The sequence below is a fragment of the Streptomyces sp. LARHCF249 genome (assembly GCF_052871255.1).
In genome coordinates, this window is sequence record NZ_JBIXJQ010000005.1 from 554,994 (window position 1) to 612,664 (window position 57,671).

42 protein-coding genes (2 of these 42 cut by a window edge) are annotated in these 57,671 nt (G+C 73.9%); 17 read left to right on the forward strand and 25 right to left on the reverse strand.

The window, feature by feature from the left end:
* The 10 genes in view from ACIPUC_RS17395 to ACIPUC_RS17440 are tightly spaced (at most 19 nt apart) and all read right to left on the reverse strand, a layout consistent with a single transcriptional unit that may run on beyond the window.
* Window positions 1-27 carry the beginning of an SDR family oxidoreductase gene (locus ACIPUC_RS17395; RefSeq protein ID WP_446590285.1) on the reverse strand. 897 nt of this gene lie to the left of the window's left edge, so only the first 27 of its 924 coding nucleotides appear in the window; its start codon is at window positions 25-27; the stop codon falls past the left edge of the window.
* 10 nt (window positions 28-37) lie between these two features.
* A complete protein-coding gene (locus ACIPUC_RS17400) occupies window positions 38-1,285 on the reverse strand; it encodes an MFS transporter (RefSeq protein WP_446590286.1) in 1,248 nt (415 codons plus the stop codon).
* Between the two features lie 19 nt (window positions 1,286-1,304).
* A complete protein-coding gene (locus ACIPUC_RS17405) occupies window positions 1,305-2,558 on the reverse strand; it encodes an alkaline phosphatase family protein (RefSeq protein WP_446590287.1) in 1,254 nt (417 codons plus the stop codon).
* A 19-nt stretch (window positions 2,559-2,577) separates the two neighbouring features.
* On the reverse strand, window positions 2,578-3,588 hold the full coding sequence (locus ACIPUC_RS17410; protein ID WP_446590288.1) for a galactokinase: 1,011 nt from the start codon (window positions 3,586-3,588) through the stop codon (window positions 2,578-2,580).
* Window positions 3,585-5,453 carry a methyltransferase domain-containing protein gene (locus ACIPUC_RS17415; RefSeq protein ID WP_446590290.1) on the reverse strand — a complete coding sequence of 623 codons (1,869 nt, stop codon included), beginning with the start codon at window positions 5,451-5,453 and terminating at the stop codon, window positions 3,585-3,587. Before ACIPUC_RS17415 ends, ACIPUC_RS17410 begins: the two co-directional genes overlap by 4 nt.
* Window positions 5,450-6,613: a glycosyltransferase gene (locus ACIPUC_RS17420; protein WP_446590291.1), complete on the reverse strand. Its 1,164-nt coding sequence runs from the start codon at window positions 6,611-6,613 to the stop codon at window positions 5,450-5,452. Before ACIPUC_RS17420 ends, ACIPUC_RS17415 begins: the two co-directional genes overlap by 4 nt.
* Entirely contained in the window at window positions 6,610-7,461 is an 852-nt protein-coding gene (locus ACIPUC_RS17425) for an alpha/beta fold hydrolase (protein ID WP_446590293.1), read from the reverse strand. Before ACIPUC_RS17425 ends, ACIPUC_RS17420 begins: the two co-directional genes overlap by 4 nt.
* Before the next feature lie 7 nt (window positions 7,462-7,468).
* A complete protein-coding gene (locus ACIPUC_RS17430) occupies window positions 7,469-7,786 on the reverse strand; it encodes an acyl carrier protein (protein ID WP_446590294.1) in 318 nt (105 codons plus the stop codon).
* A complete protein-coding gene (locus ACIPUC_RS17435; protein WP_446590295.1) occupies window positions 7,776-12,377 on the reverse strand; it encodes a beta-ketoacyl synthase N-terminal-like domain-containing protein in 4,602 nt (1,533 codons plus the stop codon). The genes ACIPUC_RS17430 and ACIPUC_RS17435 overlap by 11 nt, the downstream gene beginning before the upstream one ends.
* Entirely contained in the window at window positions 12,370-19,344 is a 6,975-nt protein-coding gene (locus ACIPUC_RS17440) for an SDR family NAD(P)-dependent oxidoreductase (protein ID WP_446590296.1), read from the reverse strand. Before ACIPUC_RS17440 ends, ACIPUC_RS17435 begins: the two co-directional genes overlap by 8 nt.
* 494 nt (window positions 19,345-19,838) lie before the next feature.
* Here ACIPUC_RS17440 and ACIPUC_RS17445 point away from each other — a divergent pair, with 494 nt between their 5' ends.
* The 3 genes from ACIPUC_RS17445 to ACIPUC_RS17455 all read left to right on the forward strand — a co-directional run bounded on the left by ACIPUC_RS17445 (window position 19,839) and on the right by ACIPUC_RS17455 (window position 23,482).
* The gene (locus ACIPUC_RS17445) at window positions 19,839-20,732 is read left to right on the forward strand and encodes a LysR family transcriptional regulator (protein WP_446590298.1); all 894 of its coding nucleotides are present in this window, start codon (window positions 19,839-19,841) and stop codon (window positions 20,730-20,732) included.
* Window positions 20,733-20,822: 90 nt separating this feature from the next.
* Window positions 20,823-22,118: a putative Ig domain-containing protein gene (locus ACIPUC_RS17450; protein ID WP_446590299.1), complete on the forward strand. Its 1,296-nt coding sequence runs from the start codon at window positions 20,823-20,825 to the stop codon at window positions 22,116-22,118.
* An 83-nt stretch (window positions 22,119-22,201) separates the two neighbouring features.
* On the forward strand, window positions 22,202-23,482 hold the full coding sequence (locus tag ACIPUC_RS17455; RefSeq protein ID WP_446590300.1) for a cytochrome P450 family protein: 1,281 nt from the start codon (window positions 22,202-22,204) through the stop codon (window positions 23,480-23,482).
* On the opposite strand, the gene ACIPUC_RS17460 is transcribed toward ACIPUC_RS17455, so the two are convergent.
* The 7 genes from ACIPUC_RS17460 to ACIPUC_RS17490 form a co-directional block, all read right to left on the reverse strand.
* On the reverse strand, window positions 23,479-24,546 hold the full coding sequence (locus tag ACIPUC_RS17460; protein ID WP_446590302.1) for an alpha/beta hydrolase: 1,068 nt from the start codon (window positions 24,544-24,546) through the stop codon (window positions 23,479-23,481). The two genes, ACIPUC_RS17455 and ACIPUC_RS17460, sit on opposite strands and share 4 nt — an antisense overlap.
* A gap of 111 nt (window positions 24,547-24,657) precedes the next feature.
* On the reverse strand, window positions 24,658-26,235 hold the full coding sequence (locus ACIPUC_RS17465; RefSeq protein ID WP_446590304.1) for a molybdopterin-dependent oxidoreductase: 1,578 nt from the start codon (window positions 26,233-26,235) through the stop codon (window positions 24,658-24,660).
* 73 nt (window positions 26,236-26,308) lie between these two features.
* A complete protein-coding gene (locus ACIPUC_RS17470; RefSeq protein ID WP_446590305.1) occupies window positions 26,309-27,490 on the reverse strand; it encodes an oxygenase MpaB family protein in 1,182 nt (393 codons plus the stop codon).
* 85 nt (window positions 27,491-27,575) lie between these two features.
* Window positions 27,576-28,610: a polyprenyl synthetase family protein gene (locus ACIPUC_RS17475; RefSeq protein WP_446590307.1), complete on the reverse strand. Its 1,035-nt coding sequence runs from the start codon at window positions 28,608-28,610 to the stop codon at window positions 27,576-27,578.
* Window positions 28,603-28,956 carry a hypothetical protein gene (locus tag ACIPUC_RS17480; RefSeq protein ID WP_446590308.1) on the reverse strand — a complete coding sequence of 118 codons (354 nt, stop codon included), beginning with the start codon at window positions 28,954-28,956 and terminating at the stop codon, window positions 28,603-28,605. Before ACIPUC_RS17480 ends, ACIPUC_RS17475 begins: the two co-directional genes overlap by 8 nt.
* Window positions 28,957-29,178: 222 nt before the next feature.
* On the reverse strand, window positions 29,179-31,539 hold the full coding sequence (locus tag ACIPUC_RS17485; RefSeq protein WP_446590309.1) for an alpha-N-acetylglucosaminidase: 2,361 nt from the start codon (window positions 31,537-31,539) through the stop codon (window positions 29,179-29,181).
* 11 nt (window positions 31,540-31,550) lie between these two features.
* Window positions 31,551-33,239 carry a ricin-type beta-trefoil lectin domain protein gene (locus ACIPUC_RS17490; protein WP_446590310.1) on the reverse strand — a complete coding sequence of 563 codons (1,689 nt, stop codon included), beginning with the start codon at window positions 33,237-33,239 and terminating at the stop codon, window positions 31,551-31,553.
* 182 nt (window positions 33,240-33,421) lie between these two features.
* Here ACIPUC_RS17490 and ACIPUC_RS17495 point away from each other — a divergent pair, with 182 nt between their 5' ends.
* From ACIPUC_RS17495 to ACIPUC_RS17545, 11 genes are all read left to right on the forward strand, one after another.
* Window positions 33,422-34,081, forward strand: a complete 660-nt coding sequence (locus tag ACIPUC_RS17495; RefSeq protein WP_446590311.1) for a TetR/AcrR family transcriptional regulator — start codon at window positions 33,422-33,424, stop codon at window positions 34,079-34,081.
* A gap of 15 nt (window positions 34,082-34,096) precedes the next feature.
* Window positions 34,097-35,032, forward strand: coding sequence for a serine/threonine dehydratase (locus ACIPUC_RS17500; RefSeq protein ID WP_446590313.1), 936 nt, complete (start codon window positions 34,097-34,099; stop codon window positions 35,030-35,032).
* A gap of 152 nt (window positions 35,033-35,184) precedes the next feature.
* The gene (locus ACIPUC_RS17505; RefSeq protein WP_446590314.1) at window positions 35,185-35,550 is read left to right on the forward strand and encodes a hypothetical protein; all 366 of its coding nucleotides are present in this window, start codon (window positions 35,185-35,187) and stop codon (window positions 35,548-35,550) included.
* 248 nt (window positions 35,551-35,798) lie between these two features.
* Entirely contained in the window at window positions 35,799-37,148 is a 1,350-nt protein-coding gene (locus tag ACIPUC_RS17510) for an ABC transporter substrate-binding protein (RefSeq protein WP_446590315.1), read from the forward strand.
* Between the two features lie 8 nt (window positions 37,149-37,156).
* A complete protein-coding gene (locus ACIPUC_RS17515; RefSeq protein WP_446590317.1) occupies window positions 37,157-38,032 on the forward strand; it encodes a carbohydrate ABC transporter permease in 876 nt (291 codons plus the stop codon).
* A 47-nt stretch (window positions 38,033-38,079) separates the two neighbouring features.
* Window positions 38,080-38,850, forward strand: coding sequence for a carbohydrate ABC transporter permease (locus tag ACIPUC_RS17520; RefSeq protein WP_446590455.1), 771 nt, complete (start codon window positions 38,080-38,082; stop codon window positions 38,848-38,850).
* Window positions 38,851-38,935: 85 nt separating this feature from the next.
* A complete protein-coding gene (locus ACIPUC_RS17525) occupies window positions 38,936-41,959 on the forward strand; it encodes an alpha-mannosidase (protein WP_446590319.1) in 3,024 nt (1,007 codons plus the stop codon).
* 377 nt (window positions 41,960-42,336) lie between these two features.
* Window positions 42,337-43,386: a gluconolaconase gene (locus ACIPUC_RS17530; protein WP_446590321.1), complete on the forward strand. Its 1,050-nt coding sequence runs from the start codon at window positions 42,337-42,339 to the stop codon at window positions 43,384-43,386.
* Between the two features lie 19 nt (window positions 43,387-43,405).
* Window positions 43,406-44,569 (forward strand): hypothetical protein, encoded by a 1,164-nt coding sequence (locus tag ACIPUC_RS17535; RefSeq protein ID WP_446590323.1) that lies wholly within the window; start codon window positions 43,406-43,408, stop codon window positions 44,567-44,569.
* A gap of 178 nt (window positions 44,570-44,747) precedes the next feature.
* Window positions 44,748-46,769, forward strand: a complete 2,022-nt coding sequence (locus ACIPUC_RS17540; RefSeq protein ID WP_446590325.1) for an oxidoreductase — start codon at window positions 44,748-44,750, stop codon at window positions 46,767-46,769.
* 61 nt (window positions 46,770-46,830) lie between these two features.
* Window positions 46,831-47,244 carry a PaaI family thioesterase gene (locus ACIPUC_RS17545; RefSeq protein ID WP_446590326.1) on the forward strand — a complete coding sequence of 138 codons (414 nt, stop codon included), beginning with the start codon at window positions 46,831-46,833 and terminating at the stop codon, window positions 47,242-47,244.
* Here ACIPUC_RS17545 and ACIPUC_RS17550 read toward each other — a convergent pair.
* Complete coding sequence (locus ACIPUC_RS17550) at window positions 47,226-48,707, reverse strand: sensor histidine kinase (RefSeq protein WP_446590328.1); 1,482 nt, start codon at window positions 48,705-48,707, stop codon at window positions 47,226-47,228. The genes ACIPUC_RS17545 and ACIPUC_RS17550 overlap by 19 nt on opposite strands.
* The gene (locus tag ACIPUC_RS17555) at window positions 48,700-49,377 is read right to left on the reverse strand and encodes a response regulator transcription factor (protein ID WP_446590330.1); all 678 of its coding nucleotides are present in this window, start codon (window positions 49,375-49,377) and stop codon (window positions 48,700-48,702) included. Before ACIPUC_RS17555 ends, ACIPUC_RS17550 begins: the two co-directional genes overlap by 8 nt.
* A 136-nt stretch (window positions 49,378-49,513) precedes the next feature.
* On the opposite strand from ACIPUC_RS17555, the gene ACIPUC_RS17560 reads away from it, so the two are divergent.
* Together ACIPUC_RS17560 and ACIPUC_RS17565 are read left to right on the forward strand one after the other, a co-directional pair.
* On the forward strand, window positions 49,514-50,191 hold the full coding sequence (locus ACIPUC_RS17560; RefSeq protein ID WP_446590331.1) for a hypothetical protein: 678 nt from the start codon (window positions 49,514-49,516) through the stop codon (window positions 50,189-50,191).
* 169 nt (window positions 50,192-50,360) lie between these two features.
* Window positions 50,361-51,302, forward strand: coding sequence for an NAD-dependent epimerase/dehydratase family protein (locus ACIPUC_RS17565; protein WP_446590332.1), 942 nt, complete (start codon window positions 50,361-50,363; stop codon window positions 51,300-51,302).
* A 142-nt stretch (window positions 51,303-51,444) separates the two neighbouring features.
* Here the strand turns inward: ACIPUC_RS17565 and ACIPUC_RS17570 are convergent, their stop codons facing one another.
* Genes ACIPUC_RS17570 through ACIPUC_RS17590 form a run of 5 tightly spaced genes read right to left on the reverse strand, consistent with a single transcriptional unit; the run spans window position 51,445 to window position 56,186 of the window.
* The gene (locus ACIPUC_RS17570) at window positions 51,445-52,161 is read right to left on the reverse strand and encodes a potassium-transporting ATPase subunit C (protein ID WP_446590333.1); all 717 of its coding nucleotides are present in this window, start codon (window positions 52,159-52,161) and stop codon (window positions 51,445-51,447) included.
* Window positions 52,162-52,183: 22 nt separating this feature from the next.
* Window positions 52,184-54,289, reverse strand: a complete 2,106-nt coding sequence (kdpB, locus tag ACIPUC_RS17575; RefSeq protein WP_446590334.1) for a potassium-transporting ATPase subunit KdpB — start codon at window positions 54,287-54,289, stop codon at window positions 52,184-52,186.
* The gene (gene kdpA, locus ACIPUC_RS17580; RefSeq protein ID WP_446590335.1) at window positions 54,286-55,950 is read right to left on the reverse strand and encodes a potassium-transporting ATPase subunit KdpA; all 1,665 of its coding nucleotides are present in this window, start codon (window positions 55,948-55,950) and stop codon (window positions 54,286-54,288) included. The genes kdpB and kdpA overlap by 4 nt, the downstream gene beginning before the upstream one ends.
* Before the next feature lie 6 nt (window positions 55,951-55,956).
* Window positions 55,957-56,046 (reverse strand): K(+)-transporting ATPase subunit F, encoded by a 90-nt coding sequence (gene kdpF, locus ACIPUC_RS17585; RefSeq protein ID WP_385402516.1) that lies wholly within the window; start codon window positions 56,044-56,046, stop codon window positions 55,957-55,959.
* On the reverse strand, window positions 56,043-56,186 hold the full coding sequence (locus tag ACIPUC_RS17590; RefSeq protein ID WP_446590337.1) for a hypothetical protein: 144 nt from the start codon (window positions 56,184-56,186) through the stop codon (window positions 56,043-56,045). The genes kdpF and ACIPUC_RS17590 overlap by 4 nt, the downstream gene beginning before the upstream one ends.
* A 159-nt stretch (window positions 56,187-56,345) precedes the next feature.
* On the opposite strand from ACIPUC_RS17590, the gene ACIPUC_RS17595 reads away from it, so the two are divergent.
* Window positions 56,346-57,632, forward strand: a complete 1,287-nt coding sequence (locus ACIPUC_RS17595) for an MFS transporter (RefSeq protein ID WP_446590338.1) — start codon at window positions 56,346-56,348, stop codon at window positions 57,630-57,632.
* A gap of 3 nt (window positions 57,633-57,635) precedes the next feature.
* Here the strand turns inward: ACIPUC_RS17595 and ACIPUC_RS17600 are convergent, their stop codons facing one another.
* On the reverse strand, window positions 57,636-57,671 hold the final stretch of the coding sequence (locus ACIPUC_RS17600; RefSeq protein ID WP_446590456.1) for an alpha/beta fold hydrolase. It continues 1,545 nt past the right edge of the window; only the last 36 of its 1,581 coding nucleotides appear in the window; its start codon lies off the right edge, out of view; the stop codon is at window positions 57,636-57,638.

The window sequence follows — 57,671 nt, forward strand, 5'->3', positions numbered from 1 at the left end:
TTCGAGTGTGCGCTGCGCTTCCGCCATGCGCCCGACCCTACGACGGCCCGCCCCGCTCCCGCCCGCCGAACACGGCGACCGCCGCCAGCGACACCAGCAGCCCCCCGGCCGCCATGCCGAGGGCCGGGCCCGGACCCCACAGCGTCCAGGCCGCGCCGAACAGCAGGGACCCCGCGAACCGGGCCAGCGCCTGGGCCGTCTGGAGCACCGCGAGGCCCGTGGTGCGCAGCCCGGCCGGCAGCAGCGGCCCGGCCGCCGCCATCAGCACCCCGTCCGTGGCCGCGTAGAACAGGCCGAGCAGCACGAGGACCCCGAGCACCAGCGCCGGCCCCGCCGGTACCGGAGCGAGCAGCAGCAGACAGGCGCCGAGCAGCAGCACGTGCCCGCCGAGGAACACCCGGCGCCGGCCCAGCCGGTCGGCGGCCCGGCCCGCGGGCAGCGCGGCCAGCAGGAAGACCGCCGCCGTGCCGACGGGCAGCAGCGGGAAGTACGCGGCCGGCAGCTCGAGCCGGCGCTGCAGCAGCAGGTAGAGGAAGGCGTCGCCGACGGTGAACAGGCCGAGCACGGCGGCGGTCGCGCACAGCCTCCGCAGCCCGGGGATCCGTACGAGCGTGCGGACGGGAGGCAGCGGGGCACGGGCGGCCGGTGCGGGCGCGGGCGCCTCCCGTACGAACAGGACCAGCACCACCACTCCCAGCAGGGCGATGCAGCAGCTCACCGTGAACACGGCCGCGTACCCGTCCACCACCACCCACAGCACCCCGAACGCGGCCAGCGGCCCCAGCAGGGCGCCCGCCGTGTCCAGCGCCCGGTGCACCCCGAAGGCGCGGCCCTGGTCCTCCGGCGGGCAGGAGAGCGAGATCAGCGCGTCGCGTGGAGCGGTGCGCAGGCCCTTGCCGGTCCGGTCGGCGGCGAGCACCGCCGCCACCGCCCAGGGGCTGGTGGCCGCGAGCAGGGCCGCCTTGCACGCGGCGGAGAGCGCGTAGCCGGAGCCCGCCACGAGTTTGCGCCGGTGGGTGCGGTCCGCGAGCCGTCCGCCCGCGAGGCGCAGCAGCGCCGTGGCGCCCTGGTGGAGCCCGTCCAGGGCGCCGAAGGCGAGCGGGGACATGCCGAGCCCGGCCATCAGGTACAGCGGCAGCACGGCGGTGACCATCTCGGCCGAGACATCCGTGACCAGACTGACCACGCCGAGCGCGAACACCGTGCCGGGTACGGCCCGCAGGGGGCCGCTCGGAGCCGGGGTGTCCCCGGCCATGTCCGCGGCCCGGCTGGTCGACAGGTACACGGATGCCTCCCTGAGGCGACTAGAACCAGGTGACGGTGAGCGGGAACCCGGCGGTGACCGTCGCGCCCGCGGAGTCGGTGGCCGTGGCGGTGATCTGGAGGGTGCCGCTGGCCCACGGCTTGCCGCTGATCCGGCCGGTGCCGGGGTCGACGGTCAGGCCCCAGGGCAGGCCGGTGGCCGCGTACCGGATCGGTGGCTTGCCGCCGGTGGCGCTGAGCTGGATGGTGCAGGACTGGTTGAACTTGCAGGTCTGCGGGCCGGGATCGGCCAGCCTCAGGTCACCCGCGGTCGGTGTCGGGGTCGGGGTCGGCGTGGGTGTCGGGGTGGAGGTGGGCGTCGGGGTGGGGGTGGGCGTCGAGCCGCCGAACACCTCCGAGATCGGCTGGACGTTGGCCGCGTTGCCCGCGTGCGTCGTACCGAAGAGGTCCTCGAAGGTCCGCAGCAGGTTGTAGTGGTTGAAGGCGGTGGCGTACTTGCCCGTCTTGACGTGCGCGCCGTAGAACACGGTGGCGATCTGGTTCGACCCGAGGAAGTTGTCCTCGTCCCAGGTCAGCACCAGCAGGCTGTTGTTGGCCTTCGCCCACTGCGCGTACGCGTCGATGTTGTTCTTCGTCCAGGTGTCGCCCGTGCCGACCGAGCAGGAGTGCATGTCGTTGCACTGGTTCGGCACGATGAACGACAGGTCCGGCAGCGCCGCGAAGTTGTTCTGCGGGAACTGCGCCCAGGTCTTCCCGGTGTTCAGCGGCACGTTCTTGAAGGCGAACCACGGGTTGTGCTTCTGCGCGTACTGGCCGTTCGTGCAGGCCGTGGACCCCTCGCTCGGCAGGTCCTCGTTGTACGTCGCGAAGGTCTTGCCGGCCGCGATCAGCTCCTGGCCGAGGTTGGGCGCCGTCATCGACTGCGGGGTGTAGCAGCCGTCGCCGGTGATGCCCTGCGTGGCGCCGGAGAAGAGGTTGAAGTAGTTGGGCTGGCTGGGGTGGGTCAGCGCCTTCATGCCGGTCAGGCTGGCGCCGCCGTTCGCCAACTGGTTGATGTACGGGGCGTTCGCGCTGCCGATGATCTCTCCGTACTGCTTGTTCTCGTACACGACGACCACCACGTGGTCGTACGAGGGCAGCGCGGCCGCGACCGACCCGGTCGCGGAAGGGGTTTCGGCGGCCTGGGAGTTGGCGACGGTGAAGGCGCCCAGCAGGCCGAGCGCGCCGAGTCCGGCCACGAGCGCGGACCACCGGGCCCGGCGTCTCGCGTCGGCCCTGGGTGAGGGGGTGGGCATGGGGGATCCTCCTTGATGGTCATTCCTCGCGCCGGGCCGCGCCGGCCACGGCGATGTTCAGGAAGCGCGGTACGGGCCGCTCCCGGTCGCGGAAGTCCTCCGCGACCGCGGCCCGCACCGCCGTCAGTCGTGCCTCGGGCAGCAGCACCAGCGCACTGCGCCCCGGCTCCTGCCCGGGCGGCCAGGCGCTCAGGGCCCCGGCCCGGCGGGCGCAGGCCACGGCCCGCGCCAGCTCGGCCGGCCGGTCCGCGGCCTCGCCGCGCACGGCCACCAGCACCAGCCGCGCCCCGGACGCCGCCGGGTCGAAGGGGACGTACCGCTGTCGCCGCCGGGGCCCGGCGCCCAGCAGCAGGGCCTTGCCGGGCCGGGCGAACAGGACCGCCCGGCGCAGGGAGTCGTCCCCGTCCGGCAGCGCCGCGGCCAGCAGCCGGGCCAGCTGCCCGCGGTCCGGCAGCACGCCGGCCGCCGTGTGTACGTCGGCCACCGCCAGGGCGACGGCGCAGTCGGCCGGCTCGGCCGTGGCCAGCCCGGCGGCCGCCGTGAGCGAGCCCTGCACGTGCAGGTCCGTCCCGCCGCGGCCGAAACCGGCCCGGGCCAGCGCCCGCAGCACGGCGTACGGCCGGACCGCCCAGGCGGGGGCCGCGGGCGGCGGCCCGGACAGGGTCAGCGGAAGATCGCAGCTGTCGGCGGGGTGGCCCAGCGAGCTGAGCCGCACCAGGCCGTCGGTGCGCGGGGCCGCGGCGGCGGCCGTCGGCCAGCCGGCCGCGGCGACCAGCCCGGGGGACCCGAGGTGGAAGGCGTACGGGGCGCTCCACACGGCGGCCGGCGGCAGGCCGTGCGCGGCCTCCAGGGCGTAGGCGACGAGCCGGAACAGCGGATCGGCGGTGGCCCGCCGGGCCAGGTCGCCTCCCGCCGGGTGGGCGGGCCGGGCGTTGCCCGGGTGGGCGGCGGCCGCGCCGACGGCGGCCGGGCGCGCGCCTGCGGCGACCGGGCCCGGCGGGGACGGCGGTACCGGGGCGGGGCCCGTCACCGGACGTCCTTGCGGGCCAGGATCCGGTAGGCGTTCCCGCCGTCCGTGACCCGGGCGGCCGCCGACCGCACGGCGTCGAGCACGGCCGCGCCGGCGAAGCACGGCAGCGCCGCCACCCGTACGAGGCCGGCGAGGGCCCGCGCCCGGGGCGTGGCCGGGGGACCCCACGGCCGGTCCGGGTCCGGGGCCAGCCGGGCGGCGGTCAGCGCCACCGCGCCGAAGAAGTCGTTTCCCTGATGGGCCGCGCCGTGCTCCTCGACGAGGACGGTGAACCCCCGGTCGGCCAGCGCCTCGCGCAGGTTCACGGCCGGGACCAGGTGCTGGTGCTGCGGCTGGAACCAGGGCAGCCACGCCCCGCCGAGGAGGTCCGCCATGCGGGACTCCGGGTCGGGCACCTCGACGGCCAGGAAGCCGCCGGGGGCGAGGACGGCGGCCGCCGCGTCCAGTTCGGCCAGCGGATCCCTGGTGTGCTCCAGGTAGTGGTACATGCTGACCACCTCGTACCGGCCCGCCAGCTTCGAGGCGTACTCCGGGAACTGGCCCTGGTAGCCGGTCTCCACCCAGCCGCGGCGCTCGGCCCCGAGGACCCCGTCACCCATGTCCAGCCCGTCGAACCGGGTCTGCGGCCAGACCTCGCGCGCCGCGTTGCAGAAGTGCCCGTGCCCGGTGCCCACGTCGAGCCAGGACTCCGGACCGGCAGCGTCGACCTGCGCACGGAGCATCTCGGCGCGCCCCCGGTAGGCGGCGCCGAGCCGCCCGAAGACCGTGCCCGCCCCCTCGCCGCCCCGCCCGTCGTAGAAGTCGCGGTAGTAGAACTCCAGCCCCTCGGGACTCAGCCGGGGGTTCTGGAAGACGTGCCCGCAGTCCTCGCAGCGCTCCAGAGCGAACCGGCCGGGCTTGCCCTGGAGCAGGTCGGGCACCCGGACCCGGACGGCGAGCCGCCCGCTCCCGCACCAGGGGCAGTCCGGGCGGCGCACCTCCAGGAAGCGGCCGGTGCCCGCGGCGAGGTCCGCCCGGTAGGCGGCGGCCCGGCCGGAGTCCGCCTCCTCGCCCCGGCCGCGGCGGGCCGCCGCGGCCGTACGCAGGGCCGCGCCGAGCGACCGTACCGGCCGGGCGGCGGTGGCCCGGGCCAGATCGGCGGGGCGCAGCGGGGAGCGCGGCCCGCCGAGGGCCAGGTACGGCTGGAGCCAGTACAGCCCGGCCGCGGCGGCGCCCCACCGGCCCTGGCGTACGACGACGCCCGCCAGCAGCGCCAGCCCGGCGAGCTGGGCCGCGGCCAGCGCACCCGGCGGCAGCCCCTGGGCCCGCAGCTCGGCGGCGCGCGCGGGCCCGGTCGCCTCGGGCTGCGGTCCGCAGCTCAGCGCGGGGGCGATGGCCAGGCCCGTGGCCCCGGCGGCGTACTCCTTCAAACGGCGGGTGAGCGCGAGGAGTTCCGCCGGGCCGGAGGGCGGCCCGTCCGGATCCACCCCGGCCCGTGCGAGGACCTCCTCGGCGGCCAGCACGGCGAACCCGGCGCCGCGCCCCTCGCCGAGCCGGTCCCGCCGGTAGCGGGCGGGGTCGACCAGGCGCAGCAGCCCGAGCGCCCGCTCGGCGGCCAGGTCCCCCGGCACCAGGTCCAGGACCCGCAGCCCCTCCCGCTCGGCGTGCGCGCAGGCGGCGAGGAGCGTGGCCGCGTCGGCCTCGACCCCCCGGGCGGTCAGCAGCCGCCACCCGGCGGCGCGCGGAACCCCGGTCGCCTCGGCCGGGGCGACCGGCAGCACCGGCACCGCCCGCAGCCGGCGGCCGGCCCGGACCGTGCCCGCACCGAGCGCGGCCAGCAGGACCACCGAGGTCCACGGGACCCGGGGGATCGGGGGTGGCGTCATAGGAGCTTCTCCAACCGGTCGGCCGCGGCGGCGGCTCCGCCCGCCGCGGCGAATGAGGCCTGGATCCGCCGGGCGGACCGGCGGGGGCCGGGCTCGTCCAGCACGGCCGTGAGCGCGTCGCGCAGTTCCTCGGCCCGGGTCCTGCCGAACCGCAGCCGGACCCCGGCTCCGGCGTCCACGACCTGGCGGGCCACGATCGGCTGGTCGTCGCGGATCGGCGCGACCACCAGCGGCAGCCCGAACGCGAGGGCTTCGCACACGGTGTTGTGGCCGCCGTGGCATACCACCGCGTCCAGGTGGGGCAGCAGATCCAGTTGCGGGACGCGCTCCTGCAGCAGCAGGTGCCCCGGCGTGGAACCGATCAGCACGGCGGGCGCCGCGAGCACCATCTGCACGTCCTCCGCGAGGTGTTCGGCGGCGCCGAGCACCGCCGCGTAGAACCGGCCGCCGGCCTCCTGGTTGAGGGTGCCGAGGGACACCAGCACCCGCCGGCGTGCCGGGTCGAGCCGCTGCCAGGGGAATCCGGGGGCGGCCGGGCGGGCGCCGAAGGCCGGGCCGACGAAGGCGTAGTGCGGCGGGAACGCTTCGGCCGGGCCGACGAGTTCCGGGGTGGAGAAGACGAGGACCAGCCGGTCCGAGAACCGCGGATCCCAGCGTGAGGCCACCGGTCCGAACTCGGCGAGCAGTCCGCGGACCTGTTCCGCGACCCACTCCCCGACCTTCGGGAAGTCCGCGAAGGGCCGGGTGAGTTCCGCCGAGGTGCTGGCGGACGTCGCCCAGGGGATCCCGAGCTGTTCGGCGACCAGCGGTCCGGCCAGGGCCTGCTGGTCGGCGACCAGTACGTCCGGCTCGAAGGCGCGGACGGCGTCGGCCACCCCCGGCGCCATCGCCCGCGCCAGCGGCACGAGCGCCTCCTCCCACAGGAACCGCAGCGCCGCGACCCCGCGCAGATCGCGCCAGCGTGCGTGCAGCGCCGAGTAGCCGCCGCCCGCCTCCTCGCCGGCCGGCAGGATCCGGGCCTGCGCGGGCAGCAGCCGGGCCAGTACCCCCGAGGGCCCGGTCCAGGCGATCTCGTGGCCCCGGGCGGCAAGTTCGGCCCCGACCGCCACCGTCGGATTGACGTGCCCCGCCAGCGGCGGAACCGTGAACAGCACCCTCATGGCACCAGCGCTCCCACCCGCGTCGCGTGCGTGTCCCGCGGCTCCCGTGCCGCCGGACCCGCCGACGCGTCGAGATGGGCGAGTACGGCTTCCCGCAGCACCCCGCTGGTCTCCTTCAGTACGTCGTGCCCCAGGCCCGGCAGGATCCGCAGCACCCCGTGCGGTGCGTGCAGGGCCAGTTCCCGTGCACCCGGGACCAGTTCCGAGTGCTCGCCGCACACGGTCAGCAGGGGGCACCGCAGCCTGGCGTAGTCGGCCGGGGCGAAGGCGCGGCCGGCCGCCATGTCGTCGATGAGCGTGGTGCGGTTGAGCAGGTCGTCGGCGATCGCCGTGAGGTTGGCGGCCTTGCGCAGCCGCAGGGTCCGCAGTTCGGCGGGGACCGGACTGTCCTCCAGGCTGAGCGCGGCGGCCGACAGGGTGTCCACCATGTTCTCCACCCAGGCCCCGCTGAGCGGGGGCTCGAGGAGCGTCAGCCCGGCGACGAGATCGGGCCGGGCCAGCGCCGCGTGCAGGGCGAGGGTGCCCCCGTAGCTGTTGCCGACCAGGTGCACCGGCCGGTTGCCCAGACCCAGCGCGCCGAGCAGTGCGAAGAGGTCCCGTACGGCGGTGCGGCTGTCGTAGCCGGTGGCCGGCCGCTCGGTGCGGCCGTGGCCGCGCAGGTCGTACAGGACGGTCTCGTGCCCGGCGCGGGCCACCGGCACCGCCAGCGGGCAGTAGAAGGAGGACAGGTTGTCGACGGCCAGGCCGTGCAGGAAGACCACCACGGGCCGGGCGGGGCGGGCGGCTTCCGCGGTGGCGGGGAGCCGCTGGACGTGGAAGCGCAGCGAGTTGGCGAGGACGAAGGCCATGGCGGGCTCAGCCCGCGGAGGCGGCCGGGGCGGCCCCCGAGCGGGCGAGGGAGGCATGGGTGATCCGGCCGATGTGCGCGACGAGGTCACCCACGGACATGGCGAGGATGGCGTCCATGTCCTTCTCCGCCAGGAACTCCATCAGGTCCACCCCGGCGCCGTAGCGGTGGTGGAGCAGCTCGGCGAGGGCGACGAACTCGACGCTCTCCAGCGCCAGGTCCTCGTTGAACGTCGTCTTCATCGTGACCTCCTCCGCGAGGAGGTACTCGTCGCCGACGATCTCCACGAGCATTCCGGTGATCTCGGCGAGGATGTCAGGTGCCATGACGGGTCTCCGTGAGGTGGAAGGGGACGGGGGACGGCGCCGCCGTTTCGTGGGCGGTCCAGGCGACGACGTGGTCGAGCGGATCGGTGGGGACGAGGGCGGTGCGGACCGGGTACGGGTGCCCGCCGGGGGAGCGGACCAGCAGCGCGCCCGAGTCCGGGTCCTCGGCCACCCGCCAGTCCCGGGGGCGGCCGCCGAGCCCGCTGCCCTCGGCCTTGGCGGCGGCCTCCTTGGCGCACCACACGGCGGTCAGGGCGGCCGGCAGGCCGGTGCCCTCGCGGGCGGCCAGCCCTTCGGCGAGCCGCAGCTCCTCCGGTCCGAGGGCGATCCGCACCAGCGCGTCCGGGTCGGCGGTGACCTGTTCCACGTCGATGCCGACCGCGCGGCCGGGGCGTGCGAGGGCGACGGCGATCCGGTCCTTGTGGGCGATCGACAGCCGCAAGCCCCGGGTGAGCGGGCCCTCGGCGCGCGGCCGGCCGGCCGGATCGTTGGCGATGGGCACCTCCGCGGGGAACACCGGCCCGGCCCCGCCGTCCCACAGCACCTGGCGCAGCGCGTCCTTGGCGGCGATCCGGCCCAGCAGCCACGGGGCCCGGGCGCGCGGCGACAGCCGCTCGTACGCCACCCGCTCGGCGGCGCCGAGATAGCGGCGCATCACCAGCTCCTGCGAGGCGGGATCGGTCCAGCGGCGGCGGGCCAGGCACCAGCCCTCGGGCCGGGGTTCGCCGATGCCGCACACCTCCGGGGTGAACTTCATCGGCCAGACCCGCTCGTCGGCGCCGAACCGGCGGTACGTCCACCCCTCGATCCGGGCCCACACCTCGCCGGTGGCCCGGCGCAGCTCGAGGTCGCCGCGCACCGCGGTGTCGTGCACCGCGCGGATCCGGGCCGTGGCGGCGACCAGGTCCAGCGGGGCCGGCGGGGGTCCGGCGAAGCGGATGCGGTCCACGGTGGCGGGGAACACCAACCGGTCGGCGGGGAGCCGCAGTTGCATCCAGTGGCCGAAGAGCTGGCCGGCGGCGTCGAGCAGCGCACCGGGGTCGGGCAGCGCCCGCAGGACCCCTTCGATGCCGTCCGAGCCGACGCTCCGCACCTCGTGCACGGCGGCGAAGCGGGGGCCGTGGAACATCCACCGGTCCCGGTAGAGGGCCTCGGCGCTGACGGGGGCGGGCCGCGGATCGCGCAGGGGTGCGGTGTCGGGCGCGGGCGGCCGCGCGTACCGCTCGCCGAGCAGTACGACCACCGAGGCGTACGGGCCGAGGGTGACCCGCGCCCGGCCGGGCCCGTCGCCGAGGACGGTGACCTCGACGTCGACGGCCGGTTCGACGGCCAGCCAGCGCAGCGCCCGTACGTCCTCGTAGCCGACGACGCGGAGACCCGGCGGGGCGTGCCGCAGCGCGGCCTCGGCGGCCAGCTCCAGCATGGTGGTCATGGGGACGACGGGGAACCGGTCGGAGTCCTCGGGCCAGCCGTCGGGCTGGAGGTACACGCAGTGGTCCCGTACGTACGGCAGCGCGGCCAGGGACAGGTGCAGGCGTTCCTTGCCCGCGGGCCTTCCCCGATCGGAGTGACCCGGGGCCGGCGCGGCCGCCGCAGCCGTGGTCCGCGCAGCCGACCAGGCCTCGGTCACGCTCCGGGCGGCCGCGCCGGTGTCGGCGAGCACCGCGTCCAGGGCGGACAGCAGGACCGGCCGGGGGCCGCCGGGCGGCTCCGTCGGTGCCGGCAGTGCCGGCGGCGTCAGCAGTCCCCCCAGGGCAGCCCGGGCCGCCTCGCCGAGGCGAACCAGCGGAGACCCGAGGTCCAGCGGCACGCCATGGCCGGTGGCGGTGGCGGTGGCGGTGGCGGTGCCGGTGCCGGTGCCGGGTGCGGGGCTGGTGGGTGCGGGAGGCGTGCCGGGGCGGCCGGCGGCCGGGCGGGCCGGTCCGTGGGCCGGGGCGCCCGCCGGGCCGGTGGCGGGCTCGGCGCCGGTCAGCAGGTCCCAGCGCGGGGCGTGCCCCTCGGCCCAGAGGGCGGCGCAGGTACGGCTCAGCGCCGCCAGCCCCGGGAGCCGGGGGGAGGAGGTGGACACCGACAGGTGGGGGCGGTCGCGCAGGGTGTCCTCGACGAAGCCCGGCAGGCTGCCCGGGCCCAGGGTGACGAAGCGGCGCACACCCTCCTCCTCGTACAGCCGCAGCGTCAGCTCGCGGAAGCGGACCGGCTCCAGGAGGTGGCGGACCACCAACTCCCGTACGTCACCCGGCGCTGCGGGGAACGGTGTGCACGTGGTGGCCGACCACACCGGCAGGGTCCCCGCCCGCAGCGGCAGCCGCTCGAAGGCGGCGCGGACCTGGCCGAGGTACGGCTCCCACATCGGCGTGTGGAAGCCCGAACGGAACGGCAGCTCCTGACCCAGGACTCCCTCGCCGCGCAACCGCGCGATCGCGACGGCCACCTGGCCGGGATCCCCGCAGATCACCGACTGGTGCGGGCAGTTGTCGTGGCTGACCACCACCCCGTCCAGACCGTGCAGGGCGGCCTCGGCCCGCGGCGCGCCGCAGCCGAGCGCCGCGTACACGAGGTCCGGCACCCGCAGGTCTCCCGGGCGCAGCGATTCCAGGAACGTGTCGGCCGCCTCCTGCGGATACATTCCGGCGGCCACCATCGCCGCCCATTCGCCCAGGCTGTGGCCCGCCAGCACATCGGCCTCGATGGCGAGCCCGGGCAGGACCCGGGCGAAGAACCGGCCCGTGGCGATCGCGTCCACGGCCCGTTCCACCAGCGACGTGCCCCGGGTGAGCCGGGGCGGCGCAGACCCGAGCCGCTCGGCCACGTCGTCCACCACGGGCGCGAACTCCGGTTCCAGACCCGGGAACAGGAAGGCCGTCCGGCCGCCCAGCGGTTCCGGCGTGAACCACACGTCGCCGCGCCCCCGCCAGGCCCGCCCGCGCGCCACCGCCTTCGCCGCCAGCGCGAGCCGCTGGGGCGTCGGCCCGAACACCGCGAGCCGGCAGGGCCCGTCGCCCCCGGACACCGGTGAGCCCGCCGCCAGCCGGGCCGACAGCTCCGCCGCACTGTCCCCGGCCAGCAGCAGTACGCCGCCCCCCGCGGGCGCCCCCACCGGCGCGGCCTGGGCCCCCACCGGCAGGAACCGGCGGCCCACCGGGCGGGCGGCCGCCCCCGGAGCCTCCTCCAGCACCACGTGCGCGTTGATCCCCCCGAAGCCGAACGCGTTGACGCCGGCCCGGCGGGGCATCGGCCCGCGCTCCCACGGCTCCGCCGCCGTCACCGGCCGCATCCGCGTCGCCGCCAGGTCCGGGTGCGGCTCCTCCAGGTGCAGCGTCGGCGGCAGCACCCCCTCGTGCACGGCGAGGGCCGCCTTGATGAGCCCGGCCATGCCGGAGGCCTGCATGGTGTGTCCGAGCATCGACTTCACGGAACCGAAGCCGATCCCCCTTCCGCCGTCGACGGGCGGCCCGAACACCTGGGCGAGAGTCTCGAGTTCGGCGGCGTCCCCCACCGGAGTCCCCGTGCCGTGCGCCTCCAGCAGGCCCAGTGCCCCCGGGGCCCGCGGATCCAGCCCGGCCTCGCGCCAGGCCCGCTCCAGGGCCCGTACCTGACCCGCGACCAGGGGGCTCATCAGGCTCGCCGCCCGGCCGTCCCCCGCCACCCCCGTACCGCGGATCACCGCGTACACGCGGTCGCCGTCCCGCTCCGCGTCCGCGAGCCGCTTCAGCAGCACCACCCCGGTGCCCTCGGAGAGCAGGGTCCCGTCGGCCCGCCGGTCGAACGGCCGGATCCGCTCGCTCGGGCTGAGCGCCCGCAGCTGCGTGAACACGCTCCACAGCGTCGCGATGTGGCAGTGGTGCACCGCCCCCGCGACCACCGCGTCGCAGCGCCCGCCCGCCAGCAGCCCCACCGCCTGGTCCACCGCCAGCAGCGAGGAGGCGCAGGCCGCGTCCAGGGTGTAGGCGGGGCCGCGGAAGTCCAGCCGGTTCGCCGTGCGGGCGGCGGTGAAGCTCGGCACCAGGCCGATCGAGGCGTCCGGGCGCTCCGGGCCCAGCGCCTCCTGGAAGGCGGAGCGCACCGCCGCGATCCGCCGCTCGCCGAGCTCCGGCGCGACCTCCCGCAGGGTCTGCGCCAACTGGTGTGCGGTGCGGACCCGTTGGTCCAGCCGCGCGGTGGCCACCCCCATGAACCCGCCGCGCCCCAGCACCACCCCGATCCGGGAGCGGTCGGCCGGCAGCCGGTCCTCGCCGCCCGCGTCCGCGATGGCCTCGGCCGTCGCGTGCAGGGCCAGCATCTGATCGGGCTCGGCCCCCTCCACGGCGGCCGGCATGATCCCGAACCGGGTCGGGTCGAAGGCGGCGAGGCCGTCGACGAACCCGCCGCGCCGGCAGTAGAACCGGTCGCCCGCCGCCGGTCCGGCGGCGCCGGCCGGGTCGTAGTACACCTCGGGGTCCCAGCGCCCCGGCGGGACCTCGCCGATGGAGTCCGTACCGGCGAGGAGATTGCGCCGGTAGGCGGCCAGATCGGCGGCCCCGGGGAACACGGCGCCCATCCCGACGATCGCCGCGTCGGTGGGACGCGGACCGCGACGCAGCGGCTCACTCATCGCCGTCGGCCCCCTCCGCCATCAGGACCACCTGTACGTCGGTCCCGTGCGCCAGTTCGTCCAGGAACGCGGCGGTACCGGCCTCCGGCGCGATGAGCGGGATGCCGCGCCGGGCGTAGGCGCGCTCCAGCTCGGGTGTGACCATCCCGCCCGCGTCCGCCGCCCAGGGGCCCCAGTCCACGGACAGCACCCGGCCCGGGAAGGACTCCGCCCAGCTGCGTGCCAGGCCGTCGAGGGCGTCGTTGGCCGCCGCGTAATCGCACTGGCCGCGGTTCCCGTAGACCCCGGCGACGCTGCCGAACAGGGCCAGGAACCGGGGCGCGGGCCCCGTCCCGTGCTCGGCGGCTGCGGCGGCCAGGTGCCGGGCGCCGGCCACCTTGGTGGTGAACACCTCGGTGAAGTCCGCCGGTTGTTTGTCGCGCAGCAGGCCGTCGCGCAGGATCCCGGCGCCGTGCACGATGCCGTCCAGCCGGCCGTGCCGCTCGCGCACATCGGCCACCACCGCCCGTACGGCCCGCTCGTCCGTGACGTCCGCGCAGTGGTAGCGGACCGAGGCCGCGGCCGTGGCCAGGGCCGCGAGGGTGTCCCGTACCTCGCGCGCGGCGAGGATCCGCGAGGCCGCCGCCTCGATCTCCGCGGGCGTGCGCAGCCCCGTGGCGATCAGCGCGGCGCGCAGCGCCACCCGGTCGGCGGCCTGCCCGAATTCATCGGGCTCCGCGGGTGGTTCGGGCGTGCGTCCGAGGAGTTCGACGTGGCATCCGGTGGCGCGGGCCAGCGCGAGCGCGGTCCGGGCGGTGATCCCGCGGGCCCCGCCGGTGAGCAGGACCACCGAGCCGGGGCCGAGCGGCGGGCCGTCCCCGGCCGGGGCGAGCGCAGCGGGAACCGGGCGGCGGGTCACGCGCGTTCCCTCGGCCGTGTAGCCGACCGAGGCCGGCCCGTCGGCCGCCGCCGCGCAGCTCAGCTCGGCGAGCAGCTGCGCGGCAACCTGTTCGGAGGCCTCCTTGGGGTGCACGTCCACGGCACGGATCAGCGTGCCGGGGAACTCGAGGGCGGCGCTGCGCGCGAAGCCGTGCAGACCGGCGCCGGGGATGCCGGTCGCGGTGACGAGCAGCAGCCGGGGCGTGCCGCCGGCCAGGGCGTACCGCAGCCCGGGGAAGACCTGGGGGAGGACGGGCTCGGCGCCGGACCGCAGGGCCGTCAGGTCGACGATCCCGTCGAACCCGGGCCCGGCCTCGGTGAGCGGGTGCGCCTCGGCCCCGTACGTCCGCAGGGCCGCGCAGAGTGCCGGGGCGAGGCCCTGTCCGTCCTCGACGACCCCGATCCGCAGGTCGCGGAGGGACTCCGGGTCCCCGGCGGGCACCGGTAGGGGCACGGTGTCCACCCGCAGTCGGGCAACCGGCACGGCGGGCCCCGCCGTTGGCGCTGCCGCGTACGGAGCCGGTGCGAGGGCGGGTCCCGGTGCCGCGCCCTGCTCCGGGGCCGGTGCCGCCGCCGCTCCCTGCACCTGCACCCGCTCTTGCTCCCGTGCCGGTTCCGGCTCGCCGGTGTGCGAGGTGACCCAGTCCACGATCCCGCGCAGGGTCTTGATCCGCGACAGCTCCTCCACCGCGGACTCGGCGGAGCCGCCCGGGCCCCGGGGCAGCCCGATCCGGTCGGCCAGGGCGCCGATGATCTCGACCCGCTTGATGGAGTCGATGGACAGGTCCGCCTCCAGGTCCAGCCCCGGGTCGAGCATGTCCCTGGGGTATCCGGTCCGGGTGTGCACGATCTCCAGGACCGCTTCCATGACGTCCTCCGGGGACCGGACCGCCCGGGCGGCGGCCGGCTCCGCCGGGAGCGGGCCGCCGGACTGCGCAGCGCCCCGGCCGTCGGCTCCGGGCCACGGATCGTGGGCGGAGTCCGGCGCGAGCACGGGCCGGGCCTCGGGCCGCGCGTCGGCCGTTCCCGTACGGACGGCCGGGCGCGGGGCGCCCCCGGACGTGCCCAGGTAGCCCAGCAGCACGTCCCGCTGCGCCTCGACCAGCTCACGCGCGCCGCGGAGGTACTCCAGCACCGCCTCTTCTCGCCGGTCGCCGGCGGGCGCCGCCGCGGGAGCCACCGCCACCCGCTGGGCGGGTCGCAGGCCCCCGGCCACCGGTGCGCCGTCGGCGGTGCGCACCAGGTGGCCGTCGACCAGCCAGCCCGGCCGGCGCGGCGCGCGGTCGGGCAGGGCGGCGGTCCGGCCGCGGAACAGCGCCTGCGGCGCCACCGGCACGCCCGCCGCCGCCAGTTCGGCCAGCGCCGTGACCAGCCGGACCAGGCCGTGCTCGCCCGGCACGTCCAGCGGAACCACGGTGTGCGGCCGCTCGCCGAGGATCCGGGACGCCAGTCCGGACAGGACCCGGCCGGGCCCCGCCTCCACGAACGTGCGGACACCGGCCGCGTACATCGCCTCGATCTGCTCGACGAACCGGACCGGCTCCGCGACCTGGCGTGCGGCAAGGCCCCGTACCCCTTCGGCGGAGGCCGGGTAGGGGGCGGCCGTCGTGTTCGACCAGACGGGGATGCCCGGCCCGGAGACGGCCGTCCGCGCCAGCTCCCCGGCGAGGGCGGTCGCCGCTCCCGCCACCACCTCGCTGTGGAACGCGCAGGCCACGGGCAGGGGTTCGGCCGACAGGCCCGCCTCGCGCAGGGCCGCCACCGCCGCCGACACGGCCGCCGTCGGCCCCGAGATCACGCACTGCCGCGGTGCGTTGTGGTTCGCCACCACGCACCCGGCCCGCGCGGCGGTCTCCCGTACCTCCTCCGGCGCGGCCGACACCGCGGCCATCGACCCCGGATCCGTTCCGGCGGCGGCCAGGATCGCCTCGGCCCGGCGGGCGCTCAGCCGCAGCAGGTCCTCCGTGTCGTAGGCCCCGGCCGCCCAGAGCGCGGTCAGCTCCCCGTACGAGTGCCCGGCCACGCAGTCCGGCCGGACGCCGAGGCCGGTGAGCAGCCGGTGCGCCGCCGCTCCGGTCAGGCCGAGGGCGGGCTGGGCGACCCGGGTGTCGGTCACCGCCGCGCGCTGCGCGGCCCGCTCCCCGGCGGTGAACGCCGCCGGGGGGAACACCGCCGAGACCACCGCGGCCGGAGCCGCGTCCAGGAGCCCGCGCAGCGCGGGGAAGGACGTGAACAGCTCCCCGAGCATTCCGGGGCGTTGGCTGCCCTGCCCGGGGAACAGGAACGCGACCCGGCCCGGATCCGCGGATTCCTCCCGTACGTGGACCCCCGCGCCCGCCGTGAACGCCCGGGCCTGCTCCAGCCGGGCCGCCAGCTCGTCCGGACCGGCGGCGACGACCGCGACGTGTATCGGGCCCGAGCCGGTGGCGGCCGCCTCCGCCGCGAGATCGCGCAGTGCCCACGGCCGCCCGGCCGCGTCGTTCTCCTCCAGCCGGGCCGCGAGCCTCGCCATGGCCCGGCCCGCCGCCCGCCGGTCCTCGCCGCGGAAGCAGAACAGCTCGGCCGGCCACTCCTCCAGGCCGTGGCGCGGCTCCTCGGAGCCGGCGTAACCGGCCAGCACCGCGTGGTAGTTGGTACCGCCGAAGCCGAAGGCGCTCACGCCGGCGATCCGCCGCTCCGGGGGCACCGCCCAGGGCCGGGCCTCGGCGTCGAAGGCGAAGGGGCTGGTCTCCGGCCGCCAGGCCGGGTTGGGCGTGTCGATGTGCAGGGTGGGCGGCCGCACGCCCGCGTGGACCGCCCGGGCGGCCTTGATCAGCCCGGCCAGCCCGGCCGCGCACTTGGTGTGCCCGAGCTGCGATTTCACCGAGCCCAGCGCGCACGAGCCCGCGGCGGCCCCGTGTTCGGTGAACAGCTCGCTCAGCACCGCCAGTTCGGTGCTGTCGCCGACCACCGTGCCGGTGCCGTGCGCCTCGACCAGGCCCACCTCGCCGGGGGAGACGCCCGCCCGGGCGTAGGCCCGCTCCAGGGCCCGCCGCTGGCCCTCCGGCCGGGGGGCGGTCAGGCCCAGGGACCGGCCGTCGCTGGAGGCGCCGACCGCCTTGATCACCGCGTACACCCGGTCGCCGTCCCGCTCAGCGTCCGCGAGCCGCTTGAGCACCAGCGCGCCCACGCCCTCACCGAGCGCGATACCGTCGGCGGCCGCGTCGAAGGGCCGGCAGCGGCCGGTGGGGGACAGGGCGCGCACGGAGGCGAACATCAGGTAGTCGTTGATGCCGTTGTGCACGTCCGCCCCGCCGCAGATGACCATGTCGGAGTCACGGTCGCGCAGTTGGCGGCAGGCCAGGTCCAGCGCGGCGAGCGAGGAGGCGCAGGCCGCGTCGACCGTGCAGTTCGCGCCGCCGAGGTCGAGGCGGTTGGCGACCCGGCCCGCGATCACGTTGGCGAGGATCCCGGGGAAGGAGTCCTCGGTGAGCCGGGGCAGTTGCCCGTCCAGCTCGGGCGGCAGCTCGCCCAGGTAGGCGGGGTGCAGGGCGCGCAGCCCGTAGGCGCCCGCCAGTTCGGTGCCGGCCTCCGCGCCGAAGACCACGGAGGTCCGGGACCGGTCGAACTCCCGGCCCTTGCCGTACCCGGCGTCGCCGAGGGCGCGCGCCGAGATCTCCAGGGCCAGCAGCTGGACCGGTTCGATCCCGGAGAGGGAGGCGGGCGGGATGCCGTGCGCGAGGGCGTCGAAGGGCACCGGGCCGAGGAAGCCGCCCCAGCGGGAGGGGGTGCGCTCACCGGCCCGGGCGGGGTCGGGGTCGTAGTACAGCTCCGGGTCCCAGCGCTCGGCCGGCACCTCGGTCACCGCGTCCGCCCCGGACAGGATCCGCGCCCAGTAGGCGGCGAGGTCGGGCGCGCCCGGGTAGGCGCAGGCCATCCCGACGATGGCGATGTCGAGGGGGTCCGCGGCCGGTGCCGGCCCGGCCGCCGAGAACGCGCGGGCCCGCCGTTCCAGAACCCGCGTGGCCCCCTCGGTCACCTGGGCGTGCAGCGCGGCAACGGTGGTGGTCGCGGACCGCAGGGTCGCGGCCTGCCCGAGCATGAACAACCCCTCGGCGTACTGCTGCTCCTCGGGCACGGCCTCGAGCACGGAGCCCTCCGGCCGGGTCCGCCCGGCTCCGGCGGTACTGGCCCCGGCGGTGCCGGCGGTACCGGGCCCTGCCGTACCCGCGGCGCCGGCCGGGCGGGCCCGGCGCAGCCCCTTGCTGGCGATGCGGAGCCGGCCCAGGTTGAGGCCCTCCAGCTCCTCCCAGACGAGGCGCGGCTCGGTGCCGCCCTCCACGAGCCGGCGCCGGGCGGCCTCGAAGGTGTCGGCGTAGGGGGTGGCCGCGCAGCGCGTCGCGTGACCGGGGGCGGTGTGCAGCAGCACGGTCCGCTCGCAGTCCAGTGCCGCCCGCTGGAAGCCCGGCAGCACCGCGCCCGCGGCCACCGCCTCCTCGGTGAACAGGTACGCGGTGCCCATCAACACCCGGACCCGCGCCCCCCGTTCGGCGAGCGGGGCGGCCGCCGCCACCGCCATCGCGGCCGAGCGCGCGTCGTGGATCCCGCCCGCGAACAGCACGTCCAGGGCTTCGGGTTCGGGGCAGGACAGCAGCAGCTCGATCTGCTCCTCCCACAGCGGGAACGAGGCGCGCGGCCCGACGTGGCCGCCGCACTCCAGCCCCTCGAACACGAACCGCCGCGCGCCCTCCGCGAGATACCGCTCCAGCAGTCCGGGCGAGGGCACGTGCAGATGGGTCCGGATGCCGGCCGCCTCCAGCGGGGCCGCCTGCGCCGGAGTGCCGCCCGCGATGATCGCGTACGGGGGGCGGGCCTCGGCCACGGCCGCCAGCTGCTCCGTGCGCAGCTCGGCCGGGGCGAATCCGAGGAGGCCCACGCCCCACGGGCGGTCGCCGAGCCGCTCGGCGCTCTCGGCCAGCAGCCCGCGCACGTCCGGGCCCTCCATCACGGCGAGCGCCAGGTAGGGGACCCCGCCCGCGGCTGCCACCGCCTCGGCGAAGGCCGCCTGGTCGCTCACCCGGGTCATCGGCCCCTGGGCCACGGGGAGCGGCTGCGCGAGCGGCCGGGCCCGTATGGCAGCCGCCAGGTGGCCGGAGACGGCCGCCCGGACCGCCTGGAGCACTCCGCCGGTGGTCCGGTGGCGCGCCGCCAGCCGGGCGGCGGCGGCCCCGTCCTGTCCCACGGGCAGCAGCTGGGTCCGCAGGTCCCGGGCGCCCAGCAGGGCGGGCACCGGTACCGGCCCCTCGGGCGGGATCAGGTCGGGGCGGGCGAACACCCGGTGCCCGTCGGCCAGCCGGGTCTCGGAGCCGTCCATCGCCCGCAGCGCCGCGGCCACCTCGGCGGGCAGGCCCGCCTCGCCCTCGGCCGTCAGCGCGAGTTGTACGTCGAGCAGCACGCCCGCCGCCCCGCCCGCGACGGCCGCGGCCGCCGTGTGGGGCCCGATCCCGCCGTAGGCCCGTACCGGTACTCCGGCCCCGGGGTCCGCCAGCAGCTGCTGGAGGAGCACGAAGGTGGTGGCTGCGCCCACCCGCCCGCCGGCCTCGTGGCCCTTGGCGACCAGCGCGTCCGCCCCGGCGGCCACGGCGTCCGCGGCCTCGGCGCGGCTGGTCACCTCGGCCCACACCCGGGGCCGGCCGGCCGCCGCGGCCCAGGCGGCCACCTGCTCCGGGGAATGGCACGCGGGGTCGGCGAGCAGCACGGTGTCCACCGCGGGCGGCAGCTCCCCGGGGCCGAGCGGACAGCCCGCGGGCACCCGTACCCCGTACCGGCCGCCGCCGCGCCCCCCGCTGCCGCTGCCACCGCCGGCACCACCGCCGCTGCCGCCGCCGAGCCGGCGGGCGAGCTCCGCGAAGGCGCGCCGCGCGGCGGCCGGGTCCCGTCCGAGGTCGAGCAGCCCGAGGGCGCCGGCGCGCTCGGCGGCGGTCACGATCCGCGGATGGGGTTCCTCGAACGGGGTCACCGCGACGACCAGATCGCGGGCGTCGGCGGACTGCGGGGGCTGGGGGGTCACGGGCGCTCCTCTTCCAATGCTGTGTGACATGGCGCAGTACAGAGCGGAAGAACGGAAGAAAGTGAGAACGGGGGGTGCGTCGGTCTCGCACATCGGCCGGGCGGCCCGCCACCGGTACGGCGGGCAAGGGCTGTCCTTCGGAGCAGGCCCTAGAACAGCGGTCAAACACCCTCACGCCGCGATGCATCGTGCGGTGGCCGCCCCGCACTGTCAACAGCCATGCGGAATACGGTGCTTCACGCTATCGGCCCGCCTGGACCACCCGGCGCGCATCCCGGGCGGACCCCCGGCAGGCCCCCTCCGAGCCGGTGGCCTGGGGCGATTCCCGCCGGGCCGGGCCGACCCCGCCGCGGGGGTTCGTGGCGGCGCATCCCCCGGGTATGCCGCACCGGCATGCCTCACCGCCGACCGGGCATGAACGCCGCGCCGCGGTCCGGTGGTTGTTCACCCTACGAGCCCTTACAGGTACAGCCTCACGCGGTTACCGTCCGGTCATGACGCCCACGCTCGCGCAGCTGCGCTATCTCGTCGCCGTCGCCGACTGCCGGTCCATCACCGGCGCCGCCGCCTCGGTCTTCGTCGCCCAGTCCGCCCTGTCCCGGGCCGTCCAGGCCATGGAACGCGATCTGGGCGTGGAACTCCTGGCCCGCCGGGGAAGGGGGGTGGACCTCACGCCGGAGGGGGCCCGGGTCGTCCGGCTGGCCCGCACCGTGCTCAACGCGGTGGAGGCCATCGACGACATCGGGACCCCGCACGGCAAGGACACCCGGGCCGCCCTCAGCCTCGTCACCACGCCCACCCTGGCCCTCGACCTGGCCTCCGACCTGGTCGCCGCCTTCACCGAGCGGCACCCCGGCGTGGACGTCCGGCTCCAGCAGCACGACAGCCGCGAGGCGCTCGTCCAGGAACTGACCCAAGGCCGCTCCGAGTTGGCCCTCGTCGACCTGCCCATCGACAAGGAGCTCTCCACCCACTTCATCCAGGAGCGCGAGGTGGTGCTGATCTCGCCGCTCGGCTCCCGGCTGCCGCAGCCACTGCCGTTCCGCATGCTGGACGGGCTGCCGATGGTGCTGCCCACCCCGGGCACCGGCCGGCGCACCGAGATGGAAGCCATGTTCAGCTGCCTCGGCGTGCGGCCCGTGCCGGCCCTGGAGGTCGATGAGCGGCTCGCCTGGGTGACGGGTGTGACCGACGGCCGCGGATCCCTCATCTGGTACCGGGACGTGGTGTTGAGGGCCTTCGGCAGTCGGGCGGAGATACGTTCCTTCACTCCACCCCTGCTGCGTCCCGTGGGCATCGCGCACGCCCGGCGGGCCCTGAGCCGCGCCGCCCGCGCCTTCATCGCCCACGCCGGGCACAAGGCGCCCGTACGGGAACCGGTGCGCTGACCGAGGCATGCCGATGCGGCATTGAACGATGCTCGAACGGGAGGCGATGCGACCTGGTGCCGCCGGCTGATGTCCCGTCACATGGTGGGCATGTCCCGAGCCCTCACACCCCACCGGGCCGCCGCCCTCGCGACCGCGGCCCTCGCCACGATCCTGCCCGGCGTCGCCTGGATGGCCAGCGCCGGCGCCACGGCCTCCGGTGCCCTCACCCCGCCCGCCGCGACGTCCGCCGACGCCCTCGCGCCGGAGCGCATGTGCACCCTGCCCGGCGGCCTGGCCGAGCTCAGCGGCCTCGCCATGAGCCGCCGCCACCCGGGCGTCTTCTACGCCGTCAACGACAGCGGGAACAGCAACCAGGTCTTCGCGATCGACTGCACCGCCGCCACCGGCCGGCTCGTGGCCACGCTGACCGTCTCGGGCGTCGGCAACACCGACTGGGAGGGCCTGGCGATCGGCAAGGACGCCACGGGCGGCCCGACCGTCCTGGTCGGCGACATCGGGGACAACTTCAGCGGCCGCGCGGAGATCTCCGTACACGCCTTCGCGGAGCCCGAGCGGCTCGCCAACGCCACCGTGACGCCGGTGACCTACCGGTTCGCCTACGCCGACGGCAAGCACGACGCCGAGTCCCTGCTCGCCGACCCCGGCACCGGCAGGATGTACATCGCCAGCAAACTCATCGGCTCGGCGGGCCAGTTGTACCAGGCTCCGCTGCCGCCGGTGACCGGACAGGTCAACACCCTCACCGCGGTCCGGCCGGGCCCGGTGTTCGCCACCGACGGGGCGTTCTCGCCGACGGGCTCCTCGTACACCCTGCGCAGCGGCGGACCGATGGGCGCAAACACCGCCTCCGTGTACGACACCTCGGGCACCAAGCTGGCGGACGTGGCCCTGCCCGCCCAGTCGCAGGGCGAGACGGTGACGTACGCCGACTGCGCGAACCTGCTCGTCGGATCGGAGAACGACACCCAGATCTGGCGGGTGCCCCTGCCGCCGGAGGCCACCCCGGGATGCGGCGCCACGCCCACCCCGACGCCCACCCCCACCCCCACCCCGACGCCGACGCCGACGCCCACGCCGACCCCGACCCCGACGCCCACCCCGACCCCCACCCCCACCCCGGGTGATCTGAAGCTCGCCAACCCCGGCCCGCAGACGTGCAAGTTCAACCAGCCCTGCAGCATCCAGCTCGCCGCCACCGGCGGGAAGCCCCCCGTCCGCTACGCCGCCGCCGGTCTGCCCTGGGGCCTGACCCTGGACAGTGCCACCGGACGCATCACCGGCAAGCCCTGGGGCAGCGGCACCGTCCAGGTCACCGCCACCGCGACCGACTCCACGGGAGCCACCGCCGGAACCTCCTTCGCGCTCACCCTCAACTGGTTCTGAGACACGGCGGGGCGGGCTTGTACAACCCGCCCCGCAAGCCGCACTGTTGACCGAGTTCCGTACACCAGGTCAGGAGAACCGGCTTGTCGTCCCCCCTCTCGTCCGCCCCGCACGCCTCGGACACCCCGTACGTGATCGACCCCGCCGGCGGCTGCCCGCACGCCCTCAACGCCCGGCTGCGCGCCGAGGGCGCGGTGGCGGAGGTCGTCCTGCCCGGCGGGGTCCCCGGCGCGGTCGTGCTGGGTCACGAGGCACTGAAGGAGTTCCTCGCCCACCCCGACGTGGCCAAGGACTCCCGGCACTTCCCGTCCCTGCACGACGGCACCATCCCCGCGGACTGGCCGCTGCGGGTCTTCGCCAACGCCCAGGGCATGCACACCGCCGACGACGCCGACCACCGCCGCCTGCGCTCGCTCGTCGGCAAGGCCTTCACCGCGCGCCAGGTGGAGCGGCTGCGGCCGCGCGTCGAGCAGCTGACCGCCGAACTCCTCGACGACCTGCAGCGGGCCGCGGCCGAATCCCCCGACGGGACGGCCGACCTGCGCACGCACTTCGCCCTGCCCCTGCCGATGAGCGTCATCTGCGAGCTGCTCGGCGTGGATCCCGAGCACCGCGGCCGGCTGCACCACCTGTCCAACACGGTGATCATCGCCACCGACACCACACCGGCCGAGGTGATGGCGGCCGTACGCGAACTGGTCGAGCTGATCGGCACCATCGCGGCCACCCGCCGTGCGGACCCCGGCGAGGACCTCACCAGCGCCCTGATAGCCGCCCGCGAGGGCGACGGCGACCGGCTCAGCGAGGCCGAACTCATCGGCACCATGCGGCTGATGCTCGTCGCGGGCCACGAGACCACCCTCAACCTCATCAGCAACGCGGTGCGCGCGCTGTGCACCCACCGCGACCAGCTCGCCCTCGTCCTCGAGGGGAAGGCCACCTGGTCGGACGTGGTGGACGAGACCCTGCGCTGGGACGGCCCGGTCAGCTGGTTCCCCTTCCGCTACCCCACCCGTGACGTGACCGTCGACGGAACCGTGATCCCGCGGGGCACCCCCGTCCTCGCCGGCTACACCGCGGCCGGCCGGGACGAGGCGTTCCACGGACCGGACGCCGACCGCTTCGACCTCGCCCGCCCCACCGCCGCCCGCAGCCTGTCCTTCGGGCACGGAGCCCACTACTGCGTGGGCGCCCCGCTCGCCCGCCTGGAGGCGACCATCGCCCTGGAGCGGCTCTTCACCCGTTTCCCCGACCTGGACCTCGCCGTCCCCGAGGGTGAACTCCCGCACCAGCGCAGCTTCATCGGCAACAGCGTGGAGGCACTGCCGGTCCGCCTGACCCGCGCCGCCCAGGACCGGTCCTAACCCGGACCCGGCGGCGACACCTCCGTACTCAGCCAGCCCAGCGCGTCCGGATACATCCCGGTCCACGTCCGGAAGTTGTGGCCGCCGATCGGACGGACCAGGGTCTTGACCCGGACTCCGCTGCCCGCCGCAGCCTTGGCGAAGGCCTCCAGCTGCTGCGGCGGGCTGTCCTTGTCCTGCTCCGAGGTGGCCAGGAACAGCCCGACGTCCGCCTTCTTCGTGTGCGCGACCAGCCACATCGGGCTGTTGCGCTCCCGCAGCACCCGATCGGGCAGCACCTCCGGGTCGCCGGTCAGCGGATCGGGGTCCAGGGCCGCGCCCGCCCGGAAGGCCCCCGGGTACTGCAGCGGCAGCTTGGCCGCGCAGAAGGCCCCGGTCGAGACGCCCATCAGCCCCCATCCGGCGGGGGAGGGCAGCGTACGGAAGTTCCGCGCGACCAGCTCGGGTACGTCCTGCGCCAGCCAGTCGGCGATCTTGCGCTGCGGGGTGTTGCTGCAGTCGGTGTTCACCCCGCCCGGATAGATCTCCGGGATGACCAGGATGAAGGGGTGCGCCGCGCCCAGCTCCACCATCTGGGTCAGCGCCCCCGGCATGCCCCCGAGGTCGATCCAGGTGCGCGGCGTGCCCGGGTGGCCGTGCAGCAGCATCAGCACGGGGAAGCGGGTGCGGTCCGCGCCCGGCGCGCTGTACTCGGGGGGAGTCCACACGATGACCTCGCCGGCGAGCTTCGAGTGGGAGCCGCGGAAGAAGGTGGTCTGGGTGCCGTCGCCGTTCTGGGTGAACCGGGCCCGGCCCACCGGCGGGCCGGTCATCGCCCCGGCCTCCTGCCCCGCGTCGGTGCCGAGGAGGTCCTCCCAGGAGGAGTAGAGCCCGTAACTGCCGTTGATCCAGGTGGCCACCACGCCGATGGCGGTGAGCTGGCACAGCCCGATCATCAGCACCCGCACCGGCCACCGCACCCACCCCGGCCCCGGGATCCGGTTCCACAGGAGCAGTGCGGCGAGCACGGCGAGCACCGTGGCGGCGATCAGTGTGACGAGGAACGACGTACTGGTCAGCTCCACGGCGCCGGGCTCCTGACGTACGGGACGGGGCTGAGGCACATGAGATGAACGAGACGAGATGCGCAGGATGTCGCGATTGCCGGGTCAATCTACCGGCGGCGCCGCCGTGAGTCAGCCCGGCGCGACGCGCACCGTCACCGCGTGCCAGCCGGTCGCCCCGTCGGGCAGCGTCCCGACGCGCTCCCCGGTCTGGACGGCGCCGGTCCCGTCCGTGGCGCGGACCTCCAGCGTGTGCGAGCCCGCCGTCGCCTCCCACGGCCACACCCACTGCCGCCAGGTGTCGAGGCCGTCCGCGGCCCCGAGCCGCGCCTCCTGCCAGGGGCCGCCGTCCACCCGTACCTCGACCCGCTCGATGCCCCGGTGCTGCGCCCACGCCACCCCGGCGACCGCCACCCGGCCCGGCACGAGCGACGTGTACGAGCGCGGGGTGTCGATCCGCGTCTGCGTCTTGACGGGGGCCTGTTCCGCCCAGGAGCGGCGCACCCAGTAGGCGTCGTACGCGGCGAAGGTGGTCAGGCGAAGCTCGCTCAGCCACTTGCAGGCGGAGACGTACCCGTACAGGCCCGGTACGACCATCCGGACCGGGAAGCCGTGCGCGAAGGGCAGCGGCTCGCCGTTCATCCCGACGGCCAGCAGTGCCGCCCGGCCGTCCATGACGGTCTCGACGGGCGTGCCGATCGTCATGCCGTCCACCGAGCGCGCCACCAGCTGGTCGGCGGGGCCGCCCGCGGACGGAGGCCGGACCCCCGCCTCGCGGAGCAGGTCGGCGAGGCGGACGCCGAGCCAGCGGGCGTTGCCCGCGTACGGGCCCCCGACCTCGTTGGACACGCAGCACAGGGTGATGTCGTGCTCGACCACCGGGCGGGCGAGCAGCTCCCGCAGGTCGAGGGTGAGCGGCCGGGCCACGCCCTCCCCGTGGATCCGCAGCCGCCAGGTGTCGGCGTCCACGCGCGGCACCACCAGGGCGGTGTCCACGCGGTAGAAGTCCTGGTTGGGAGTGAGGAAGGGGGAGACCCCGGGCACCCGGAGGTCGGCGCCGGCGGGCACCGGCGGCGCGGGCACGGTGGCCCGGGGGAGCCGGAAGCGGGCCCGGGAGGCCGTCGCACCGGCGGAGCCGTACGCGCCGAGGCGCCGTCCGGCGAGTGCGGCCCCGGCCGAGACCGCCAGGGTGGCGGCGACCAGCCGGCCGAAGCCGCGGCGGTCCATCGCCCAGGCGCCACCGGGCGGCGATCCCGACGGGCGGGGACGCCGTACCGCGGTCACGAGCAGCCACAGCACCCCGGCCGCGGCCAGCCCGGCCGCCAGCGCCGGCAGTGCGTCCCGCGGGCCCGCCTCCGGCCGGCCGAGCGCGGCCGCCGCCCCCAGCAGTCCGAAGCCGCCCGCGACGGCGAGCCCGGCGGGGAGGCGGCGCAGCGCCAGCATCCCCGCCCCGGCGGCGACCAGGGCCAGGATCGCCAGGATGCCGAGCGTCAGCACCAGCTTGTCGGCGGTGCCGAACTGCCGGATCGCCCACTCCCGGACGGCCGTGGGCGTGGCGTCGACGACGGCCGCGCCGACCGCGGCCACGGGGGAGGACTCGGGCCGGACGGCCGCCGCCGCGAGCTCGCCCACGGCCAGCCCCGCGGCCGCCGCCACCAGCCCGCTGAGGGCGCCGAGCAGCCGCTGCCGATGCCTCCGGTCTGCTGTCACACGGCCAGTGTGACGCGCCCCCGCAAGCTCCGCGCACCTCGCCGCGCACCGTGTCGGGGGCCGGCTCCGCCCGTCAGTGCACCGGCGCGGGCGGTACCCAGCGCCCGGTGCGGGGCGGCTTCACCCCGTACTCGGTCTTCAGCTCCTCCGGGATGGCGTGGTGCATGACCCGGCCCCGGGTCAGCGCGGACAGCTCCAAGCCGGAGAGCAGCGAGCCCGCCTTGTCGAGCGCCCACTCCGCGTAGGGGCTGCTGTCCTCGATCGTCTCCAGCAGGCCGAGGAACACGGGCACGGCCTTCGCCGCCGTGTCCCAGGGAGTGCGCGGGATCTCCAGCCAGTCGCCGATGGTGTCGCCGACGAGGTAGCGGACGGTGGCGGGCACCATCGGGTCGAAGAAGGTCCCGGGGACCACGTCCTCGTACATCCGCATCAGCTGGGAGTTGAGGCGGACCCCCTCGGGCGAGGGGCCGAGGTTGCGCAGGAGGTAGAGGTCGCAGTAGTCGCGGGCCTCGGAGAGGTTCTCGGGTACGGCCGACATGTCGCAGCCCAGCATGGCCCCCACGACCCGCCAGGCGTAGAAGTAGGCCTCCGCCCCGTCCTCGCTCATGTGGATGCCGAGCTGGTGCATGGCGTCGAGCACCAGCAGCGAGAAGCAGACCTGACCCCCGATCATGTCCTCCTGGCAGATGGGGAGTCCGTCCCTCTCGACGTCCCAGTGGCCGCCGTGGCGCAGGTGGTGGCGGACCGCCGCGTGCAGCAGCCGCACCTTCTGCGCGGCCGGGATGAACTTGCTGCCCTCCGCGAAGGAGTTGGTCTGCATGAGGTAGGTGACGAACTGCCCGGTGTTGGCCATCCGGCGCGAGGGGTACGCGAGGGAGTGCGTCGAGGAGAGCAGCCGGGAGAGCCTCGGGATGGCGTACGTCGCGGGCATGGCGGCGAACGACAGGCCGGTGTTGATGTGGGCCGCGTTGTCCATGAAGAACAGCCGGGCCTGCTCCATGACGTCCCAGTCCACCCAGCTCGGCGGCAGGGCGGTCGCCTCGAAATAGGCCCGCGCGGAGGCCGGGAGCTGCTCGGGGAGCTTGTCCCCGGCGGTGGTGAAGAACCGCATCAGCGTGTTGAGGTCGCCGACCTCCTTGCGGTGGAACATGGCGGCGACGGTCTCGTCGGCGAGCGGATCCCCCTGGGTGAGCAGGGCGTCGAGTGCGGCGTCGTCGTAACGGGTCTTCGGCGAGGCGCTCTTGGTGGTGTTCACGTCGGTTGTCCTTCTCGTGTCTTCGGGGGCGGGACCGGCCGGCCGGGGGCGGTGACCGCGGCGCTGACGGCAGCGGCGGTCGCGGCTACAGCGACCGCTCGGCCGCGGTGCCGGCCAGTTCGTGCAGCGCGGACCGCGCCTCGGCGGGCATCGGTACGGTGTCCAGCGCGCCGGTGGCCCGGACGATGCGCTCGCGGATCATGTCCTCGACCTGCTGCCGGGCTCCGCACCGCTCCATCAACTCGCGGACCGCAGCGGCCTCTTCGAGGCCCAGCTCCGGGTTGCCGACGAGTTTGGCGAGCAGCCGGCGCTCGTCCGGGCCGGCCGCCGCCACCGTCAGCGCGAGCAGCGCGGTGGGCTTGGCGTCCCGCAGGTCGTCGAGGTTCGACTTGCCGGTCCTGGCCGGGTCGCCGAAGGTGCCCAGCAGGTCGTCGCGCAGCTGGAAGGCCTCGCCGAGCGGAAGCCCGTAGGCCGAGAAGGCGTCCAAAAGGGCGCGGGATCCGCCGCCGAGGGTGGCGCCCAGGTGCAGCGGCCGCTCCACCGTGTACTTGGCCGTCTTGTAGCGGGCGACCTCCAGGGACTCCGCCACCTGCGGTTCGCGGGCCGGCTTCGCGTCGGTGCGCAGCACCTCCAGGAACTCGCCCGCCATCGTCTCGCGCAGCAGCGTGGACCAGAGCGGCACGGTCCGCGCGAGATAGGCCCCGGGCAGGCCGCAGGAGGTGAAGACGTGGCCCGCGTATCCCATCAGCAGATCGCCGAGGATCATCGCGAGGGCGGTGGAGCGCTGACCGGCCGCGGCGAACGCGGCGTGCGCCGTGGGCTGCCCGTGCCGCGTCCGGCTGTCGTCGATGATGTCGTCATGCGTGCAGGCCGCCGCGTGAACGAGCTCCATCGCGGCCGCGGCCCGGATCACCCCCTCGCAGTCGGGCTGCCCCGCCGCCCGCCACCCCCAGTACAGGAACGCGGCCCGGATGCGCTTCCCGCGCGCCAGGGAGCGGCGCAACTGCTCCGACAGCGGGGAGAGCTCGGCGTGCAGGCCGAGCAGGGCCCGCTCCTCCTCGTCGGCCAGCCGGACCAGCACCTCGTCGATGCGCTCCTTGAAGCCGGTGTGGTCATGCACAGGGGCGGCCCTCGGCGGCGACGCGCTCGGCGGCCCGCCGGGCCATGGTCTCCAGGTAGTTCTCGTTGCCCACGCCTGCCCGGCGGGTGGCCAGTTCCCCGCGCTTGCGCAGCTCCACCACCCCGTCGGTGAGCAGCTCCCGCAGATCGGAGCGGCGCATCACCTGCTGCGCCCGGTCGGCGGACTGCCGCAGCTGGTCGAGGGCCAGGTCGGCCACCCCGGCGGCGAGCAGCGTCAGCAGCTCCAGGGGCGCGGCGGCCGGGGAGGGGGTCGCAGGCCGTTCCTGCTGCGGCCCTTCCTGCTGCGCCCGCTCCTGCGCGGAGTGCTCGTGTTCGGTCTGGGACATGTTCGGTGAACTCCTGCTCGCGTCCTGCCGTCATGGCATCGGAAGGGGCGACCGCCGGATCGCTCCGGTGGCCGCCCCTGATCGTTTCCGGGCCAGTGAACCGAGTGATGCTCCCGCGAGGCGATCCGCGGGGTGGGTTCTCCCTCGCACGAGTACCGAGATTCCCACGGGAGGGTGACGATCACCGGATGAGGTGATCGTCACCGCCGGCCGTGGTGTACGTCAGCCGGCCGCCGGCAGGAACGCGGCGATCCCGGACGCGAGCGCGTGCGGATCCCCGCTCGGGCCGGCCGGATGCCGGGTGGTCCGCCGGGCCCACTCCTCCTCGAAGGCGTGCCAGTCGATCGTCCGCGGCGCGGTCCGGCCCACCAGCGCCTCCTCCAGCGAGTCGAAGTACGCCTTCCACCGCCTGGCGTACAACTCCGATACCAGGCCGCTCCATTCGCGGTTCGCGTAGTCGTGCAGGAAGCCGTCCTCGCTCGTGCCGCGACGTCCCCACACGCTGAGGATCGAGCGCGCGTCGTACTCGTACCGGTCCTGTTCGGCCGTGTCGGCACCCCACGAGCGCGCCCCCGCGAGCCACCTGCCGAGCAGGAAGTTCGGATCGGAGCCGGTGACCGCGTCCAACTTCCGCTCCGCGTCCTGCCATTCGGCGGTCAGCGCCCGAAAGCGGGCCAGGTCCTTGGCCTCGTACGCCGCCTTGATCTTGGGGAGCAGCACCCGCGAGTGGTTGGCGAGCGCCTGCCGGGCGGTGTCCACCAGGTCGAAGCGGTAGGCGCTGGAGCCGCGCAGCCGCGGATCCACCCGGAGCAGGTGGTCCAGCGCCCGCCGGACCGCACCGGCCGGATAGCGCATGGACTTGGGGCTCCAGTACGCCGCTCCCGCCGCGGTCAGGCTCGGCCGGGCGGTGAACAGGCTGTCCTGCGACTCCGACCACAGCCCCGACGAGGTGCTGTACGGCCCCTTGCGCAGCTCCTCCCAGGCCGCGGCGGCCTCGGCGTCGGGCCGGCCGTAGCGGCGGGCCGCGAAGCCGGCGAACCACTGCCGCTGGTCGACCGGCCCCGGCTCCCAGGCCAGGTCGGTGAAGAGGTCGAAGGCGGCCGGATTGGTCCCGGTGCCCTCCGGCAGGTAGGCGATCCCGGCCAGGGCGCTGTTGCTCTTCGCCCGCCAGGGCCCGAACCGCTCGAGCCACACGGAGGTGTTCGCGCCGATCGTGGTGTGCCCGCCGAAGTTGTAGATGGTGCCCATCGCGTACGGGGCGCCGCCCCAACGCGCCTCGCGGTCCAGCCGGTTGTACCGGTCCGACAGTCCGTCCAGGATCAGCACCTTCGAGGTGTCCACCCCGGCGAGCAGCTCCGCGGTCGGATCGTCCTGCCAGCCCAGCACCGCCCACAGCGCCCCGGGGTGGGCTGCGTGCAGGGCTGCCTGGATGGCCCCGGCGGCGGACTTCACGTCCACCGACCCTGTCCGGCCGCCCTCGTGCAGCGGGCTCATCCGGTACATCGTGCTGTCCCCGAACACCGCCCGCTGCTCGGCGTAGTACGCGGCGGCCAGTTCTCCGAACGCCGGAGAGGCCGGGTCGAGCCAGTCCGGGCGGTCGAAGCCCGCCCAGTCGCCCTGCGGCACGGTGGCGGACCCCGGGTTCCGGGCGGCGAACCCCGGCGGCACGGTGCCGAAGTAGCCGGGCAGCACAGGGGTCATGCCGAGGCCGCGCAACTGCTCCGCGATCCGCCCGCCCAGCTCGGCGCGCTCCCGCATCAGCCGCTCGGAGACCGGCCCGCCGAAGCCGCTCAGGTTCTGCAGCAGCCACCAGCTCTGGTGCCCGGGGCCGGGTACCCACTGCCGCAGCTCCTCGGCGGAGTAGCCGAAGCCCTGGAGCGCCCGGTGGTACGGGTACTCGGCGCCGACCTGCACGAACACCTCGTTGATGCCGTGCAGGGCGAGCAGGTCGATCTGCCGCTGGTGCTCCTCGAAGGTGCGGTACGGCCCGGAGTACCCGTCGTCGGTGTCGTTGAGGGCGTACCGGTGGGGCACGAGTGCGCTGCGGGTGACCGGAGCGGCGACGCCCGGCAGCTCGGCGGGCAGCATGCCGATGCTGTCGCCGGGCCAGCCGATGTCCGCCCCGGCGACGTGCTGGAGGTACCAGCCGACACCGGTGAGCAGGGTGGCGCCGGTGCTGCCGCGCACGGTGATCGCGCCGGGCGTCCCGGAGACCGTGAAGGCGTCGGTTGCGGCCGCCGTGTCGGGTACCAGGGTGAACTGCCCGGCGTGGCGCGGCAGCAGCCGCTCCAGGGCGGCCCGCGCGGGCGCGACGTCAAAGCCGCCGGGCCGCGGCACGCCGGCCCGTGCCCGCGCGGGCGTGCCGGGCCTCGCGTCGGTCCGTACCTCGGCCCGCGCGTCGTTCGGTACGCCTGCGGGGGCCCGTACCCCGGCCCGCGCGGGCGACCCGGGGCCCGGGGCGGCTGCCCCGGGAGCCGCCGCCGCGCCGAGCAGGGCGAGCAGCACCGCGGGGACGGCGGCGAACGCGACGGGCCCGGAGCCGGACGGGGGCCCGCCGGGCGGCGTGCGCTTCGATTGCGTCATCCTCGGCCCCGTCAGACCGGGAGGGCCCAGGCCTGGTCGACCCGGTGCTCGCCGCACGGGGCCAGCCGGAGCCGCTCGGCCGGGGCGTCCGGGGTGGCGGCCGCGTCGGGAGCCGTCAGGCACATGCCGCTCGCCGCCTCGACGAGGGCCCCGCCGCGCCGGTGCGCCCAGGTCTGGCCGGGCTGCTGCTCCTCGGCGGGCGCGCAAGCGGCCAGCTCCACCCGCCCGTCCTCGCCCGCCGACAGGCACCGGCCGGCCAGCCGCAGGCTCGCGTCGTGGCCCAGGACCCACCGCTGGTCGGGTGCCCCGGTGCACGCCCCGAGCACGACCGCGCCGACACCCGTGGTGTTGGCACCGTCAGCGCACTTCGCGCCGTTCCCGACGATCTGCCCGGTCGGCACCGGCTGGGCGCAGCCGCGCGGGGTGAGCCGCCAGACCCCGGTGTCGTGGGCGCCGACGCGCCCGGTCAACGTGTCGGAGACCTCCCGGCGTTCCCCGCTCCACAGGTCCCGCGCGTCCGCCGTGCACGACGGCAGCCCGATCTCGTCGAGGGGCACGTTGATGTTCCGTGCGGCGCCCGAGCGGTTGAGCACGGCCACCGCCCGGTCGCCGTTCGCGAGCGGCCGGACGAGGATCTCGAAGGTGGCGTTGGAGGAGACCACCGCGCCCTGACGGCCCATGGGGTCCTGGTCCAGTGCGATCAGCCGGGTGTTGCCGAGGGCGGCGAGGCCCTCCGGGGTGAGCTCGGAGACCTCGGAGGACAGGATGAAGGGGGCCGCCATCATGGCCCACAGGGCGACCTGGCTGCGGCTCTCGGCCGCGCTCAGGCCGGGAGCGCCCGCGATCAGGAAGTCGGGGTCGTTCCAGTTGCCGGGGCCCGCGTAGCGGCCGAGCCAGCGGTTGTAGCCGTAGTTGCCCAGCACCGAGCTCCACCGGGAGGCGGCCGGGGCGGCCGGCTTGTACACCGTGATGTCCCGGCCCTCGCGCCACAGCTGACCGGTCTCGCCGACCCAGCCGAGGACCTTGTGCCAGTCGGAGCCGCCCCACTCGCCCTGCTGGAAGTAGGCGGGCGCGGAGGCCGACAGCACCATGTCCCGGCCGCTCGCGCGCAGGGCCGCGGCGACGGCGTGGTAGGCGTCCCGGTAGGCCTGCTCCTTCGTCTTGCCCTCCGGCACCCACAGGTTGCAGCCGTCCATCTTGACGTAGTCCACCTTCCAGGAGGCGAACTGCCGCGCGTCCTGCGCGTAGTGGTCCGCGCCACCGCCCTGGGGCGCGCCGCTTCCCGGATACTTCTCGCAGGTGAGCGAGCCGGCGTCCTGGTAGATGCCGAACTTCAGGCCCTTGGCGTGCAGGTAGTCGCCGAGCCAGGCCATGCCGTGCGGGAACTTCGCCGTGTCGACGACCAGCGCGCCCTGCGCGTCGCGGCTCTTGGTCATCCAGCAGTCGTCGACGGTCACCGTGTCGTAGCCCTTGGCGGCGAGCCCGGTGGACACGAGGGCATCGGCGTTCGCGACCACCGTGGCCTCGTCGATGTCGCACATGTAGTGGGCCCAGTTGTTCCAGCCCATGGGCGGGGTGAGGGCGAGCGGGGTGTCCGAGGTGGCCGTGGGCTCGGCGCCCGCGGGGGCGGGGGAGAGCGCCAGGGCGAACAGGGCGGCCGCGGTCAGACAGGGGAGCGAGGCGCGCAGGCGAGGCGGCACGGATTCTCCTTGACGTGGGGACGGGCAGTCGTGCGCCCAGTGCAGCGAGGCGACTACCCGCTGTCAACGAAAGTCGGCTGATATCCGCCATTGACCAGCAATATGGCCGCAATCGATGTCACACCAAAGAGGCTCCAGGGAGCGGGGGCGGATATGATACGTCGTATGTTACGGTGTATCTCATGCCGAGGAGATCATCCGCCCTGGACCAGGCCACCCCCGGGGCGATCGCCGTCGCCGCCCTGCGCCTCCTCGACGAGGAGGGGCCGGCCGCCCTGAGCTTCCGCGCCCTCGCCGACCGGCTCGGCGTCTCCCACGCCACCGTCCAGCGCCGCTGCGCCGACCTCGCCGGACTGCTGGACCTGTGCACCGAGCACCTGGCCGCGCAGCTGCCGGACATCGCCCCCGGAACCGACTGGGCCGACGCCTGCGAACAGCGGTTCGGCGCGCTGTACCGGCTGCTCACCGCCCACCCCGGGCTGCTCATCCTGCGCGGCGGCCGGCCGTGGCTCGGGCGGCAGCTGCTCGCCCGCCTCGTCGAACCCGCCCTCGCCGACAGCGTGGCCGCGGGGATGACCGCCGCCGAGGCGATGACCGTCTACCGCCGCATGTACCTGCTCACCCTGGGCAGCGCGGCCTTCGTGGACCACCGGGATCCGGCCGCGGCCACCGCCGCCTCCCGGGCCGCCCTCGCCGCCCTGGACCCGGAGCGGTTCCCCGTGCTCTCCGCGGGGCTGGCCGACGTACTGCCGCCCCTGACGGACCACGAGGTGTACTACGGCGCCCTGCGCCAGCTGATCGAGGCCGCCCGGCCTGCCCGGCCCGCCGGGCCCACCACCTGACTGGGGAGACAGGCCATGCAACCTGCACAGCAGCTCGACTACGCCGCCGTACGCGCCGCCGCCGACCGGATCGCCGGATCGGTACGCCCCGTCGCCGTGGCCCCCGCGGCCGACGGGGTCTGGTACGCCCTGGAGCACCTCCAGCACACCGGGTCCTTCAAGGCCCGCGGCGCGCGCAACTTCCTCGCCGCCCACCACCGGGCCGGCAGCCTCCCGGCCGCCGGGGTCACCATCGCCTCCGGCGGCAACGCGGGGCTCGCCTGCGCCTGGGCGGCCCGCGACCAGGCCGTGCCCGCGACGGTGTTCCTGCCCGCCAACGCCCCCCGGGTGAAGGTGGAACGGCTGCGCGGGTACGGGGCCGAGGTGCGGCTCGTCGGAGACCGGTACGCCGAAGCGCTCGCCGCCTGCGAGGAGTTCGCCGCGGACAGCGGGGCCCTGAGCAGCCACGCCTACGACCACCCGCTCATCGCCGCGGGCGCCGGAACCCTGCTCGACGAGATCCGGTCCGCGCTGCCCGGACTGGACGCCGTGGTCGTCGCGGTCGGCGGCGGCGGACTCTTCGCCGGGGTCGCCACCGCCGCGCGCGAACACGGCGTACGGGTGATCGCCGCCGAGCCGGAGAACTGCCGCGCCCTGAACGCGGCCCTGGCGGCGGGCCGCCCGGTGGACGTCGCCGTGGACTCCGTCGCCGCCGACTCCCTCGGGGCCACCCGGGTCTCCGCGGACGCGCTGGCCGCCGCGCAGCACGGGACCGTACGGTCGGTCCTGGTCCCGGACGAGGCGATCACTGCCGCCCGGCGGGCGCTCTGGGAGGAGCACCGGATCGTGGTCGAGGCGGGCGCGGCCACCGCCCTGGCGGCCCAGCGCGCGGCGTCCGAGCCGCTGGGCGAGCGGGTCGCCGTCATCCTCTGCGGGGCCAACACGGACCCCGGGGACCTGGTGCTGCCGTGACCGACCGGGCCTGAGCTCGAACGACGATCGTCGCGGCAGCCGACGACTTTCGAGGACAGCCCCGGGCCCCGCCGTTTGCGAAGGTCGGAGTGTCCGGGCGAACGACCGCCGCCGGACACGGAACGACACGGACACGACACGGAGGAACGGGCGTGGCACAGCGCAAGGGTTGTCTGATCGGCTGCGGGGTGGCGCTGGTACTGGGCACGGGCCTCGCCGTGCTGGCGGTGTTCGGCATGGGGAAGGTCCTCGACATGGCCGACAAGACCCTGGTCGACCCCAAGGTCTACGAGGCGGTGAAGACCGGCGACGCGGAGGGCGAGGTCCGGGCCAAGCTCCCGTCCGGCGACTCCTTCGTCAAGAGCGCCCTGAAGGACGGCGGCCCGGTCGAACCCGAGGGAAGCGCCTGCTCCTGGTACATCTCCAGCGGCGACACCAAGAACGGCAAGGAGACCGTGCTCCGGTTCTGCTTCAAGGACGGCAAGCTCGCGGAGAAGACCGAGTACCCGATGAAGTAAACCGCATTAGTTTCGGCTTCGTTATCGAATCGATATCACCGTCAACTGCCTTTGGGCTAAAGCGCATTAGCGCAGGTCGAGCTGGGCGCCGTGCGGGTCTTCCGGTGTCCCGGTACTGCTGTCGCGGCATTCCGGACCAGGGCATCACCGGCCACGCGGGCCGCTGCCTCATTGACGAGGTCTTGAATCCCGACGACCGTGGGCACCGCCTCCGGCAATGAGGCCGGACTTCTGCGAAGGCGGCGACGATGACACGTTCGGCCCCGACCTGTTCACAGCCGACCCGTACGGCCGTTGCCCTGCTGGTGGCCGGCGTCCTCCTCTCGACCGGCGCCTGCGGGCTGAGCGGTGGCTCGGGAGAGCTGGAGGAGGCCGAGAAGACGGGCAGAGTGGCGGGCGAGATCACCTTCCGCACACTCCAGTTGAAGCCCGCGTTCACGGCCTACGTGCAGGGCGTCATCGACGGGTTCGAGGCCAAGTACCCCGACGCGAAGGTCAAATGGGAGGACGTTCCGGGCGACGGCTACAACGAGAAGCTCGTCGCCGACGCCCAGGCCGGCGCCCTGCCGGACGTGGTCAACCTGTCCACCGACTCCTTCCAGCTCCTCGGCGACCGGGGCATGCTCGCCGACGTGGCCAAGCTCGACGGCGCGCTGGCCAAGGAGTACGTACCGGGCGCCTGGGAGCAGTTCAAGCTGCCGGGCAAGGGCGACGGCGTCTACGCCTACCCCTGGTACGTGACCCCGGAGATCCTCACCTACAACAAGGAGCTCTTCGCGAAGGCCGGCCTGGACCCGGCCAAGCCGCCGGCCACCGTGGAGCAGTTCTTCGACTACGCCGAGCGGATCGCCGCCACGTCCGGCGGCCGCTACGCCGCCTTCATGGCCGACCCCAAGGGCCGGCTGCCCGGGGACTGGCAGAAGATGGGCGTCCCGATCCTCGACGCGAAGGGGGAACGGTTCACCTTCGACACGGACCGGGCCGTCGCGTGGGTGGAGCGGATGAAGGACCTGTACGCCAAGGGCGCGATGCCCAAGGAGTCCCTCCTCAAGTCCGACGACATCAACCAGCTCTACGGCGGCGGGAAGCTCGTCTTCGGCCCCGGCTCCCCGGGGTTCGTCAAGGACATCAAGCAGAACGCCCCGCAGGTCTACGCGAACACCCGGGTCGCCGGCGCCGTCACGGGCACCCTCGGCCACATCGGCATCTACGCCCAGTCCCTCGGCATCAAGAAGGACACCCGACACCTCGACGCGGCGGCCGAGTTCGCCAAGTGGGTCACCAACGGCCCCAACCAGGTGGCGTTCTCCAAGAAGGCCACCATCTACCCGTCCAACGCCCAGGGCCTCGCCGACCCGTACTTCGCGGACAAGGGCGACGGCGAGGACGCCGAGACCCTCGCCCGCGCGGTCGGCGCCGAGCAGCTGAAGACGGCCGAGCTCGACGCCAACACCCCCGTCCAGTGGACCAGCCAGGTCGGCGACGCCGTCGTCCGCGAGATGCAGAAGGCCATCAAGGGCGAACAGGACCCCCGGACGGCCGTCAGGAAGGCCCAGGAGGAGGCCAACAGGCTGCTCGCCGACGCGGCCCGGAAGTGACCCGCGCGGTGCGCCACCGAGCCTGGTGGACCCCGTACCTCTTCCTCGCCCCCGGCCTGCTGATGGTGACGCTGTTCAGCCTCTGGCCGTTCGTGAACACCGTCATCCTCTCCTTCACCGACGCCCGGATCCTGCGCGGCGGCACCTTCGTCGGCTTCGGCAACTACACCCGCGCCTTCGCCGACCCCGACTTCTGGACCGCGACCGGCAACAGCGTGCTGTACCTCGCCGTCGTCGTGCCCTGCCTGGTCCTGCTGCCGCTGGCGCTGGCCGTCCTCGTACAGACCAAGGTCCCCGGCATCGGCTTCTTCCGCTCCGCCTTCTACACCCCGGTGATCGCCTCCGCCGTGGTCGTCGGCCTGATCTGGCAGTGGGTGCTGCGCAGCGACGGCCTCGTCAACACCGTCTTCCGGCAGCTGCGCATCGTCTCCGAACCGGTCCCGTTCCTGACCGACAGCACGATGCTGCTGGTCTCCGCGATGATCGTGACCGTGTGGAAGGGCCTCGGCTACTACATGGTCTTCTACCTCGCGGCCCTCGGGAACGTCCCCGCCTCCCTCTACGAGGCAGCTGCCCTCGACGGCGCCGGCCCCGTCCGCCGCTTCTTCAGCATCACCGTCCCCCAGGTGAAGCCGATGATGCTGCTGGTCGGCACCCTCTCCGCCATCTCGGCGCTGCGCGTCTTCACCGAGATCTACATCCTCGGCGGCGAGAGCGGCGGCCCCGGCGGCGGCGCCCGCACCCTGCCCTTCCTCATCCGGCAGGTCGGCCTCGGCTTCTCCGGGGAGACCGGTTACGCCTCCGCCGTCTCCATCCTGCTGTTCCTCCTGACGCTCGTCTTCAGCCTGCTCGGCCGCCGCCTGTCGAAGGGGGACGAGACGTGAGACGCCCCTGGATCGGCCTCACCGGCCGGTACGCCACGCTGCTCCTGATGCTCGTGATCATGCTGGGCCCGATCGTCTGGCAGTTCCTGACCTCGATCCGCGGCCGCACCGAGAACGTCTACGACGGCGTCCTGCCCTCGCAGCCCACCCTCGACAACTACGTCCGCGTCGCCGAGTCGTTCCCGCTGCTCCAGTACGTCGGCAACACCCTCGTCGTGGCCGTCCTCGCCGTCACCTCGAACCTGCTCTTCGCGGCGATGGGCGGCTACGCCCTGTCCCGGCCCGGCTGGAAGGGCCGCAAGGCCGTCTTCACCGTGCTCGTGGCGACCCTGATGTTCCCCTTCGAGTCGGTGATGATCTCGATGTTCCTCACGGTCCGCGAGATGGGCCTGGTCGACACCCTCATCGGCGTGTGGCTGCCGGGCGCCGTCTCCGTCCTGAACATCATGATCATGCGGGCGGCCTTCCTGGCCGTACCCAAGGAAGTGGAGGAAGCCGCGGTCCTGGACGGCGCGGGCGAGTGGACCCGCTTCACCCGGGTGTTCCTCCCCGCCGCCAAGGGGTCGCTGGCCGTCGTCTGCATCACCGGTTTCATGGGTGCCTGGGACGACTTCCTGTGGCCCCTGCTGGTCCTCACCAACAGCGAGCACTACACCCTCCAGCTCGGCCTGAAGACCCTGGCCGGCGCCACCACCGTCAACGACCAGCGGCTCATCGCCGCGGGCGCCATGGCCGCGCTCATCCCGATGATGCTCCTCTTCTTCGCCCTCCAGCGTTTCTTCTTCAAGGGCGTCGGAGAGGGAGCCGTCAAGACCTGAACCGCCGCCTCCGCGCCCTCCCGCCGCCTCCCCGCTCTCCCGCCCCTCCCGTGTCCCGACCCCTCTCCCTCCTGGAGCAGCCGTCATGCACGACGACCGCAGCATCACCGAACACCGCCTCCGCCGGGTCCTGAAGGAGCGCATCAAGCCCGCCGTCCACTCCGGTTCGGTCCCGCTGGCCCTCGCGCGCTGGGATGCCCCGGGCGAGCCCGTCCCCGTCGCCCAGGGCCTGGCGGCGGCGTACGAGCCGTGCGCGGCCGGCGAGCCGTGGGGCCCGGCCTGGGGCACCACCTGGTTCAAGGTCACCGGCACCGTCCCGGCCGGCTGGGCCGGCCGTACGGTCGAGGCCGTCCTCGACCTGGGCTTCGACCGGATGATGCCCGGCTTCCAGTGCGAGGGCCTGGTCCACCGGGCCGACGGCAGCGAGGTCAAGGCGCTGAACCCGTACAACGACTGGGTGCGCGTCGCCGACCGGGCGGAGGGCGGCGAGCGCGTCGAGTGGTACGTCGAGGCCGCCTCCAACCCGGTCCTCGTCGAGCACACGGCCACGTACGAGGGCGACCGGCGGACCAGCGGCGACCAGCCCCTCTACCGGATCGCCCGGATGGACCTCGCCGTCTTCGAGACCGAGGTCTGGGAACTGGTCCAGGACCTGGAGGTCCTCCACGACCTCATGACACAGCTCGACACCAAGGACGCCCGGCGGTACGAGATCCTGCGCGCCGTCGACGCGGCACTGGACGCCGTGGACCTGGGGGACGTGCCCGGCACCGCCGCCGCCGCCCGCACGTGCCTGGCCGGCGTGCTCGCCGCCCCCGCCCACGCCTCCGCGCACCGGATCAGCGCGGTGGGCCACGCGCACATCGACTCCGCGTGGCTGTGGCCGCTGCGCGAGACGGTGCGCAAGGTCGCCCGCACCTCCTCCAACATGGTCGGCCTGATGGACGAGCACCCCGAGTTCGTCTTCGCCATGTCGCAGGCGCAGCAGCTCGACTGGATCAAGACGTACCGGCCCGAGCTCTTCGAAAGGATCAAGAAGAAGATCGCGGACGGGCAGTTCGTGCCGGTCGGCGGGATGTGGGTGGAGTCCGACACCAACATGGTCGGCGGCGAGGCCATGGTCCGCCAGTTCCTCTACGGCAAGAAGTTCTTCATGGACGAGTTCGGCATCGAGACCCGCAACGTCTGGCTGCCCGACTCCTTCGGCTACACCGCCGCGCTGCCGCAGATCGTCAAGCTCTCCGGCTCCACGTGGTTCCTGACCCAGAAGATCTGCTGGTCCCAGGTCAACAAGTTCCCCCACCACACCTTCTGGTGGGAGGGCATCGACGGAACCCGGGTCTTCACCCACTTCCCGCCCGTCGACACCTACAACTCCGACCTGGGCGGTGCCCAGCTGGCACACGCCGCCCGCAACTACCAGGAGAAGGGCCGCGGTTCGCGCTCGCTGGTGCCCTTCGGGTGGGGCGACGGCGGTGGCGGGCCCACCCGGGAACACCTGGCCCGCGCCAAGCGCCAGCGGAACCTCGAAGGCTCCCCGCGGGTCGAGGTCGAGCGGCCGGACGCCTTCTTCGAGAAGGCCCATGCCGAGTACGCGGACGCGCCCGTCTGGGCCGGCGAGCTCTACCTGGAGCTGCACCGCGGCACGTACACCTCCCAGGCCAAGACCAAGCAGGGCAACCGGCACAGCGAATCGCTGCTGCGCGAGGCCGAGCTGTGGGCGGCCACCGCCGCGGTGCGGGTACCGGGGTACGCCTACCCGTACGAGGACCTCGAGCGGATCTGGAAGACGGTGCTGCTGCACCAGTTCCACGACATCCTGCCCGGCTCCTCCATCGCCTGGGTGCACCGCGAGGCGCGCGAGACGTACCGGTCGGTGCGCGAGGAGCTCCAGGGGATCACCCTGGCCGCGCAGACGGCACTGGCGGGGGAGGGCGGGCAGGCCCTGGTCTTCAACTGCGCCCCGCACGCCCGGCGCGGCATCCCGGCCGGCGGTGCGGGCGTTCCGGCCGGGGCGGGACAGCCGGTCACGGTGGAGGAGCGCCACGGCGGCGGCCACGTCCTGGCCAACGGCCGGCTGCTGGTGGAGATCGACGGCCGCGGGCTGGTCGTCTCCGCGTACGACCTGGAGGCGGGCCGCGAGGCGGTCGCGCCGGGCGGCGCGGCGAACCTGCTCCAGATCCACCCCGACTTCCCGAACATGTGGGACGCCTGGGACATCGACGCGTTCTACCGCAACAAGGTCACCGACCTGGTCGCCCTGGACGCCATGGAGGTCACCGAGAGCGGCCCCTCGGCCGTCACCGTCCGGGTCACCCGCTCCTTCGGCTCCTCGACGGCGGTCCAGTCGCTCACCCTGCGGTGCGGGGCCAAGACGCTGGACATCGTCACGGACGTGGACTGGCACGAGACGGAGAAGTTCCTCAAGGCGGCCTTCCCGCTGGACGTGAAGGCCGAACGGTCCGCCTCGGAAACCCAGTTCGGGCACGTCTACCGGGCCACCCACACCAACACCTCCTGGGAGGCGGCCAAGTTCGAGATCTGCGCCCACCGCTGGATCCACGCGGAGGAGCCCGGCTGGGGGGTCACCCTGCTCAACGAGTCCACCTACGGGCACGACGTGACCCGCGACATGCGGGCCGACGGCGGCCAGACCACCACGATCCGGCTCTCCCTGCTGCGCGCGCCCCGCTATCCCGACCCGGAGACCGACCAGGGCGCCCACACCCTGCGGTTCGCGCTGGCGCCGGGTGCGGGGATCGGGGACGCGGTCCGCGAGGGCCACGCGCTCAACCTGCCGGAGCGGGTGGTGAACGGCGCGGGCCCGGTCGCCCCGCTGCTGGCCGTGGACAACGACGCGGTGGTCGTCGAGGCGGTCAAACTCGCCGAGGACCGCGGCGGCGACGTGATCGTCCGCCTCTACGAGTCCCGCGGCGGCCGTGCCGAGGCCGCCCTCGCGCCGGGCTTCCCGGTCACGGCGGCGGTCGAGAGCGACCTCCTCGAGCGCCCCCTGCCGGGCGACGCCGTCGCCACCCCGTCCCCGGACGGCACGGTCGCCCTGCGGCTGCGCCCGTTCCAGATCGTGACGGTGCGCCTGCGCCGTGCCTGATCGGCCCCAAGGTCTGTCGTCAAGGCATCCCCAACGGAGTCGAACATACGGCCGAGACCAGTTCGAGCCGGAAAATGTGGTCCAGCGGCGCCTGGGCGGCCACGCAGCGTAGTTCCGGACACCGGCGGTGCCGCGCCGTCCCGACGGCCGCGGCACCGCACTTGTTGATCTTGGCCCCGAAGATCAAGGAAATGGTTTTCCCGGGACAGTGGCCCGACGCGCGGACGCGCCGGCCGAGCGGGATCAAGTGCCTGGTCAGCGGCGTCTGTCCGGTTGTCGCCCGGTGGCGAGTTCGGCCTGATGATCATCAGCTGCCGGATGCGTAGCGTCACCGATCGGCGACACAGGGAGGGCTGAAGAACATGGGCGACAGCAGTATGAGGAACGAAGTAGGCACCGCCTACATCAACGACGTTTTCATGCGCCACCCATTGACCACGCGGAACCAGGAGGAACTCGACGTCGCGGCCAGGGCCGCGGGCATCCTCCAGCGGAACCAGTTGCGGAACAAATTCAAGCGGACCCCCCAGGGCGGGGGCAAGCAGATAGACCCGATCGGGTTCTCCCTGAACAAGGTGCGCTACGGCGGCTTCCCCGAGGAAGAGGCGACCGCGCAGGAGCGCGGCTGGCGCGCGTTCATGAATGTCGGCGTACCGGTTGTCGAGGAGCGGAGCGACATCCAGCAGCCCCCTCCCGACATGATCTCCAAGCAGACGTACATCAACGGAACCGACCCGATCAAAATCACCGTGACGGACACGGTCGAATTCTCGATCTCGAACACGATCAGCTGGTCGCTCCAAGGGGAGGTGAAGCTCACCTTCGGGGCGAAGTCCATCGCATCGCTCCAGCAGCAGCTCGCGAAGAGCATGGAGATGAAGCAGTACCAGAAGACCACCCTCCTCAACAGCAAGGACAACCAGGGCGTCAACACGGAGTCCCAGACGGAGGCGACGGGCAACACCACGGCCACGAGTTCCGTCACCGGCACAGGGGAGTTGTGGGGAGAACTCCTGCTCGGGATCACCGGATCCGTCAGTGGTTCCCTGACCACCGAATGGAAGCACCAGTCGTCGGTCAGCTTCGAAGTCATGAGCCGGGCGGACGTGATGGCCACGACGCGTCGCCAGATCCGCCAGTTCGACTATGAATTCCCCGTCACCTTCGGCGGCTGGGTCGCCTTGTACTATCCCGAGCCGGTGGAGGTGGCCGAGACTCCGTCGAAGGCCCCCGGCCCGAAACACTCCAGGGTCATCGCCTGGAAACTCGGCGAATCCGCCCTCGATGCCGCCCGCTTCGACCTGGCCGACGAGGGAAAGCGGTTCCTGCAGAAGGGGACGGCCGAGATCGTCGCTGTCCGTACCGGAGAACACCGGGTTTTCCAGCCGGAAGTGCTCGACTACCAGAACCAGAAGCAGCCCCTCTAAGGGCTCGGGAGGGGAATTCATGTCCTTCAAGAACATCTTTGACAACGGCGGGGACGAGGCCGGTTCCGCCGACAAGTCCGCTCAGGCGCTGGGCAAGGACACTCCGGGAGCCGGGGACGTCTCGGAGGCCGTGCGCAAGCTGGAGAGCGAGCGGGACCCGTGGCTCGTGCGCCAGACCGCGCACGGGGCGTTCGACGTCATGGGCTTCCTGGGCCCGCTCTTCCAGAACGCCCAGGGCATGGCCGCCGCGCAGCGCCAGGTCTCCGAAGACCCTGGCTCGGCCTCCGCCATGGCCTCGGCCGGCACGAAGGCCTTCGGACCGCCGCAGGTGAGCATCGGCGAGGCGGACATGCCGAAGCTCGAAGACCTGTCGGAGCTCATCGGCAAGAAGAAGAGCCACGCCCTCATCGCGACGGGTCTGGGAACGTCCGAAGGCCTGGCGGTCGACCCGTCGTCGAACACGGTGTACGTCGCCGACCGGGGCGGCCAGAAGCTGTACGCGGTGAAGGTCGGCACCGGCGCCCAGCGCGTGGTCGCGAGCGCCCTGGGCGAGGTCGGCGATGTGCGGGTGGACAGCCAGGGCGGCACGGCGTACATCGCCGACTACAGCGGTGCGCGCCTGCTCGCGGTGGACCTGCAGAAGGGCACTTTCCGCAAGGTCGCCGACGTACCGTACGCGTACGGCGTCGCGCTCGACGCGGCGGGCAAGGCCTATGTCGCCAGCTGGCTCGACGGGCAGCTGTTCGCCGTCGACCTGCAGGGCGGACAGAAGCAGGCGATCGCCCCAGCCCTGGGGCAGGGCACCGGCGGAGTGGAGCTGGACGGGCGGGGCAAGGCGTACGTCGGACGCAAGGACCACGGCGGCCACCTGTACGAGGTCGACCTGGCCGCCCGCACCTACCGCGTCGTGACCAGCCTCACCGGGGCGAGCACCATCCGCGTGGCCCTCGACGGCGCCGGCCGGGCCTACACCATCGACCACCTGAACGGCGGGCGCCTGCACGAGATCACCCTCGCGGACGGCGCGCAGCGCGTGGTGGCCACCGGTCTGGGGACCTGCGAGGGCCTCGCGCTGGACACCGTCAACGGCTGGATCTACGTCAGCAACCGTGAAGGCCAGCTGTGGCAGATCAGCCAGCGCGCCACCCAGGCCCTGGGCGGCGTCGGCAAGGTCCTGCCCTAGGGTCCGACGACCCGTGCCCGCTGTGGCGGCGTGAACTCCGCCACAGGGGGAGCGGGCCGGGCCCGGGGGCGCCGCGGTTTCGGGGCGGACCGCCGCCGCCGGGTTATGCACTTAGTTGCAAAACTGCTTTCCCCTCGCTAGAACAGGGTCATCACCCCCGCGCGAGGAGGCGCCCCCCATGTCCCAGAGCCGGTACCCGCACCTGCTGAGCCCGCTGGACCTCGGATTCACCACGCTGCCGAACCGCGTGATCATGGGCTCGATGCACACCGGCCTCGAAGAGCACCAGGGCGGCTTCGAGCGCCTCGCCGCCTTCTACGCCGAGCGCGCCCGCGGCGGCGCCGGCCTGATCGTCACCGGCGGCATCGCCCCGAACGACGCCGGCCGCCCCTTCGAGGGCGGCTCCCGCCTCACCACCGAGGACGAGGCGGCCGAGCACCGGGTGATCACCGAGGCGGTGCACGCCGAGGGCGGGAAGATCGCGATGCAGATCCTCCACTTCGGCCGCTACGCCTACCACAAGGACCTGGTCGCCCCCAGCGCCCTCCAGGCTCCCATCAGCCCCTTCGTGCCGAACGAGCTCACCGACATCGAGGTCGAGCGGACCGTCGAGGACTTCGTCCGCGCCGCCCGCCTCGCCAAGCTCGCCGGTTACGACGGCGTCGAGATCATGGGCTCCGAGGGCTACCTGATCAACGAGTTCATCGCCGCCGCGACCAACAAGCGCACCGACCGCTGGGGCGGCGCGTACGAGAACCGCGTGCGCTTCCCGCTGGAGATCGTCCGGCGCACCCGCGAGGCCGTCGGCGAGGACTTCATCGTCATCTACCGCCTCTCCATGCTCGACCTGATCCCCGGCGGCTCCACCCTGGACGAGGTCGTCCACCTCGCCAAGGAGATCGAGGCGGCCGGCGCCACCATCATCAACACCGGCATCGGCTGGCACGAGGCCCGCATCCCGACCATCGCCACCTCCGTGCCGCGCGGCGCCTACACCTGGGTCACCAAGCGGCTGATGGGTGCGGTATCCGTCCCGCTCGTCACCAGCAACCGCATCAACACCCCGGAGATCGCCGAGGAGTTGCTCGCCGACGGCCGCGCCGACCTGGTGTCGCTGGCCCGGCCCTTCCTCGCCGACGCCGACTTCGTCGCCAAGGCCGCGGCCGGCCGCTCCGAGACCATCAACACCTGCATCGGCTGCAACCAGGCCTGCCTCGACCACACCTTCAGCGGCAAGATCACCAGCTGCCTGGTCAACCCGCGCGCCTGCCACGAGACCGAGCTCGTGCTCTCCCCGACGAAGCTGAAGAAGCGCGTCGCCGTGGTCGGCGCCGGCCCGGCCGGACTCGCCTGCGCGGTCTCCGCCGCCGGCCGCGGCCACGCCGTCACCCTCTTCGAGGCCTCCGGCCACATCGGCGGCCAGCTCGACATCGCCCGCCGCATCCCCGGCAAGGAGGAGTTCGAGGAGACCATCCGCTACTACGGCCACCAGCTCGTGGAGAGCGGCGTGGAGGTCCGCCTGAACACCCGCGCCGACGTGGAGACGCTCCAGGGCTACGACGAGGTCGTCGTCGCCACCGGAGTCACCCCCCGCACCCCGGACATCGAGGGCGTGGACCACGCCAACGTCGTCAGCTACCTCGACGTGCTGCGCGACGGCGCCCCCGTCGGCGAGCGCGTCGCCGTCGTCGGCGCCGGCGGCATCGGCTTCGACGTCGCCGAGTACCTCACCGACAGCGGTGAGGGCGCCTCCCAGGATCCGGCCGTCTACTTCCGCCACTGGGGCGTGGACACCTCGTACACCGGCCCCGGCGGACTCACCGCCGCCGAGCGCCCCGCACCGCCGCGCCAGGTCCACCTGCTCCAGCGCAAGGCGACCAAGGTCGGCGCCGGCCTGGGCACCACCACCGGCTGGATCCACCGGGCGGAGCTCAAGCACCGCGGAGTGGTCTCCGTCGCCGGGGCCGCGTACGACCGCATCGACGACGAGGGCCTGCACATCACCGTCGACGGCGAGCAGCGGCTCGTACCGGCCGACACCGTCGTCCTGTGCACCGGGCAGGAGCCGCGCCGCGACCTGTACGAGGCGCTGCGCGCGGCCGGTGTCGAGGCGCACCTGATCGGCGGCGCCGACGTGGCCGCCGAACTCGACGCCAAGCGGGCCATCCGCCAGGGCACCGAACTGGCCGCAAGCCTGTAGCACCTGAACGGTCCGAACGAAAGGGATTGTGGCGGTCCGGCCGGGCCGCCACAATCTCCCGGTGACGTTCTCACCCGCAGACGCAGACAAGATCCTCGCCGACAACTTCGCCCCCTGGGTGCTCGCCCTGGGCCTGAGCGTCCAGGAGACCGGCGAACGGCACGCCGTGCTGCGGCTGCCCTGGTCCGACACCCTGGCCCGGGACGGCGGCGGCCTCTCCGGCCAGGCCCTGATGGCGGCCGCCGACACCGCCACCGTCATCGCGATCTCCAGTGCGCGCGGCGCGTACGGGCCCATGACCACCGTCCAGCAGTCGACGAGCTTCCAGCGCCCGGTGACCGGCGCCGACGTCCTGATCCGCGTACGGGTCACCAAGCTCGGCCGGCGGATGGCCTTCGCCGACATCACCATGACCCCCGAAGGAGCCGCGGAGCCCGCCGCAACCGCCTCCACGGTCTACGCCCTGCTGGGCTGATCCCCTTCCGCGGCCCCGCCCCCGGCCCCGTTCGCCACCGGCAGCCGGACCACCAGCCGGGCTCCCCGCGGGGAGTCCCCGGCGGTGAGGGTGCCGCCGTGGTGGGCGGTCAGGTCCCGGGCTATGGCGAGGCCCAGGCCGGCCCCGCCGTGGTCGCGGCTGCGGGCGTCGTCGAGGCGGGTGAAGCGCTCGAAGACCCGTTCCCGGACGCCCGGTGGGATCCCGGGGCCGTCGTCGGTCACCTCCAGCACGGCGGTCCGGCCGTACGGTCCGCCGGTGGTGCGCAGGACGACGTCCACCCGCCGGGCGGCGAACCGCTGGGCGTTGTCGACCAGGTTGGTGACCACGCGGGCCAGCCACAGTTCGCTGCCCTCCACCCGGATGCCGGCCGCCAGCTCCGTGCGCACGGGCACGCGGTCCCCGAGGCGGGCTTCCACGGCGTCGCGGACCACGGCGCCCAGGTCCAGCCGGGCCGAGGCCATCGGCTGGGCGGCGTCGATCCGGGCGAGCAGCAGGAGGTCCGAGGAGAGCTGCTGGAGCCGCTCGATGTCCTGGAGCGCGCCGCTGATCAGTTCCGGCCACAGTTCCGGGTCCCGGACGGCCAGGGCCACCTCCAGCTGGGTGCGCAGCACCGTGATGGGGCTGCGCAGTTCGTGGGAGGCGTCCGCGATGAACCGGCGCTGGCGGATTCCGGCGGACTCCAGCCGGTCCAGGGTGGTGTTCATCGTCTGCGCCAGCCGGGCCACCTCGTCATGGGTGGGCGGTACGGGGACCCGGCGGTGCAGGTCCCGGTCGCTGATCCCGGCGACCTCGGCGCGGATCGCCTCGACCGGTGCGAGCGCCCGGCCGGTGACCCTCCAGGTGACGAAGGCGACGGTGGCGAGGAGCAGCGGACCGCCGACCGCGAGCGCGGCGGCGGTGGTGTCGTCGGCCGCGTCCACATCGCGCAGCGAGGTCCCCACGAAGACGGTGACCATGCCCTGCGGGGTCTCGGTGGTGACCTGCACGACCCGCTGGCGGTGCTCGCCGCCGAGCGGGCCGGTCTGCCAGGTGTGGGATTCCTTCCCGGGCCGCAGGGGTTTGACGGGGGCGAGCGGGAAGTCCCCGGCCAGGTTCGGGTAGGCGCGCAGGACCCGGCCGCGGGCGTTCACCACCTGGACGAACTCGACGCCGTGCAGGGTCGGCCGCATCGTCTCGAGGTCCCCGGAGGCCGCCAGCCGGGCGACGGTCTCGGCCTGCCGAGCGGCGTCGCGCTCGGCGTTGCGCAGCAGATTGGCCTCCAGCAGTCCGAGGAGGGCGAAGGAGGCCAGGGCCAGGGCCGCGGCGACGACCGCGACGGCGCCGACGGTGGCGCGGGCCCGGACGGTCGTGGGCCACAGGCGGCGCAGCGGACCCCGCTGGATCAGGCCGCGCAGGCCGTCCAGGTGTCGGAACCGGCGGCGGGGCAGTGCGGGCTCAGCCACCGTCGGCCGCCAGCCGGTAGCCCGCGCCGCGTACGGTCTCCAGGGCGGCGCGGCCGAACGGCGCGTCGATCTTGCGGCGTACGGCGCTGATGTGGACCTCGACCACGTTGGGATCGCCGGCGAAGGCGATGTCCCACACCTGCTCCAGGATCTCCCGCTTGGGCACCACCTCGCCGGGGCGCCGCGCCAGGTATTCCAGGACCGCGAACTCCCTGGCCGTCAGCCGGATCTCGGTGTCACCGCGGGAGCAGCTGTGCCGGGCCGGGTCCAGCACCAGATCGCCGAAGCGCATGATCTGCGGGCCGCGGCGGCCTGTGCGCCGGGCCAGCGCGCGCAGCCGGGCGACCAGGACGAGGTAGGAGAAGGGCTTGGACAGGAAGTCGTCGGCGCCGGTGTCCAGGGCCTCCGCCTCGTCGTACTCGCCGTCCTTCGCCGTGAGCATCAGGATCCCGGACTCGTTCCCGGCGGCGCGCAGCCGCGCGCAGACCCGGTAGCCGTTCAGGCCGGGCAGCATGATGTCGAGCACGATCAGGTCGTAGTCGTGCTCGGTGGCCATCCACAGCCCTTGGAGCCCGTCGTGGGCCACATCCACGGAGAAGCCCTCCGATTGGAGTCCCCGCTGCAGGGCCACGGCCAGCCGCCGTTCGTCCTCCACCACCAGTACGCGCATGCCGACCAGGGTCTCAGGCCCGGTCCGCGGCCGGCTGAAGAGGTCTTCAGCTGACTTCAGGTGGGCTTCAGCATCCGCTCCGCATGCTCTGCAACGAGCCGGGTGCCGTGCCCGGTTGTGCCTGAGGAGTACCGGTATGTCTGAGTCTTTCCCGCCGTCCGAGCAGCCCGCGCGGCCCGAGCAGCCCACGCCGCCCGTGAACGCCCCGGAGGCAGGTGCGCCGCGCAAGCGCGTGGACCTGGGGCGTCTGGTGCCCCGGAGCAAGGGCGCCCGCTGGGCGGCGCTGGGCGCGGCCGTGGTGATCGTCGGCGGTACGGCGGTGGCGGTGGCCGTGGACCAGCACCACGACGCGCGGATGGCCGGTCCCCGCTTCGCCTGGGCCGAGGCCGACCACGAGGGCGGGAAGCGGCGCGGCCCCGCAGGCGGCGGCGAGCACGGAGAGCACGGCGAGCGCGCGTTCGGCGGGCCCCGGCACTTCAAGGACTCCCAGCACCCCATGGACCCGAAGGCCCTGAAGGAGATGCGGGAGATGAGGGAGGCGGCCCCGGAGCCGGGCGCCGGAGAAGCGGGTCCGGGAGGCTCCGCGAAGGCGGCCCCGGCGCCCCTGCCGTCGCTGGCGATCGGAACGGCGGCCGACAAGGCGGCCGGGGCCGTGGACGGCGGCAAGGTGGAGAGCATCCGCGTGGTCGCCCAGGAGGGCGGCGGCAGCGCCTGGCTGGCCGTCGTACTCGGACCGGACGGAGTCCGCCACGCGGTCACGGTCTCCGGCACGGACGGCGCCGTCACCAGCAACGTCCCCGTCACCCGGCGGTAGTCGGATCGGTTCGGCCGATCCGCGACCGGGTACGGCACGAACAGGCCGCTGTTCTCGTCGACGGCGAGCGCGCGGCCGGCGCCTCGGCGGCTCCGGCGGGCAACCGGCCGGGCGGGCGGGGCGGGGGACCGCCACCACCGCTCCCGCCCCCTCGCGTTAGTGTGCGCAGGTGAGCTTTCATGTCGTTGTAGGTTTTGGACCCGCCGGCGCCGCCACCGCTCGGCTGCTCGCCGAACAGGGCCACGCGGTAAGGGTCGTCACCGCTTCGGGCCGCACTCCGGAGCCCGGGATCGAACATGTCGCGCTGGACGCGAGGGACTCCGAGCGGCTGACCGAGGCCGCGAAGGGCGCAGCCGCGCTCTACAGCTGCGCCGCGCCGCCCTACCACCGCTGGGCCGGCGCATGGCCGCCGCTGAGCGCCTCGGCCTGCGCGGCGGCCGAGGCCACCGGGGCCGTACTGGTCATGCTGGGCAACCTCTACGGGTACGGTCCGGTGGCCGGCCCCCTGACCGAGGGGCTGCCGCTCGCGGCGACCGGCCCCAAGGGGCGGGTGCGCGCCGCGGCGTGGGAGCAGGCGCGGACGCTGCACGAACAGGGGCGAATCCGGGCGGTCGAGGTGCGCGCCTCGGACTTCTTCGGGCCCGGCGTCACCGAGGGCGGCCATCTGGCCGCTCGGGTCGTGCCGCCGCTGCTGCGCGGCAAGCCGGTCTCCACCCTCGGAAACCCGGACGCTCCGCACAGCTGGACCTATCTCCCCGACGTGGCCCGGGCGTTGGTCGAGGTCGCGGGCGAGGAGCGGGCCTGGGGACGGGCCTGGCACGTCCCGACGGAGCCCGCGCGGTCCGTCCGGGAGATGGTCGACCGCCTCGCCGCCCAGGCGGGGACGGCCCCGGTCGCGGTGCGCAGGCTGCCGCCGGCCGTTCTGGCCGTGGCCTCGGTCTTCTCCCCGCTGCTCCGCGAACTGAAGGAGATCCGCTACCAGTTCGACCGTCCGTTCGTCGTCGATTCCAGCGCCTACGAAGCGGCGTTCACCGTGCGTGCCACCCCCCTCGACCAGCAGGTCAAGGCGACCCTGGACTGGTGGCGCGAGCGGGTGGCGCACACCGGATGACATACGCGCGTCGGCCCGGCTGCGAGAACAGCCGGGCCGACGCGTCGCGTGGTGCAGACCCTCAGGGCCATCGTGATCCGCCCCGCCGTCCGCCCCCTCCCGTCCCGGGCCCCGCGGGCTCCGGGCCGTGCGGTGTGGAAGGTCAGCTCTTGGCCAGGGCCTCGAGCGCGATGTTGAGTTCGAGGACGTTGACGCGGGGCTCGCCCATGAAGCCGAAGGTGCGGCCGGTGGTGTGGTCCGCGACGAGCTTCTCGACCTGCTCGACGTCGAGCCTGTTCTGCTCGGCGACCCGGTGGACCTGGAGCTCGGCGTACTCCGGGGAGATGGCCGGGTCCAGGCCCGAGCCGGAGGAGGTGACGGCGTCGGCCGGTACGTCCTCCGGCTCGACCTGGTGGCCGGCGGTGGAGTTGCCGGCGGCGACGGCGTCCTTGGCGGCGATCACCTGGGCGCAGAGGGTGCCCTCCTCGGCGTCCTCGGTGCACGTGCCGCCGACGGCGCCGTTGTCTGCGGACCGGTTGGTGGCGCCGGAGAGGATCAGCGAGTACTGCGTGTTGACGCTGTTGGAGCCGAGGCCGTTGGAGGGACGCGGCTGGAACCACTTCGGGTCCGGCCTCGCGGCCTCATCCGGGTCGTCCGGGTTCTGCTTCGGCAGGTTGTAGGTCTGGCCGATGAGTGAGGAGCCGACGACCCGGCCGTCCTTGTCCTTGATCTCGGAGCCGTTGGCCTTGTTGTCGAAGAGGGCCTGGGCGATCCCGGTGACGGCGAGCGGGTAGAGGACCCCGCAGATCACGGTCAGAACGAGAAGGGCTCGGAGGCCGGCGCCGATCAGGCGCGCGGTGTTCCCTGCGGAGTTGTTCATGACGGGTCAGCACGTTCCTGATTCAGACGAGCCCGGGGATGAGCGAGATGAGCATGTCGATGATCTTGATGCCGATGAAGGGGGCGACGAGGCCGCCGAGCCCGTAGATCCCGAGGTTGCGGCGGAGCATCTTGTCGGCGCTGGCGGGCCGGTACCGGACGCCCTTGAGGGCCAGCGGGACCAGCGCGATGATGATCAGCGCGTTGAAGACGACCGCGGAGAGGATCGCGGAGTTCGGGGAGGTCAGGCCCATGATGTTGAGCTTGTCCAGGCCCGGGTAGACCACGGCGAACATCGCGGGGATGATCGCGAAGTACTTCGCGACGTCGTTGGCGATGGAGAAGGTCGTCAGGGCGCCCCGGGTGATGAGGAGCTGCTTGCCGATCTCGACGATCTCGATGAGCTTGGTCGGGTTGGAGTCCAGGTCCACCATGTTCCCGGCCTCCTTGGCGGCCGAGGTACCGGTGTTCATCGCCACGCCGACATCGGCCTGCGCGAGCGCCGGGGCGTCGTTCGTACCGTCGCCGGTCATCGCGACGAGCTTGCCGCCGGCCTGCTCCCGCTTGATGAGGGCCATCTTGTCCTCGGGCGTGGCCTCGGCGAGGAAGTCGTCTACGCCCGCCTCTTCGGCGATGGCCTTGGCGGTGAGCGGGTTGTCACCGGTGATCATGACGGTCTTGATGCCCATGCGGCGCAGTTCGTCGAACCGCTCGCGCATGCCCTCCTTGACGACGTCCTTGAGGTGGATGACACCCAGGACCCGGGCGCCCTTCTCGTCGTGGACCGCCACCAGCAGCGGCGTGCCGCCGGCCTCGGAGATCTTGTCGGCGAGCAGGCCGGCGTCATCGGAGACCCGGCCGCCCTGCTCGGTGACCCAGGCGATGACCGAAGCGGCCGCGCCCTTGCGGGTCTTCGTCCCGTACGCGTCCACACCCGACATACGGGTCTGGGCGGTGAACGGGACCCAGGCGGCGTGGGCCAACTCGCCCTGGTGGCGCTCGCGCAGACCGTACTTCTCCTTCGCCAGGACGACGATGGAACGGCCCTCGGGGGTCTCGTCCGCGAGGGAGGAGAGCTGGGCGGCGTCGGCGAGCTCGGCCGCGGTGGTGCCCTTGACCGGCACGAACTCGGAGGCCCGGCGGTTGCCGAGGGTGATGGTGCCGGTCTTGTCGAGCAGCAGCGTCGACACGTCGCCGGCCGCCTCCACCGCACGGCCGGACATGGCCAGGACGTTGCGCTGGACCAGGCGGTCCATGCCCGCGATGCCGATCGCGGACAGCAGCGCCCCGATGGTGGTCGGGATGAGGCAGACCAGCAGGGCGGTCAGCACGATCATGGACTGCTTGGCATCCGCGTAGATCGCGAACGGCTGCAGCGTGACCACGGCGAGCAGGAAGACGATCGTCAGCGAGGCGAGCAGGATGTTCAGCGCGATCTCGTTGGGGGTCTTCTGCCGTGCCGCGCCCTCGACGAGGGCGATCATGCGGTCGATGAAGGTCTCGCCGGGCTTCGTCGTGATCTTGATGACGATCCGGTCCGAGAGGACCTTCGTCCCGCCGGTGACCGCGGACCGGTCGCCGCCGGACTCGCGGATGACCGGTGCTGACTCGCCCGTGATCGCGGACTCGTCCACCGAGGCCACGCCCTGGACGACGTCGCCGTCGCCGGGGATGATGTCGCCGGCCTCGCAGACCACCAGGTCGCCTATGCGCAGGTCGGTGCCGGGGACCTGCTCCTCGCTCGTGCCGTCCTCGGTCAGGCGGCGCGCGACGGAGTCGGTCTTGGCCCTGCGCAGGGTGTCCGCCTGGGCCTTGCCGCGGCCCTCCGCGACGGCCTCCGCCAGGTTCGCGAAGATCGTGGTCAGCCACAGCCAGGCGGTGATCGCCCAGCCGAACCAGTCCGTCGGGTCCGTGATCGCCAGGGCGGTCGTGACGACCGAGCCGACCAGGACGACGAACATGACCGGCGACTTGACCATGACGCGCGGGTCGAGCTTGCGCACCGCGTCGGGGAAGGACTTCAGCAGCGCCTCGGGGTCGAACAGGCCGCCGCCGACGCGCCCGACGCCCGGCTTGTGACCGGTCGGGACGTCTTCGTGCGGTGCGCGGGTCGGGGTGATGGTGCTCATGACGCGAGCCCTTCGGCGAGCGGTCCCAGCGCCAGCGCGGGGAAGTAGGTCAGTCCGGTGATGATGAGGATGGTGCCGACGAGCAGGCCCGCGTAGAGCGGCTTGTCGGTGCGCAGGGTTCCTGCCGTGGCGGGGACCGGCTTCTGCCCGGCGAGCGAGCCCGCCAGCGCCAGCACGAACACCATCGGCAGGAAGCGGCCGAGCAGCATCGCGATGCCGATGGTGCTGTTGAACCACTGCGTGTCGGCGTTCAGGCCCGCGAACGCGGAGCCGTTGTTGTTGGCACCCGAGGTGTAGGCGTAGAGGATCTCGGAGAAGCCGTGCGCTCCGGTGTTCGTCATCGAGTGCGCCGGGGTGTCCAGCGCCATCGCCGCGGCGGTGAAGCCCAGGACGAGGGCCGGGGTGATCAGGATGTAGCAGGCCGCGAACTTGATCTCGCGGGTGCCGATCTTCTTGCCGAGGTACTCCGGGGTCCGGCCGACCATGAGGCCGGCGATGAACACCGCGATGATCGCCATGATCAGCATGCCGTAGAGGCCGGAGCCGACACCGCCGGGCGCGATCTCGCCCAGTTGCATGCCCAGCAGCTGGATGCCGCCGCCCAGTCCCGTGTACGAGGAGTGGAAGGAATTGACCGCCCCGGTCGAGGTGAGCGTGGTCGCGACCGAGAAGATCGCCGAAGCGCCGATCCCGAAGCGGGTCTCCTTGCCCTCCATGGCCCCGCCGGAGACGTCGAAGGCCGGGCCGTGGTGGGCGAACTCCGTCCACATCATCAGCGCGGTGAAACCGATCCAGATGGTCGCCATCGTCGCGAGGATCGCGTAGCCCTGCTTCACGCTGCCGACCATCTTGCCGAAGGTGCGGGTCAGCGCGAACGGGATGACCAGGATCAGGAATATCTCGAAGAGGTTGGAGAAGGGGGTCGGGTTCTCGAAGGGGTGGGCGGAGTTGGCGTTGAAGTAGCCGCCGCCGTTCGTACCCAGCTCCTTGATGACCTCCTGCGAGGCCACGGCCCCGCCGTTCCACTGCTGGGTCCCGCCCAGGAACTGTCCGACCTCGTGAATCCCTGAGAAGTTCTGGATCGCACCGCACGCGACGAGGACGATCGCGCCGATCACCGAGATCGGCAGCAGGATGCGGAAGACACCGCGGACCAGATCGGCCCAGAAGTTGCCGAGTTCACCGGTGCGCGAGCGCGCGAAGCCCCGTACGAGGGCGGCGGCGACGGCCATGCCGACGGCGGCGGAGACGAAGTTCTGTACCGCCAGGCCGCCGGTCTGCACGACGTGGCCCATGGCCTGCTCGCCCGCGTACGACTGCCAGTTGGTGTTGGCGACGAAGGAGGCGGCGGTGTTGAACGCCTGGTCCGGGTCGATCGCGGAGAAGCCGAGCGAGCCCGGCAGGACCCCCTGCGCCCGCTGGAGGGCGTAGAGGAAGAGGACGCTCACCGCGGAGAAGGCGAGGACCGCGCGCACGTAGGCGGGCCAGCGCATCTCTGCGGCGGGGTCGGCGCCGATGGCCTTGTAGATCCACTTCTCCGGCGTGTAGTGCTTTTCCGAGGAGTAGACGCGGGCCATGTAGTCGCCCAGCGGGCGGTAGGCCAGCGCGAGCGCGGCGATCAGCGCGAGGAGCTGGAGCACACCAGCGAGAACGGGACTCATCGGTGGCTAGAACCTCTCCGGATACACGAGGGCGAGGACGAGGTATCCGAGCAGGGAGACGGCCACGACGAGGCCGACGACGTTTTCGGCGTTCACAGCTTGGTCACCCCCCGGGCGATGAGAGCCACCAGCGCGAACACCGCGACCGTGGTGACGACGAAGGCCAGATCGGCCATCGCGAGCTCCTGAGTGAAGAGGGAAGAGGGAAGAAACGAATCGGCCACATGGCCGGCCAAGAACGAGACAACCCTGTCTTCACCTCGCCGCTAAGCCACTTTGACGGGCTCCATACGGGGGCACGGGCGCTCTTAACGCCTCCCTGACGCCCGGGGCGTACGGACCCGGCCCCCGGCAAAGGACCGGCACCGGCTGACCGTGTCGTATACCGTCCCCGTGTGCTGCGAGCGGAGCCCCTGAGGCGGAACAAGGACTTCAACGTCTTCCTGCTGGGTCAGGCGCTGTCCGTCCTCGGCGGGTCCATCTCGCTGCTCGCGCTACCGCTGCTCGTCCTTCACGCGACCGGGTCCCTCGTGCAGATGGGCCTCATCACCGTCATCTCCGGGGTCACCGGCATCGGCACGGGAATGTTCGCCGGATACGTCGTGGACCGGGCCGACCGCCGGCGGCTGATGATCGTCTGCGATCTGCTGCGGGCCGTGCTGTTCTGCGCGGTGCCCCTCGTGTGGTGGGCCGCCGGACCCCGGGTCTGGCTGCTGTACGTGCTGACCGCGCTGGCCACCGTACTGACGACCCTGTTCGACGTGGCGTACGTGACGGCCGTGCCGCAGCTGGTGCGTACCGAGGACCTCACCGCCGCCAACGGCAGGGTGATGGGCACCTTCGCCGTCGGGACCCTCCTCGGGCCGGTGGCGGCCGGGTTCCTCACGGCCGGGGTGGGCGCGGAGCGGGCGCTGGCCGTGGACGGTGCGACCTTCCTCGTCTCCGCCGCCAGCCTGGCGTGGGTGCGGTTCGGCAAGCCCGCGGGCGACCGTGCGGAGCCGGCGGCGGGAGTGTTCCGCGAGGTGTTCGTGGTCGGCTTCCGGTTCCTGTGGGCGCATCCGCTGCTGCGCCCCCTGACGGTGCTGCTCACCCTGCTGACCTTCGTCACCATGGGCGCCACCGACCTGCTGATCTACCGAGTCCAACACGATCTGGGCCGGGACGCCGCCACCGTCGGCTACGTGATCGCCGTGAGCGGGGCCGGCGTCGTCGCCGCGGCCGCCACCGCCGGGCGGCTGCGCCGGACCTTCGGCTTCGGCCCCTGCTGGCTGGCCTCGGTCGCGATGATCGGGGTCGCGGTGGCGGTGACCGGGGCCAGCCGCAGCGTGCCGGTGATCGCCGCGCTGGCGGCCGTGTTCATGTTCGGACTGACCCTGGCGGGGGTGTGCAGCATGACCCTGCGTCAGGAGGTGACCCCCGACCACCTGCTCGGCCGCGTCACCTCCGCCTTCTGGACCGTGCACAACGCCTCGGGCCCGGTGGGCGCGGCCGTGCTCACGGTGCTGGCCGCCCGCCACGGGGTCCCGGCGGTCAGCCTGGCGGCCGGCGCCTTCTGCCTGCTGGTCCTCGGCGCCGGCCTGCTGACGCCGCTGCGCCCGTGGCCCGCCGCCCGCAGGGACGCCCCCGGCTCCGGCCGCCGCAGCAAGGCGGCCGAGGAGGCGTCCCTCGAGAACGAGCGGTAGCGGTCAGAACCGGCCGGGGCCGGCCGGGAACGGCAGCGG

Coding starts and splice junctions, on each gene's coding strand:
- ACIPUC_RS17405 (WP_446590287.1), bottom strand. CDS start 2,558: ATGCCCACCCCCTCACCCAGGGCCGACGCGAGACGCCGGGCCCGGTGG.
- ACIPUC_RS17415 (WP_446590290.1), bottom strand. CDS start 5,453: ATGACGCCACCCCCGATCCCCCGGGTCCCGTGGACCTCGGTGGTCCTG.
- ACIPUC_RS17420 (WP_446590291.1), bottom strand. CDS start 6,613: ATGAGGGTGCTGTTCACGGTTCCGCCGCTGGCGGGGCACGTCAATCCG.
- ACIPUC_RS17425 (WP_446590293.1), bottom strand. CDS start 7,461: ATGGCCTTCGTCCTCGCCAACTCGCTGCGCTTCCACGTCCAGCGGCTC.
- ACIPUC_RS17430 (WP_446590294.1), bottom strand. CDS start 7,786: ATGGCACCTGACATCCTCGCCGAGATCACCGGAATGCTCGTGGAGATC.
- ACIPUC_RS17435 (WP_446590295.1), bottom strand. CDS start 12,377: ATGAGTGAGCCGCTGCGTCGCGGTCCGCGTCCCACCGACGCGGCGATC.
- ACIPUC_RS17445 (WP_446590298.1), top strand. CDS start 19,839: ATGACGCCCACGCTCGCGCAGCTGCGCTATCTCGTCGCCGTCGCCGAC.
- ACIPUC_RS17450 (WP_446590299.1), top strand. CDS start 20,823: ATGTCCCGAGCCCTCACACCCCACCGGGCCGCCGCCCTCGCGACCGCG.
- ACIPUC_RS17480 (WP_446590308.1), bottom strand. CDS start 28,956: ATGTCCCAGACCGAACACGAGCACTCCGCGCAGGAGCGGGCGCAGCAG.
- ACIPUC_RS17485 (WP_446590309.1), bottom strand. CDS start 31,539: ATGACGCAATCGAAGCGCACGCCGCCCGGCGGGCCCCCGTCCGGCTCC.
- ACIPUC_RS17495 (WP_446590311.1), top strand. CDS start 33,422: ATGCCGAGGAGATCATCCGCCCTGGACCAGGCCACCCCCGGGGCGATC.
- ACIPUC_RS17500 (WP_446590313.1), top strand. CDS start 34,097: ATGCAACCTGCACAGCAGCTCGACTACGCCGCCGTACGCGCCGCCGCC.
- ACIPUC_RS17510 (WP_446590315.1), top strand. CDS start 35,799: ATGACACGTTCGGCCCCGACCTGTTCACAGCCGACCCGTACGGCCGTT.
- ACIPUC_RS17520 (WP_446590455.1), top strand. CDS start 38,080: ATGCTCGTGATCATGCTGGGCCCGATCGTCTGGCAGTTCCTGACCTCG.
- ACIPUC_RS17525 (WP_446590319.1), top strand. CDS start 38,936: ATGCACGACGACCGCAGCATCACCGAACACCGCCTCCGCCGGGTCCTG.
- ACIPUC_RS17530 (WP_446590321.1), top strand. CDS start 42,337: ATGAGGAACGAAGTAGGCACCGCCTACATCAACGACGTTTTCATGCGC.
- ACIPUC_RS17535 (WP_446590323.1), top strand. CDS start 43,406: ATGTCCTTCAAGAACATCTTTGACAACGGCGGGGACGAGGCCGGTTCC.
- ACIPUC_RS17540 (WP_446590325.1), top strand. CDS start 44,748: ATGTCCCAGAGCCGGTACCCGCACCTGCTGAGCCCGCTGGACCTCGGA.
- ACIPUC_RS17555 (WP_446590330.1), bottom strand. CDS start 49,377: ATGCGCGTACTGGTGGTGGAGGACGAACGGCGGCTGGCCGTGGCCCTG.
- ACIPUC_RS17560 (WP_446590331.1), top strand. CDS start 49,514: ATGTCTGAGTCTTTCCCGCCGTCCGAGCAGCCCGCGCGGCCCGAGCAG.
- ACIPUC_RS17570 (WP_446590333.1), bottom strand. CDS start 52,161: ATGAACAACTCCGCAGGGAACACCGCGCGCCTGATCGGCGCCGGCCTC.
- kdpB (WP_446590334.1), bottom strand. CDS start 54,289: ATGAGCACCATCACCCCGACCCGCGCACCGCACGAAGACGTCCCGACC.
- kdpA (WP_446590335.1), bottom strand. CDS start 55,950: ATGAGTCCCGTTCTCGCTGGTGTGCTCCAGCTCCTCGCGCTGATCGCC.